At 41.7% G+C, this 57,671-nt stretch carries 44 protein-coding genes, 1 tRNA gene and 1 riboswitch; of the genes, 44 read left to right on the top strand and 1 reads right to left on the bottom strand.

Going from position 1 to position 57,671, the window contains the following annotated elements; genetic code table 11:
- The first annotated feature begins 164 nt into the window (after positions 1-164).
- From rfbA to EKM98_RS04600, 30 genes are all read left to right on the top strand, one after another.
- Positions 165-1,046: a glucose-1-phosphate thymidylyltransferase RfbA gene (gene rfbA / locus EKM98_RS04745; RefSeq protein WP_068280020.1), complete on the top strand. Its 882-nt coding sequence runs from the start codon at positions 165-167 to the stop codon at positions 1,044-1,046.
- 7 nt (positions 1,047-1,053) lie between these two features.
- Positions 1,054-1,623, top strand: coding sequence for a dTDP-4-dehydrorhamnose 3,5-epimerase (gene rfbC, locus EKM98_RS04740; protein ID WP_068222781.1), 570 nt, complete (start codon positions 1,054-1,056; stop codon positions 1,621-1,623).
- Positions 1,623-2,606 carry a dTDP-glucose 4,6-dehydratase gene (rfbB, locus tag EKM98_RS04735; protein WP_125980943.1) on the top strand — a complete coding sequence of 328 codons (984 nt, stop codon included), beginning with the start codon at positions 1,623-1,625 and terminating at the stop codon, positions 2,604-2,606. Before rfbC ends, rfbB begins: the two co-directional genes overlap by 1 nt.
- Positions 2,607-2,630: 24 nt before the next feature.
- Positions 2,631-3,473 (top strand): dTDP-4-dehydrorhamnose reductase, encoded by an 843-nt coding sequence (gene rfbD / locus EKM98_RS04730; protein WP_125980941.1) that lies wholly within the window; start codon positions 2,631-2,633, stop codon positions 3,471-3,473.
- 347 nt (positions 3,474-3,820) lie between these two features.
- The gene (locus EKM98_RS04725) at positions 3,821-4,978 is read left to right on the top strand and encodes a YveK family protein (RefSeq protein ID WP_068280031.1); all 1,158 of its coding nucleotides are present in this window, start codon (positions 3,821-3,823) and stop codon (positions 4,976-4,978) included.
- Between the two features lie 42 nt (positions 4,979-5,020).
- Positions 5,021-5,962 (top strand): glycosyltransferase family 2 protein, encoded by a 942-nt coding sequence (locus tag EKM98_RS04720; protein WP_068280035.1) that lies wholly within the window; start codon positions 5,021-5,023, stop codon positions 5,960-5,962.
- Positions 5,963-5,973: 11 nt separating this feature from the next.
- Entirely contained in the window at positions 5,974-6,861 is an 888-nt protein-coding gene (locus tag EKM98_RS04715; RefSeq protein ID WP_068280036.1) for a glycosyltransferase family 2 protein, read from the top strand.
- A gap of 4 nt (positions 6,862-6,865) precedes the next feature.
- The gene (locus tag EKM98_RS04710) at positions 6,866-8,089 is read left to right on the top strand and encodes a hypothetical protein (RefSeq protein WP_068280041.1); all 1,224 of its coding nucleotides are present in this window, start codon (positions 6,866-6,868) and stop codon (positions 8,087-8,089) included.
- Positions 8,067-8,846: a glycosyltransferase gene (locus EKM98_RS04705; protein WP_068281262.1), complete on the top strand. Its 780-nt coding sequence runs from the start codon at positions 8,067-8,069 to the stop codon at positions 8,844-8,846. The genes EKM98_RS04710 and EKM98_RS04705 overlap by 23 nt, the downstream gene beginning before the upstream one ends.
- 483 nt (positions 8,847-9,329) lie before the next feature.
- Positions 9,330-10,805, top strand: a complete 1,476-nt coding sequence (locus EKM98_RS04700; RefSeq protein ID WP_068280044.1) for a nicotinate phosphoribosyltransferase — start codon at positions 9,330-9,332, stop codon at positions 10,803-10,805.
- A gap of 12 nt (positions 10,806-10,817) precedes the next feature.
- A complete protein-coding gene (nadE, locus tag EKM98_RS04695) occupies positions 10,818-11,645 on the top strand; it encodes an ammonia-dependent NAD(+) synthetase (protein ID WP_125980939.1) in 828 nt (275 codons plus the stop codon).
- A 258-nt stretch (positions 11,646-11,903) separates the two neighbouring features.
- Positions 11,904-14,576: a cation-translocating P-type ATPase gene (locus EKM98_RS04690; protein WP_068280050.1), complete on the top strand. Its 2,673-nt coding sequence runs from the start codon at positions 11,904-11,906 to the stop codon at positions 14,574-14,576.
- Between the two features lie 298 nt (positions 14,577-14,874).
- The gene (locus tag EKM98_RS04685; protein WP_068280053.1) at positions 14,875-15,315 is read left to right on the top strand and encodes a hypothetical protein; all 441 of its coding nucleotides are present in this window, start codon (positions 14,875-14,877) and stop codon (positions 15,313-15,315) included.
- A 389-nt stretch (positions 15,316-15,704) separates the two neighbouring features.
- The gene (gene trpX, locus EKM98_RS04680) at positions 15,705-16,709 is read left to right on the top strand and encodes a tryptophan ABC transporter substrate-binding protein (RefSeq protein WP_068280055.1); all 1,005 of its coding nucleotides are present in this window, start codon (positions 15,705-15,707) and stop codon (positions 16,707-16,709) included.
- Complete coding sequence (locus tag EKM98_RS04675) at positions 16,706-17,608, top strand: ABC transporter permease (protein ID WP_068222836.1); 903 nt, start codon at positions 16,706-16,708, stop codon at positions 17,606-17,608. The genes trpX and EKM98_RS04675 overlap by 4 nt, the downstream gene beginning before the upstream one ends.
- Positions 17,598-18,374, top strand: a complete 777-nt coding sequence (locus tag EKM98_RS04670; RefSeq protein ID WP_068222839.1) for an ABC transporter ATP-binding protein — start codon at positions 17,598-17,600, stop codon at positions 18,372-18,374. Before EKM98_RS04675 ends, EKM98_RS04670 begins: the two co-directional genes overlap by 11 nt.
- A gap of 878 nt (positions 18,375-19,252) precedes the next feature.
- Positions 19,253-21,436, top strand: a complete 2,184-nt coding sequence (locus EKM98_RS04665) for a Tex family protein (protein ID WP_125980937.1) — start codon at positions 19,253-19,255, stop codon at positions 21,434-21,436.
- A complete protein-coding gene (locus EKM98_RS04660; RefSeq protein WP_068280061.1) occupies positions 21,429-21,896 on the top strand; it encodes a SprT family protein in 468 nt (155 codons plus the stop codon). Before EKM98_RS04665 ends, EKM98_RS04660 begins: the two co-directional genes overlap by 8 nt.
- On the top strand, positions 21,889-23,169 hold the full coding sequence (locus tag EKM98_RS04655) for a homoserine dehydrogenase (protein ID WP_068280063.1): 1,281 nt from the start codon (positions 21,889-21,891) through the stop codon (positions 23,167-23,169). Before EKM98_RS04660 ends, EKM98_RS04655 begins: the two co-directional genes overlap by 8 nt.
- A gap of 229 nt (positions 23,170-23,398) precedes the next feature.
- Positions 23,399-24,268 carry a homoserine kinase gene (thrB, locus tag EKM98_RS04650; protein ID WP_082920412.1) on the top strand — a complete coding sequence of 290 codons (870 nt, stop codon included), beginning with the start codon at positions 23,399-23,401 and terminating at the stop codon, positions 24,266-24,268.
- A 70-nt stretch (positions 24,269-24,338) separates the two neighbouring features.
- Positions 24,339-24,423: transfer RNA gene (locus tag EKM98_RS04645), tRNA-Leu, on the top strand.
- Between the two features lie 240 nt (positions 24,424-24,663).
- Complete coding sequence (locus tag EKM98_RS04640) at positions 24,664-27,522, top strand: sigma-54-dependent transcriptional regulator (RefSeq protein WP_125980935.1); 2,859 nt, start codon at positions 24,664-24,666, stop codon at positions 27,520-27,522.
- 235 nt (positions 27,523-27,757) lie between these two features.
- A complete protein-coding gene (locus EKM98_RS04635) occupies positions 27,758-28,162 on the top strand; it encodes a PTS sugar transporter subunit IIA (protein WP_125980933.1) in 405 nt (134 codons plus the stop codon).
- A 25-nt stretch (positions 28,163-28,187) separates the two neighbouring features.
- Positions 28,188-28,691 (top strand): PTS system mannose/fructose/N-acetylgalactosamine-transporter subunit IIB, encoded by a 504-nt coding sequence (locus EKM98_RS04630; RefSeq protein ID WP_125980931.1) that lies wholly within the window; start codon positions 28,188-28,190, stop codon positions 28,689-28,691.
- Between the two features lie 129 nt (positions 28,692-28,820).
- Complete coding sequence (locus EKM98_RS04625; protein WP_125980929.1) at positions 28,821-29,792, top strand: mannose/fructose/sorbose PTS transporter subunit IIA; 972 nt, start codon at positions 28,821-28,823, stop codon at positions 29,790-29,792.
- A 39-nt stretch (positions 29,793-29,831) separates the two neighbouring features.
- Complete coding sequence (locus EKM98_RS04620; protein ID WP_125980927.1) at positions 29,832-30,650, top strand: PTS mannose/fructose/sorbose transporter subunit IIC; 819 nt, start codon at positions 29,832-29,834, stop codon at positions 30,648-30,650.
- A gap of 19 nt (positions 30,651-30,669) precedes the next feature.
- Positions 30,670-31,584 (top strand): PTS system mannose/fructose/sorbose family transporter subunit IID, encoded by a 915-nt coding sequence (locus EKM98_RS04615; RefSeq protein WP_125980925.1) that lies wholly within the window; start codon positions 30,670-30,672, stop codon positions 31,582-31,584.
- Between the two features lie 436 nt (positions 31,585-32,020).
- On the top strand, positions 32,021-32,407 hold the full coding sequence (locus tag EKM98_RS04610) for a DUF956 family protein (RefSeq protein WP_068222885.1): 387 nt from the start codon (positions 32,021-32,023) through the stop codon (positions 32,405-32,407).
- Between the two features lie 242 nt (positions 32,408-32,649).
- Positions 32,650-33,030, top strand: a complete 381-nt coding sequence (locus EKM98_RS04605; RefSeq protein ID WP_125980923.1) for a DUF956 family protein — start codon at positions 32,650-32,652, stop codon at positions 33,028-33,030.
- Between the two features lie 112 nt (positions 33,031-33,142).
- On the top strand, positions 33,143-33,733 hold the full coding sequence (locus EKM98_RS04600) for an ECF transporter S component (RefSeq protein WP_125980921.1): 591 nt from the start codon (positions 33,143-33,145) through the stop codon (positions 33,731-33,733).
- Positions 33,734-34,528: 795 nt separating this feature from the next.
- Here the strand turns inward: EKM98_RS04600 and EKM98_RS04595 are convergent.
- A complete protein-coding gene (locus EKM98_RS04595) occupies positions 34,529-36,523 on the bottom strand; it encodes a cation:proton antiporter (RefSeq protein ID WP_125980919.1) in 1,995 nt (664 codons plus the stop codon).
- A gap of 298 nt (positions 36,524-36,821) precedes the next feature.
- Here EKM98_RS04595 and EKM98_RS04590 point away from each other — a divergent pair, with 298 nt between their 5' ends.
- From EKM98_RS04590 to ligA, 14 genes are all read left to right on the top strand, one after another.
- Positions 36,822-38,255, top strand: a complete 1,434-nt coding sequence (locus tag EKM98_RS04590) for a cytochrome ubiquinol oxidase subunit I (RefSeq protein WP_191983367.1) — start codon at positions 36,822-36,824, stop codon at positions 38,253-38,255.
- On the top strand, positions 38,248-39,258 hold the full coding sequence (cydB, locus tag EKM98_RS04585; protein ID WP_125980915.1) for a cytochrome d ubiquinol oxidase subunit II: 1,011 nt from the start codon (positions 38,248-38,250) through the stop codon (positions 39,256-39,258). The genes EKM98_RS04590 and cydB overlap by 8 nt, the downstream gene beginning before the upstream one ends.
- Complete coding sequence (cydD, locus tag EKM98_RS04580; RefSeq protein WP_125980913.1) at positions 39,259-40,998, top strand: thiol reductant ABC exporter subunit CydD; 1,740 nt, start codon at positions 39,259-39,261, stop codon at positions 40,996-40,998. It abuts the gene before it with no gap.
- Positions 40,995-42,731: a thiol reductant ABC exporter subunit CydC gene (gene cydC / locus EKM98_RS04575; protein ID WP_125980911.1), complete on the top strand. Its 1,737-nt coding sequence runs from the start codon at positions 40,995-40,997 to the stop codon at positions 42,729-42,731. Before cydD ends, cydC begins: the two co-directional genes overlap by 4 nt.
- Positions 42,732-43,115: 384 nt before the next feature.
- Positions 43,116-44,030, top strand: coding sequence for a prenyltransferase (locus EKM98_RS04570; RefSeq protein WP_125980909.1), 915 nt, complete (start codon positions 43,116-43,118; stop codon positions 44,028-44,030).
- 549 nt (positions 44,031-44,579) lie between these two features.
- A complete protein-coding gene (serC, locus tag EKM98_RS04565) occupies positions 44,580-45,653 on the top strand; it encodes a 3-phosphoserine/phosphohydroxythreonine transaminase (RefSeq protein WP_125980907.1) in 1,074 nt (357 codons plus the stop codon).
- A gap of 2 nt (positions 45,654-45,655) precedes the next feature.
- A complete protein-coding gene (locus EKM98_RS04560) occupies positions 45,656-46,846 on the top strand; it encodes a phosphoglycerate dehydrogenase (RefSeq protein WP_125980905.1) in 1,191 nt (396 codons plus the stop codon).
- 268 nt (positions 46,847-47,114) lie between these two features.
- Entirely contained in the window at positions 47,115-48,077 is a 963-nt protein-coding gene (locus EKM98_RS04555) for an aromatic acid exporter family protein (RefSeq protein WP_125980903.1), read from the top strand.
- Positions 48,078-48,094: 17 nt separating this feature from the next.
- Positions 48,095-48,727 (top strand): glycoside hydrolase family 73 protein, encoded by a 633-nt coding sequence (locus EKM98_RS04550; protein ID WP_125980901.1) that lies wholly within the window; start codon positions 48,095-48,097, stop codon positions 48,725-48,727.
- Positions 48,728-48,791: 64 nt separating this feature from the next.
- A riboswitch (purine riboswitch) is annotated at positions 48,792-48,891 on the top strand.
- Positions 48,892-48,944: 53 nt separating this feature from the next.
- Positions 48,945-49,541, top strand: a complete 597-nt coding sequence (locus EKM98_RS04545) for a xanthine phosphoribosyltransferase (RefSeq protein ID WP_125980899.1) — start codon at positions 48,945-48,947, stop codon at positions 49,539-49,541.
- Between the two features lie 182 nt (positions 49,542-49,723).
- Positions 49,724-50,848 carry a 5-(carboxyamino)imidazole ribonucleotide synthase gene (locus EKM98_RS04540; protein WP_225418524.1) on the top strand — a complete coding sequence of 375 codons (1,125 nt, stop codon included), beginning with the start codon at positions 49,724-49,726 and terminating at the stop codon, positions 50,846-50,848.
- Between the two features lie 159 nt (positions 50,849-51,007).
- Positions 51,008-52,309 carry an adenylosuccinate lyase gene (purB, locus tag EKM98_RS04535; protein WP_125980897.1) on the top strand — a complete coding sequence of 434 codons (1,302 nt, stop codon included), beginning with the start codon at positions 51,008-51,010 and terminating at the stop codon, positions 52,307-52,309.
- 751 nt (positions 52,310-53,060) lie between these two features.
- Positions 53,061-55,325: a DNA helicase PcrA gene (gene pcrA, locus EKM98_RS04530; RefSeq protein WP_125980895.1), complete on the top strand. Its 2,265-nt coding sequence runs from the start codon at positions 53,061-53,063 to the stop codon at positions 55,323-55,325.
- 36 nt (positions 55,326-55,361) lie between these two features.
- The gene (ligA, locus tag EKM98_RS04525) at positions 55,362-57,392 is read left to right on the top strand and encodes an NAD-dependent DNA ligase LigA (RefSeq protein WP_125980893.1); all 2,031 of its coding nucleotides are present in this window, start codon (positions 55,362-55,364) and stop codon (positions 57,390-57,392) included.
- The last annotated feature ends 279 nt before the right edge of the window (positions 57,393-57,671 follow it).

Genomic DNA, 57,671 nt, shown 5'->3' with positions numbered 1-57,671 from the left:
GTTGATGGACTATAACTAGGAGTTGTGACAAAATTCGATTTTGTTATGGCTCCTATTTTTTTAGTCTATAAAGAAAGCTTAAAATGCGGATATAAAAGTGTACTTCGGTCCTGATATGGTACAATACTTAGTGTTTAAGTCAAATTAATGAGGAGATAATAGCCATGAAAGGCATCATTCTCGCCGGCGGGTCAGGCACGCGCCTGTACCCAGTAACCCGGGCAATTTCAAAACAATTAATTCCGGTTTACGATAAACCCATGATTTATTACCCATTATCCAGCTTAATGTTAGCTGGGATTCAGGATATCATGATTATTTCAACGCCACGGGATACGCCGCGGTTTGAGGAATTATTTCATGATGGCCAAGATTTGGGCATACATATTTCGTACAAAGTCCAGGAACATCCGAATGGTTTGGCTGAGGCATTTATTTTAGCCGCGGACTTTATTGGGACGGATTCGGTTTGCCTGATTTTAGGGGACAACATCTTTTATGGTGGTGGCCTCTCCAAATTATTACAACAAGCAGCAGCTAAGCCAACTGGGGCAACTGTTTTTGGTTACCACGTTAATGATCCTGAACGATTTGGTGTGGTGGACTTTGACAAGCAGAAGCGTGTTAAATCGATCGTTGAAAAGCCAGCTCATCCGGCTAGTAATTACGCAATCACGGGCTTGTATTTTTACGATAATCAAGTGGTGCAGATTGCCAAGGACATTAAACCTTCGCCGCGGGGTGAATTGGAGATTACCGATGTCAATAAAGTCTACCTTGAAAAGGGCCAACTTGATGTGCAAATTATGGGCCGCGGGTACGCTTGGTTAGATACGGGAACTCACGAGTCGTTGCACCAGGCTTCGGGTTTCATTGCCACGGTGCAGGACCGGCAGAATTTTGAGGTTGCTTGTTTGGAAGAAATTGCTTACCGAATGGGTTACATCAACCTAGACCAGGTAGCCAAATTAGCCGAACCACTTAAAAAGACCGGGTACGGCCAGTACTTATTGCAATTGGTCGCAGAAGAAAAAGAGGAGAATTAAACTAACTATGAAAGTAATCGACACAAAATTAACCGATGCTAAAATTATTGAAACTGACGTTTTTGGGGACCACCGGGGTTTCTTCACGGAAACTTTTACCGCCAATAAGTTCAAGGCTGCTGGCGTTGACGTTGAGTGGCTCCAAGATAACCAGTCATTGTCCGTTGAACCGGGGGTTTTACGGGGGATGCACTTTCAGCGGGCCCCGCACGCCCAAACTAAATTGTTACGGGCAATCACTGGTGTTATCTACGACGTCATCATTGATGTTCGGACGGGCTCACCGACATATGGTCAGTGGCAAGGCTTTATTTTAAGTGAATTCAACCACCGCCAGTTATTGGTGCCAAAGGGGTTCGCCCATGGTTTCATGACTTTAACGGCTAATTGCAATGTGGCCTACAAGTGTGACGGCTATTACGCGCCTGACGCGGATGGCGGTTTAGCTTATGATGATCCTGATATTGGCATTGAATGGCCAATGCCACTGGATGACCTTGTGTTGTCGGAAAAGGATAAACATCACCCGCGGTTAAAAGACGCTGACTTGAACTTCGTTTACGGAGGTAAAAATTAATGAACGTACTTGTGACTGGTGGCGCTGGTTTTATTGGCAGTAATTTTATTCATTATATGCTAAACCAGCACCCAGACTACCGAATTGTTAATTTAGATCTTTTAACTTACGCGGGCAATCAACATAACCTAGATAGTATCAAGGACGATCCCCGGTACACCTTTGTTCAGGGCAATATCGTTAACCGGGAATTAGTGACTTATTTGGTCAAACAGTACAAAATTGACTGGATTGTCAGCTTTGCGGCGGAATCCCATGTGGATCGCTCAATTCTTCATCCAGAGGTCTTTATTGAAACCAACGTTCAAGGCACATTAGCTTTATTGGATGTCGCTAAAAAACAAGGCGTCACTAAATTCTTACAGGTTTCCACCGACGAAGTTTACGGTACTTTAGGGGCAGAAGGTTACTTCGATGAAGCCTCCCCGCTGCGGCCAAACTCACCGTATTCGGCTAGTAAGGCTTCTGCCGACATGATTGTGCGGGCCTACTACGAAACTTACGGCATGAACGTTAATATTACTCGTTGTTCCAATAATTACGGACCTTACCAATTCCCTGAAAAGTTGATTCCGTTGATGGTTTCTAACGGCATGGAAGATAAGACCCTACCAATTTACGGTGATGGTAAGAATATTCGTGATTGGTTATACGTTTCCGATCATTGTCACGCCATTGACCTGGTTTTGGAAAAGGGCAAAAAAGGTGAAGTTTACAATATTGGTGGCCATAACGAACGGAATAACAACGAAATTGTCCATTTAATTGTGAAGACGTTAGGCTTGTCGGAGGATCACATTAAGTACGTGGCCGATCGTTTAGGCCATGACCGGCGTTACGCCATTGACCCAACCAAGATTACGAAGGAACTTGGCTGGCAGCCTGAGTATACTTTTGACACTGGAATTGTGAAGACAATTAAGTGGTACCAGGCCAATGAAGCTTGGTGGCAACCACTAAAGGCGAAAGCGGCCTTGAAGTAACAGCGATAGAATTTGGAGGGTAATATGCGAATTATGATTACCGGCGCTTCTGGTCAATTAGGTACGGAATTGTGCCATTTATTGGATGAGCGTCAAGTTGACTACCGAATGACGGATAGCCATAATCTTGATATTACGAATGAGACGCAGGTTAACGCTTACTTTGCTGGTTATCAACCGGAATTAGTTTACCATTGTGCTGCCTATACAGCGGTGGATGCCGCTGAAGAAGGTGCCGGGAAAAAGGCAAATCAAACCGTTAACGTGCTAGGGACTGAGAATGTCGCTAAGGCGGCGGCAAGTGTTGGTGCAACAATGGTTTATATCAGCACTGATTACGTTTTTGATGGTGACAGTCAGCAAAGTTATCAAGTTGAGGATCAACCGGCACCTAGAAATGAATACGGGCGCGCTAAATATGAAGGTGAGCTTGCCGTTCAAAAGTACCTGCAAAATTACTATATTATTCGCACGTCGTGGGTATTTGGCGAATTTGGGCATAATTTTGTTTACACGATGCTCAAATTGGCGAAGGATCATGATCAACTAACAGTTGTTGATGATCAATTTGGCCGACCAACTTGGACCCGCACTTTAGCCGAATTTATGACCTACGTGATTGATCAGCATTTGGCCTATGGCATTTACCATTTGGCCAATCAGGGAACGTGTAGCTGGTTTGATTTTGCCACGGCAATTTTGGCTAACAAAGCAGTGACGGTGAGCCCAGTAACCTCCGCAGAGTATCCCCAGAAGGCTTGGCGACCACGGCACGCACTGTTGGATTTGAGTAAAACCGAAGCTAGTGGTTTTGTATTACCAACGTGGCAGGAAGTTTTAGGAACTTTTTTGGGTGAGCTAGAATAGAGAGAGTTTGAAAAAGCGGTTAGATTCTGAGGATTAGCCTAAACAGACGAATTACCTTTGAAAAAGGTGATTTGGCTGTTGTAGCTAACCGCAGGAATCTGCTTTTTCAAACACGTTTAGAATAGAGAGTATTTGAAAAAGCGATTAGCTACTACTCCGCGATTGAGGATTATTAGCCAAAAGCGCTAATAATCTTGATGCTACGAACGATGAAGTGAACCCCCTGAGTTAGAGTAAATCCAATCAGGGGGGTTACTATGTTTCCATACGAAATTAGTAACAACTAGACAATTTTTAAAGTACAGCCTAACAAACAACTAATAATAGTTTGAAATGAGAGGCATGAAATGCAAAAGAAAGTTTACCATCTAAATACGGCGTTAATGGCGCTATTTAATTGGAAAGTCATGTTATTAGCAATTATCGGTGGTCTCATTGGCGCTTATGCCTTTAACTACCAGGCGGCTAACAAGCCGACAGCAACCAGTTATACTGGCACAACTTTTGTTTTATTAAGTGCTAAGACAAATAAGCAGCCAACAACGCAGGCCGGTCTTGATCAATGGGTTCCTGATGAATCGACAGTTAAAACCTACACTTATATAATGCACAGTGGCCGTTTTATGGCCACTGCTAGTCAAGCGTTAGCTAAGCAAGGAATTAAAATGAACTCGGTACAGTTACAAAATTCGGTTGGGACTTGGCAGAATTCTAATACGAACCTCATTTCAGTTCAGGCCAAGGGTAATCGTAAGAATGTAACAACGATTGCAGATAGCGTTGCTGAAACAGCTGTAGCGCAGTATGGTAATTATTTAAGCAAAGGTAAAGCAAGTCTGATTCAATCAGCTTGGTTGGAAACTAATACAACAAAGCCTAAAACGCTGGGAGCAACCTTTCAGGGTGGTCTGCTAGGTTTCTTATTGGTTTGTTTAATTGCCGTGTTATTTAGTCTCCTGCGCAAAGGTATCAATGCTAAATTTTTACAGGATCATCTTGGCCACCGCAACGTTTTTGATGTTACGAAGTTTGAAACACCACAACTTGCAAGTGAGTTTTTGATGACCATTGGTGATAAAAAGACAGTGCTACTTACGGCCGCTGATGAAACGATTTCGGGTCAATGGTTGGCCAAACAAGTTGCCAAATTGGGTTGTCAGACCTTGTTTATTTCATTCTCGGCGGATCAAGAGGCTGACCGAAAATTAAAACCAATTTCGGAAAATTTTGCCAGTATAACAATTCCGGCATCAGATCAGGGATATAAGATGGCCCAAGAAACTGAAAAGATACTCGAACAAGCATCAAAGTACGACCAAATATTTATTCAAAGTAATTCAATTTTAACAAACCCAGCAACTCAAGCGTTGGTCAAACAGGTTGATGGTATTTTTGAATTAGTTAGTCCAACAACAAAACGAGAGACGTTAGAGGAACAAGACGCCTTTTTACGCAAATATCAACTAAAATTCATTGGCGATATTTTGTTAGATACTAAAGCATAAGGATTAAATTGATGATGTTTTGCGCTAGGAGGGAAAATTACGATGCAAAGCCCCAAAGTGGCGATCTTGTTGTCGACTTTTAACGGTGCAACTTATTTAACGCAGCAAATTGAATCAATCCAAAAGCAGACTTATCAGAATTGGCAACTGTATATTCGCGATGATGGGTCTAGTGACCAAACCGTTGCTATCATTTGTCGGCTGGCGAAAAACGATACGCGGCTAACCCTAATTAATCCTCAGGAACAGCAAAACCTAGGGGTGATTCCGTCGTTCTTTCAATTATTGAATACTGCTACGGCGCCGTATTATATGTTTTGCGATCAAGATGATGTCTGGCTGCCAGAAAAAATTCAAGTTACGTTGGCCGCAATGACTCGCGCCGAAAAAAAGGCGGAACAACCGATTTTAGTTCACACTGATTTACGCGTTGTCGATACAGATTTAAATTTGGTGAGCAAGTCAATGATTAAGAGCCAGCGATTGCACGGCCAGACTAATTTAGGTGAATTAGTTGCCCAAAATAGTGTGACTGGCTGCACTGTGATGATCAATCAGGCGTTGAAAGCAAGCTACACTTACAAAGCAAGCGACGCAATTCTAATGCACGATTGGTGGTACGCTTTGTTGGCGGTGACCTTGGGCCAATTGGTTTTTGTGGATCAAGCAACCATTCTTTACCGCCAGCACCACGATAATGCTGTGGGCGCTAGTTCTTCGCGGGTTATGAAGGTATTACGCGGTTACGGTGTCCGTAAAATGCGGCACTCCATCGCTGCTTCAATTGAACAAATTAATTCTTTTTGGCAGTTGCAGTTACCCCAGTGGCGGGAAAGTGATCGGCGGCTATTAAATTTCTACCAACAAATTCCCAATATGACCGGGTTAACAGTCCTTAGGGGATTAAGAAATTTTGGGATTCGTAAAAGTGATTTTAGCCGTAATTTTGTGTTTAAGTGGCTACTTTTAACGCACCGTAAATGAAGGAGCAAAGTATGGCGGATAAAGTAAGTTGTGTCGTTGTCACCTATAATCGATTGGCGCTGTTAAAGCGGTGTTTAAACGCCATTTTTGCGCAGTCTAAACCAGTAACGGATATTTTTATCGTTAATAATCATAGTTCTGATCAAACTGCCGCTTATTTGGCCCAACAAAAAGGTACCCACGTACACATTTTTAATTTAAACGAGAATCTTGGTGGCGCCGGTGGTTTCGTCTATGGTATGCAGCAGGCGGCCAAAGTAGCTAACGATTATATCTGGTTAATGGATGATGATACGTTAGTTCATGCCGATACGTTAGCGCAGTTATTACGTCCAGCAAAAAGAATTCCAAATTTTGGTTTTTTGAGTCCGCAAGTAAAACTTAAGGACGGCACAATTGGTAATCGGCCGTTACCGTTGTACGATTGGCAACCAGAAGCAAAAACTGGCTTAACGCGGTTGAAAACAGGGTCGTTTGTGGCAATTTTATTTAACCAGCGAATCGTTGAACGGCTGGGACTGCCGATTAGTGATTTCTTTATTTGGTTTGATGATCATGAATATACAATGCGAATTTCGCAACATTATCCGGCCTACTATGTGCCAACCGCACAGGTTACCCATTTAACAGTTGCCGCCACGCCGGACATCTTGACTGATCAGAAACGAATTCCCCGCTATTTTTATTTGTTTCGTAATAAGTACTATACGCAAAAAGAATTTCGGGGCAGCTGGGGTGCGATTAAAGATATTTTGGCTAATCTCGTCATCATTGGGCAGATTATTGTTGGTAAACGGCCAAAAAAAGGGCAAAAAATCATGACCGTGATTCGTGGTACTTGGGCAGGCCTATTTTTCAAACCACAAATTAAGTCAGTCAATAATGAAGAAGGAAGGTAGCAGTTTGTTACAATCAACGGATGCTTACAAACCAGTTGCCAGTCCAGGAGAAGGTCTCTTTTGCTTCGCTTTTGGGCTAAGCTTCTTTTGGTACCTTTTTAAATTAAGTATGCTAGCCAGTTACATGCCTTCTTTAGCCGGGCGGTTAGTTTTTGTGCTTAGTGGAGCGCTAATTTTATTGAAGATTGTTTTTGTGGATAGCTATACGCGCCGCGAGTTAATGCAGGCGGGACTTGTGACGGTTATTTTCACACTTTCGTCCTTGATGTCAAAGGATCGAATTTTATTAATTATCTTATTATTTATTCTTGGGGCCAAGGGCATCAATTTTGACCAAATCATTAAGACTTATTTGTGGATTGGAATTCCTGAAGTGCTTGTCATCATGTTGCTAGCACAGTATAAGGTTATTACTAACCTAATTATTTACCGCAGTATTGATCAAGGAGGGGCGGCACGGCAGTCCTTTGGCTTTTCTTCACCAACTGATTTCTCAGCAATTGTACTTTTTTTGTTCATTGCTTATTGTTATTTAAAACGGGGAAAATTAAAGTTCATTGATTACGTTGTGACCCTATTTATTTCCTACTTTTTATTAGTCTTTTGTGATGCACGGTTGGATGTGATTTCCCTTTTATTAGTTTGTTTAGCGATGCTGCTCTATAGTAGCCTCAGATTTTTGCCACGGCAGCACTGGTTGGCCAGACTTTTTCACTGGACGTGGTTGACCTTTCCAATTAGTGCCTTTCTTTCGGTTTGGTTGACGTTAACGTATCGGAAGGGTTCGACCTTCTATGCATTTCTTGATAATGCGTTATCCGGTCGGCTGCACATTGGCCGTCAAGGTTATGATAAGTACGGTCTTAGTCTGTTTGGGCAACATATTGTTGAACACGGTAATGGCGGTAATATTGCTCTAAAAACAAATTGGCAAAAAACGGCGTATTTCTATTTAGATTCTTCTTTTATCCGTTTATTGTTAATTTACGGGATTATTCTGTTTTTGTTTATTGTTATCTTTTTTAGTTGGTACTCGTTTCAGTTAACCAAGCAGGGTAATTTATTAGTGCCACTGATTTTGGCGATTGTTGCCGTAAATAGTATGATTGAACCTAATTTACTTCAGATCAACAAGGACCCATTCCTTTACTTGATTTTTGCACAATTACCACTGACACATAATTTTAGTCCGTTTGGAGGTGGTCATTCTGGATTCAGTCACGATTAGCATCGTTACGCATAATAGCAAGCATATTTTCCATGTGTTGAATCAAATTAAAACCGAATTGGCCGCTTCATCCGTAGGGGTTATGGTGTTTGATAATGCTTCCGCGCCGGCTTACCAAAATCAGTTGAAGGCTTACCAGTCTGATCAAATTCAAATCACCTTAGCCTCTGTAAATAAAGGCTTCGGTTTTGGTCATAACTATAATCTTGCGCGGATTAAAACAACTTATTTTATTTGTTGTAATCCCGATATTCTACTCAAAAAGGCCGACTTCACACTGATGTTGCATCAATTACAAGCTCGGCCGGAGATTAGTATGGTAACACCAAAGATTGTTGATCCAAAAGGTGAAACGCAATATTTGATCAGACGGCGATTAGATGTTTTTGATTATTTATTACGCTTCGTCCCCTTTGGTTTTGTTAAGCGTCTGTTTGCAAAACGTTTAGCCCACTATGAATGTCGCGATTTATCGAATCAGACACAGCTGATTAAATATGGCTCAGGTGCGTTCATGTTTCTACGGGCACAAGCTATGCGTGAAATTGGTGGTTTTGATGAACGCTTTTTTATGTATTTTGAGGATAACGATTTATGTGATCGATTGCGGCAAGCTGGCGGGAAGATTTGTTATGTACCGGCGGCTCGGGTTGTTCATTACTACGCCCGGGATTCGCACAAACATTTTTCGGTTTTTATCATATTTTTAAAATCAATGACGAAGTACTTTAATAAGTGGGGTTGGCAGTTTTTTTAGCTAACCTTCCATTGCGGAGTAGTAGGCCATACGCCATAATCTGGGCGCTTTTTCAGGCACTCGTAGTTTAAACGTGTTTGAAAAAGCAGATTCCTGCGGTTGCCATGTTTCAACTTGGCGCTTTTCGCCATAGTTGAATGGACAACGTATGTAGCATCAAGATTATTAACGTTTTTGGTTAATAATCCTCAATTGCGAAATAGTAGCTACGATCGCCAAATCATCTGTTTCACAGATAATTCGTCAATCTAGGCTAATCCTCAGAATCTAACCGCTTTTTCAGGCACTCCCAGTTTAAACGTGTTTGAAAAAGCAGATTATTGCGTATAGCTACGCTAGTCGAACGATCCGCTGCGCGTCTCTTTTCGCCTAGCTAGGCTATACTCCATAATCTAACCGCTTTTTCAAACACTCTTCAGTTAAGTTCGCACGGTTCTAGTAAAAATGCTAAAATGAATTTATTAAATTTTATGGAGATTAATTATGACAAAATTATACCCAGACGATAGTTATACGTTGCATACTGACCTTTATCAAATTAATATGATATTGACTTACTGGGAAAAGAATATTCATAATCGTCAGGCCGTTTTTGAATGTTATTTTCGTGATATGCCGTTTGGCAACGGTTACGCAATTTTTGCTGGCCTAGAACATGTTGTTCGTTATATTCAACAGATTAAGTTTTCGGATTCAGATATTGCGTATTTACGTGAGGCCGAGGGTTATCCTGAGGAATTTTTAGACTATTTACGCGACTTTAAATTTACTGGCACAATTCGGTCCGCAATTGAGGGCGATCTTGTTTTTAATAATGAGCCAATTCTCCAAGTCGAAGGAAATCTTGCTGATTGTCAGTTGGTCGAAACGGCGATTTTAAACATGGTTAATTATCAAACCTTGATTGCAACCAAGGCGGCGCGGATTAAATCAATTGTCGGCAGTGATATGGTCATGGAGTTTGGTACCCGCCGTGCGCAAGAAATGGATGCCGCCGTTTGGGGGACACGAGCCGCCTATATCGGTGGTTTTGATGCGACGAGTAACGTTCGGGCGGCCAAGATTTTTGGAATTCCAGTCAGTGGAACTCACGCCCACTCGTTAGTTCAGGCCTATCGCAGTGATTATGAAGGCTTTAAGGCATATGCTGAAACGCACCGGGATTGTGTTTTTCTAGTGGATACGTATGACACCTTAAAAAGTGGGGTACCGAATGCTATTCGGGTGGCCAATGAAATGGGCGATCAAATTAATTTTCAGGGCGTCCGAATTGATTCTGGTGATATGGCCTACATCTCAAAACGTGTGCGTCAGCAACTGGATGAAGCTGGCTACACCGAAGCCAAGATTTATGCTTCTAACGACTTAGACGAAAAAACAATTCAAAACTTGAAGATGCAGCACGCAAGAATTGATGTTTGGGGCATTGGAACCAAATTAATTACAGCGTATGATCAGCCAGCACTGGGTGCCGTCTATAAGTTAGTGTCGATCGAAGATAAAAAAGGCATGATGCGCGACACGATTAAACTATCGAGTAACGCCGAAAAAGTGTCGACGCCTGGTAAAAAGCAAGTTTGGCGGATTACTAAAAGAGCGGATGATAAATCAGAAGGGGATTATATTGCTTTTTGGGATGAAAAGCCTCTGGAACAAGATTCTATTTACATGTTTCATCCGCACTACACTTACATTAATAAAACGATTACTGATTTTAACGCCCGTCCAATTCTGCACGACATTTTTGAGAACGGCAAATTAGTTTATAAGTTGCCTAATTTATCAGAAATTCGCCGTTATGCCGCCGCTAATCTTGATTCGTTATGGGATGAATACAAGCGTGATTTGAACCCACAAGATTATCCAGTTGATCTATCACAAAAGTTGTATGATCATAAGATGAAAATTATCCAAGAGGTTAGTAAAAATGTGGGTAAAGAGCAAGATACGATTAATTAAGGAGTGACCTTAATGCGAAAGTTACAACAAGAAATTATTGCGGCAATGAAAACTCAACCAGAAATTGATCCGAAGCTCGAAATTCGTAAGAGTGTTGATTTTTTGAAGGCTTATTTACGGAAATATCCGTTTGTAAAATCATTAGTTTTAGGAATTTCTGGTGGTCAGGATTCAACTTTGGCCGGGCGGTTAAGTCAGATGGCGATTAACGAAATGCGAACAGAAACCGGCGATGACACTTACCATTTTATTGCTGTTCGCTTACCTTATGGTGATCAGGCTGATGAATCCGACGCCATGGCGGCAATTGAGTTTATTCAGGCCGATACCATTTCGCGAGTTAACATTAAGCCAGCTGTCGATGCAACCGTCACGGCACTTGAGGCCAATCAATTAAGTATTAGCGATTTCAACAAGGGTAACATCAAAGCACGGCAGCGAATGATTGCCCAGTATGGTATTGCTGGCGCACGAAAAGGTGTCGTGGTTGGAACTGATCATTCAGCTGAATCGATTACAGGTTTTTACACCAAATTCGGTGATGGCGGTGCTGATCTAGTGCCTTTATACCGGTTAGATAAGGAACAGGGTAAGCAATTGCTACGGGAATTAGGTGCGCCGGTTCACTTATACGAAAAGGTACCGACGGCTGATCTGGAAGAGAATCGTCCTGCGTTACCAGATGAGGCGGCCTTAGGGGTTCGCTATGAAGATATTGACGCCTACCTAGAAGGTAAGGAAGTCAGTCAAAAGGCGGCCGATGTCATTGAAGGCTGGTATTTGAAGACGGCACATAAGCGCCACTTACCAATCACGATTTTTGATGATTTTTGGAAATAATAACAAATGACTTGCGTTTAGGATAATTAATCAGTTATACTAAATTTAAATCATAGGGGAGTAACTTGCAGCTGTATCTTTGTTGCGATAACGTCATCAGCAAGAAAAATTATTTTTCTGGTGTTGTCTTAAAAAGTGAGACTTATGTGTGTCTGTTTACTGTGACATACATAAATCGCACTTTTTTTGTATGTTACGTTAGGCAGTGGGATCTTATTGTACCAAATAGTAATTATAGCGTTGAAGGAGGAATAATTTATGGCTCAGCAACAAAAACAACCTTATTACCAACAAAGTAGTAAAGAATTACTGACAAAGTTTTCGACAACCGATGCGGGTTTAAGTAAGCAGGAGGCACAGCAACGGTTAACGCAAAACGGGCCGAATTCCTTAGTCGCAAATAAGCGTAAAAATGTTTTACAACGTTTTATTGACCAATTCAAAGATTTTATGATTATTGTTTTACTGGTGGCCGCATTAGTAGCCGGTTTTTCTGGTGAAATTGCAGATGCCGTGATCATCATGCTGGTTGTTATTTTAAACGCCGTTTTTGGCGTTTTCCAAGAGATGCAGGCCGAAGCAGCGATTGATTCACTTAAAGAGATGTCTGCACCTAAGGCCAACGTTTTACGCGGTGGGAATGTGGTTACCATTAACAGTGAGGACATTGTGACTGGGGACATTGTTTTGCTGGAGGCGGGGGATGTTATTCCGGCCGATCTGCGTTTGATTGAAGCGCAGCAGTTACGACTTGAGGAGTCCGCTTTAACTGGTGAGTCAGTACCAGTGGAAAAATCAGTTAAGGCATTAAACGCCGGAACTGACGAAAAGGTCAGTTTAGGTGATCAAATTAACATGGCCTTCATGAACAGTAACGTAACAAACGGCCGTGGTGTTGGCCTTGTTGTCGCAACCGGGATGCAAACTGAGGTTGGCCGAATTGCCGGAATGCTAAATCAGGCCGATGAAACCAAGACGCCACTTCAGGAAAATCTAAATCACTTAGGCAAGGTTTTAACTTGGATTATTTTAGGTTTGTCCGTTTTAATTTTTGTCCTAGGTCTACTTAATCGCCAAGAATCTGTGTTAAACATGTTGCTCACCGCGATCTCCTTGGCCGTTGCAGCAATTCCAGAAGGGTTGCCGGCCATCGTAACGATTACGTTAGCGTTGGGAACGAAGCGAATGGCTAAGCGCCACGCAATTGTTCGTAAGTTACCAGCCGTTGAAACGTTGGGGAGTACTGACATTATTGCCTCAGATAAAACGGGTACCTTAACGCAAAATAAGATGACCGTAGAACGTATTTTCGAAAATAATGAGTTAACGGACGCTAAAACCAGTCAAGTAACCCTTGATGATAAGGTTGTTCGGATTATGACGTTAGCAAACGATACTAAAATTAATGCTGATGGCGAGTTACTTGGAGATCCAACTGAAACAGCCTTGGTTCAATTTGGCCTGGATCATCAATTAGACGTGGCCGATTTGATTAAACAATTGCCACGAGCCGGCGAGGTGCCATTTGATTCTGAACGGAAGCTAATGACAACGATCCATCAATTGGACGATAACCGTTATTTAATTGCGACTAAAGGGGCACCTGATCAACTATTACCCCGAACAACGCATTATCAATTAAATGATAAAATGCCAGAAATGGACGCTAAAGAACGAGAAACAATTTTGGCTACCAATACTAAATTGGCGAAGCAGGCCCTCCGAGTTTTGGGGATGGCGTATAAGATTGTGCCAACCTTGCCAGCTGAAATAACGACTGAAACCGTGGAGCAGGATTTAACTTTCGCTGGTTTGATTGGGATGATTGATCCAGAACGACCGGAAGTGGCCAATGCTGTCGCTGAAGCTAAGGGTGCTGGAATTCGTTCACTAATGATCACTGGGGATCACCGGGACACGGCCGAAGCAATTGCATTGCGCCTTGGTATTCTCCAACCGGATGAACACGATGCAGTAATTACCGGTAGTGAGTTAGATGCCTTAAGTGACGCCGAGTTTGCTAAAAAAGTACCTGATTATGTCGTTTACGCGCGGGTTGCGCCGGAACACAAGGTTCGAATTGTAAAGGCTTGGCAAAAACGCGGCAAAGTCGTTGCCATGACTGGTGACGGGGTTAACGATGCGCCAGCACTGAAAACCGCAGATATCGGTGTTGGGATGGGAATTACCGGTACGGAAGTTTCGAAGAATGCTTCTGATATGGTGTTAGCCGATGATAATTTTTCTACAATTGTCGTTGCCGTTGAAGAAGGCCGAAAAGTATTTGCCAATATTCAAAAAGCTGTTCAATACTTGCTTTCCGCAAATCTAGGTGAAGTGTTGACCTTATTTATGATGACAATTCTAGGCTGGCAAATTTTGGCGCCCGTTCAGATTTTATGGATCAATTTAGTCACGGATACTTTTCCAGCGATTGCGCTGGGACTTGAACCAATGGAACGTGATATCATGAAACATAAACCTCGGGGACGTGATTCAAACTTCTTGTCTGGCGGAGTGACGTCGTCGATCTTTTACCAAGGCTTACTCGAGGGTGGCATTACCTTACTCGTTTATTGGTTAGCGATAAACTACCCAGTTCACGCAGCGGCAAACTTGGCCCACGCCGATGCCTTAACGATGGCATTTGCAACTTTAGGGATGATTCAATTGTTCCACGCCTTTAACGTTAAGTCGATTCACGGAACGATTTTCCACCGGGGAATTTTTGCCAACCGTTCATTTAATTGGGCCATCTTAGCCTCAGCAGTACTTTTAGCAGCTACGATCGTAATGCCTGGTTTCAACAAATTATTCCACGTGACGCATTTGGACTGGTTCCAGTGGGGCATTGTGTTGGGGGCTTCGTTATCAATCATTGTGATTGTTGAAATTGTGAAGTTCTTCCAGCGTCGTTTTCATAAAGCCTAAAGAGTGTTTGAAAAAGCGGTCAGATTCTGAGGATTAGCCTAAACGGACGAATTATCTGTGCAACGGATGATTGGGCTGTTGTAGCTAACCGCAGGAAGCTGCTTTTTCAACCACGTTTACACTAAATAAAGGTATTTTTTAAACAAGCCTAAGCTAAAAAATAGGTTTGTGGTAAAATGAGTTGGAATTAAAATCCAAATAATAAAAAAATATCTTCGTGATTATCAGCAATACATTGAAGGTATAAACAGTAGTTACGCCAAAACTCATTTGTGTTGTAACCGCTAGGAGGCAAATTATGTCAAAAGCACAACAATTAAAAACCCATTACGCTCACGTTGTTGATTCAATGATTCAGACAACCCAAAATTTAACTAGTCAGTTAAATGGCGATTACGAGTTGATTAAACAAGCAATTGCCACCGATACTGTGAGTGAAATTGCCAATGACCAATGGCTGAGTATAAAAAAGAACTTTAATGCCGGAGTTGCGGATTACCAGAAAAGTTTAGAAACACTAAAAGACGTGCGACCACCGGCAAAGGCGATGGGCTTACAGCATTCACTCCTAGCAGCTTACACGGATTATGTTGCTGGATGTGGGGCAATGGCAGATGCGGTTGATGCTGAAAAACATACCGTTGACGTATCGGCATTTACAGCGGCAGAAAAGCAGCAGGATCAGGCGTCAGAGGCAATGAACAAGCAAGTAAGTCGCTTGTCATCCGTACTTTCTTAAATCAGGATTAAAATTTAGGTTGACAAACTCTCATTTTATTTTTATACTTTAACTATTCAAATTAGAAATAACGAGGTCACAGTTATGAAAACAAGTAATCGTCAAAAGTTGAATCGCCAGTTCTGGCAAAGCCAACATTAGACGGATTGACGTAGGTGCAATCTGTCAGATGCAGATTGTATCTATGTTGGCTGTGCTCTTTTAAAAGTGCCCGCATAGATCGTATACTATGCGGGTTTTTGTTTGCTTAAAGCAATTACCCACCAGACTGGGCAATTGCTTTTTTGTTTGAAATGCATTTTCCAAACACACTTAGGTTATTTCGTAAGGGGAGGAATTATTATGTTAGAGCTGCAACAGGTTGTAAAACAAATTGGGGGCGGACAAAAATGAAACGAATGATCGGCTTGATTGCTATTCTGGTTGCTTTTTTGGGAGTTGCTTTCTTTCAAGAAGGTGGCGTTAAAACGGCAGCACCACAAGAAGTTAAGAAACCAACCATCGGTATTTTACAAACAATGTCGCATCCGGCGTTGGATCAAATCACAAAAGGCACGATTGATCAGTTAAAGAAGCGGGGCTACGTCAACGGTAAGACGGCCAAGATTGATTTTGAAAATGCCCAGGGTGATCAAAGTAACCTTAAATCAATGGCGGATCGGTTTGACAATGAAGATACCGATCTTAATATTGGGATTGCAACACCAGCGGCTCAATCAATTGCCAACGCAAATAAAACGACACCATTGATTCTTGGTGCAATCTCCAATCCAAAGAGCGCCGGGTTAGTCAGTAACTACAAGCACCCAGGTGGTAACATTACTGGGGTTTCGAACTTGACACCAACGAATGATCAAATTCGTTTGGTTCGTGAGATCATGCCTAACGTTAAGGAGCTAGGTGTGATGTACACTTCTGGTGATCCTTCGGCGGCCGCTGAAGTTAAAGTAGTACGACAAGTAGCGCCTAAGTACGGATTTAAGCTTAAAGAATTCACTGTTTCTAATTCCAGTGATGTGGATCAAGTTGCACAAACGATGTTGCAACAGGTTAAGGCCGTATACGTGCCAACGGATAATACCATTGCAACTGCGATGCAAACTTTGGTAAAAGATGCTAACAATGCGCATGTACCCGTATTTCCACCAGCTGGAACAATGGTTCATGATGGTGGTTTGGCCACTTACGGAATCAATCAGTATCAATTAGGAGTTGCCACAGGAAATATGGCGGCCGATGTGTTGCAAGGCAAAGCAAAACCAGCAACAACGCCAATCAAAATTATTGCTAAGGGCGATTTAGTGCTAAATATGAAAGAAGCCAAGTTATTGGGGATCAATATTCCGACACACTTAGTGAACGAAGCTTCTAAAAAAGGAGAGATCATTCGATGAGTTTAATAGTATCTGCAATTGGGCAAGGCCTATTATGGGGCATTATGGGCGTTGGATTATTCCTAACTTTTAGAATCTTAGATTTTCCAGATATGACTGTTGAAGGAACTTTCCCGTTTGGAGCGGCAGTTTGTGTGACGGCAATTACTCACGGTGTTTCACCGATTTTGGCGACACTCTTGGCTTTTGGTGCGGGGCTGCTAGCGGGGCTTGTCACTGGGTTACTGTACACCAAAGGTAAAATTCCGATTTTGTTAGCCGGAATCCTTGTAATGACGGCGTTATATTCGATTAATTTACGGGTAATGGGTAAAGCAAATGTGTCTTTGTTAAATCAAAAAACATTATTCAGCTTTCCATTCTTAAAGGCATTACCACAATATTTTGACAGTATTTTTATTGGTCTGTGTTTAGTGATCGTAACGATTGTCTTCTTAGTTTGGTTCTTACAAACTGAATTAGGCCAGTCCTTTATTGCAACTGGTGATAATGAATTCATGGCCCGTTCATTAGGAATTAAAACGGACGGTATGAAAATTATGGGCCTAATGGTCTCTAATGGTTTTATCGGTCTATCCGGTGGCTTGATGGCTCAAAGTAACGGTTACGCCGATGTTTCAATGGGGATTGGGGTCATCGTTATTGGTCTTGCCTCAATTATTATCGGCGAAGTTGTTTTTGGCGAATTAACCATGAATCAACGCTTAGTTGCCGTAGTTCTTGGCAGTATTCTTTACCGCTTCGTTATCCTGATCGTCTTGCAATTAGGCTTCAACACCAATGATCTGAAATTAATTTCGGCGGTTGTCTTGGCCTTTGCTTTGATGCTACCAGCATTTCAGACTAAATTTCATACGCGGCAAATGATTCGAAAGGGGCTGACAACACATGACGACTAAAGAAGAATTATTAAGTTTAAAGGATGTTGTAGTCTCAGTTAATAATGGTAACGAATTGCGACCAATTCTAAAAAAACTAAACTTAACCATTAACGCTGGCGACTTCATTACAATTTTAGGAACAAATGGTGCTGGTAAAACAACGTTATTCAATACGATTGCCGGTAACCTCCACCCAACCAGTGGCCAAGTTTTACTACGTGGCCAAAATATTGCGCAACAAAATGAAGAGCAGCGAGCCAGCTTTTTAGCCCGTGTTTTCCAGGATCCAAAAATGGGAACGGCCCCGCGAATGACGGTCGCTGAGAATTTATTGTTAGCAACGCAACGTGGTCAAAGAAGAGGATTACGATTACGCAAGTTACGCCAAAATCGTGATCGTTTTCGTGAAATGTGCGCTGAAATGGGAAATGGTTTAGAAAACCATTTGGACACACCAACGGGTAATTTATCTGGTGGGCAACGACAGGCGCTAAGCTTGTTAATGGCGACTTTGACCAGCCCTGATATTTTACTGTTGGATGAGCACACGGCGGCACTTGATCCAAAAACGAGTGAACAATTAATGCAATATACCATGGAACGAATTAATCAGAATCACCTTACTTGTTTAATGATTACCCATCATCTAGAGGATGCGCTCAAGTACGGTAATCGTTTAGTGGTTATCGATGACGGCCGCATTGAAGCGGATTATGATGCTAAACAAAAGCAGACGATGACCCGGGAGAAATTGTACGATTTCTTTGATGAAACAATTGGTTAAATAGTTAATGAAAAACGGCAGCGTGAAGTGACTCATTGTACCAGACTAAAATCTGGTGGGGAGTTACTGAACGCTGTTTTTTTGATGTGGCGGTTGGAAAATATTTTTACTAGTAGGTACTGGGCTAAATTAGTATAACCGTGTTTGAAAAAGTAGATTATTGCGTATGGCTGCGCGGCTCTTTTCGCCTAGCTGCCATGTTTCTTGCGGTGATCGAGACGAATTGGGTTGAGGAAACACAGTTATGGACTGTATAACTGTGCCCTTAGTTTTTCGCCACAAGAATGGTCAACGTTCGTAGCATCAAGGAATATTAGTGCTCTTTGCTAATATTCTTCCTCCATTGCGGAGTAGTAGGCTATACTCCATAATCTAACCGCTTTTCAGGCACTCTCAGTTTAAACGTGTTTGAAAAAGCAGATTCCTGCGGTTGTCATGTTTTAACTTGGCGGTTTTCGCCGTGCTAGTTCTTGCGGCACGTACTTTGCCACAAGAATAGACAACATTTGTAGCATCATGAGTTATTTGCGCTTCTTGCAAATAACTAACCGTAATTGCGAAGTAGTAGTTGAATGGACAACGTATGGAGCATCAAGATTATTATCGTACTTGGTTAATAATCCTCAATTGCGAAATAGTAGCTACGATCGCCAAATCATCTGTTTCACAGATAATTCGTCAATCTAGGCTGCGATTCGGACTTCGGTTTATCCTAGTCCGATCGACATCGTTAGTAATCCTCGGAATCTAACCGCTTTTTCAAACACTCTCTAGTAATTTAGGTGAAAAGTACCGTATAATAAAGGCTAGAAGAAACCACTGACAAATAAATGATCTATTGTTTAAGTCGTGAAAATTAAGTGTAGGAGAATTAGTAAATGGATAACGCAGTTTTACAGCGGACAATTAAATTACTGCCCCAATATCAAGCAAAACAAATTAAGGCAACGTTAGAACTATTGACCAGTAGCAATACGGTTCCCTTTGTGGCTCGTTACCGAAAAGAAGCTACTGGTAATTTAGATGAAGTTCAGATTCGGGAGATTGAGTCTGCCTACCATTATCAGGGTAACTTGAGTAAACGCCAGGCTGAAGTTTCCAATATTATTGCCGAACAGGATAAGCTGACTGATAAATTACGTCAACAAATTGCTGCGGCACAAACGCTTCAGGAAGTGGAAGATCTTTATTTACCGTACAAGCAAAAGCGCCGAACCAAAGCTACGATTGCTAAAGAAAGTGGTTTAGCGCCTTTTGCAACTTATTTATTGCAACTACCAAATAGTTCGGCGACTGTACTACAACAAAAGGCTGAGGAATACGTTGATTCGGAAAAAAATGTTCCTGACGTGCCGGCCGCTTTCGCCGGAGCTCACGAAATTTTGGCAGAGCAATTTAGTGATAACGCAGATTTCCGTCGTTGGATTCGGCAATATACGGAAAAAAATGCGCATTTTATTTCGCAAGTTAAAACTAAGGCGGAAGATGAAAAGCAAGTCTACGCAATTTATTATGATTTTAACGAACCTCTAGCAAAGATGGTGTCTTACCGTGTTTTAGCAATCAATCGGGGCGAAAAAGCTGGTATTCTCAAGGCTCATCTTGAAGTCTCCGACCGACCGATCATTTGGCACATGGCGCAACAAGTCTTGCGGGGCACGACTAATGCTGCAGCGCAGTATGTTCAAACGGCAATCGAGGATGCTTATAAACGGTTTATTGGTCCCGCAATTGAGCGGGAAATCCGGAACCAATTAACCGAAAGCGCTGGCGACCAAGCAATTGCCGTTTTCGGTGATAATTTGAAGCATTTGTTATTACAAGCACCATTAAAGGGCCGGGTTGTTTTGGGCTTTGATCCAGCTTACCGCACGGGCTGCAAATTAGCCGTGGTTGATCCGACCGGAAAATTTCTAGATAAATTAGTCATTTACCCGCACAAACCAGCTAACGCCGAAAAGCGCAAGGCTGCAGCACCGGCGTTTAAAAATTTAATTGAGAAAAATCAGGTTGAAATGATTGCAATTGGTAACGGAACGGCTAGCCGAGAATCAGAACAGTTTGTCGCTGAAGTGCTAAAAACAATTGACCGGAAAGTTTATTATGTCATTGTTAACGAGGCCGGTGCCAGTGTTTATTCGGCCAGTCAAGTGGCCCGGGACGAGTTTCCTGAGTTTAACGTTGAAGAACGAAGCGCAGTCAGTATTGCCCGACGATTGCAGGACCCACTGGCCGAGTTGATTAAGATTGACCCAAAGGCGGTTGGGGTTGGCCAGTATCAACATGACGTTTCCCAAAAGCATTTGGGCGAGCAGCTAGATGTTGTTGTGGAAAATGTGGTAAATAGTGTTGGGGTTAACGTTAATACGGCCAGCCCTGAGTTGTTAGCACATATTTCTGGTTTGACGAAAACAACGGCCCACAATATTGTTAATATGCGTAATGAGGTTGGTAATTTTACCGATCGGAAGGCGCTCAAAAAAGTGCCCCGTTTAGGACCAAAAGCGTTTGAACAGTCAGTTGGGTTTCTTCGCATTATTGGCGGGAAAACAATTTTGGACAATACTGATATTCATCCGGAAAGTTATTCATTGGCTAAGCAAATTTTGGCCCATTTTGATTTAACTTTGGCTGATGTTGGTCGCCAAAAGGCAAAGAATACTTTGCAGCAGGCAAACGTGACTGAGTTAGCTAATGAATTTGAGGTTGGCGCCGTTACGTTACAAGATATTATTGCTGGGTTGATCAAACCAGGTCGTGATTTGCGAGATGATTTTGCGCAACCATTATTACGGACGGACGTGTTGACGATCGCCGATTTAAAAGCAGGGATGGCCTTAGAAGGTACCGTGCGGAATGTGATTGATTTTGGCGCTTTTGTCGACATCGGTGTTAAGCATGATGGTTTGGTGCATATTTCGCAATTAGCCAATCATTTTGTCAAGCGACCTAGCGATGTGGTCTCGGTTGGTGATATTGTGCACGTTTGGGTCTTAGCGGTTGATAAAGAGCGTGAACGGGTGCAGCTAACCATGTTGCCGCCAGAGGAAAAGCATGGATAACACTGACTTAACTAAATTGGTGCAGGAGGTTTCGTTAACCTCATTTAGGCGGCCTTTTAAGCACGTTGCTGTTTTTAATTCGCGTTTACGGACAACTGGGGGCCGGTATGATTTACGTGATCACCATATTGACATTAATCCCAAAATGTATCAGCATTATGGCAAGCAAGTTTTAATTGGTATTATCAAGCATGAACTGTGTCATTACCATTTACATTTAACTGGTAGCGGCTATCAACACCGAGATGCGGCCTTTAAAAAATTATTACTTCAGGTTGGTGGGAGTCGCTACGCACCGGCTTTACCGCAGCAAGTTGGCAAAAATAAATACCAGTACGTCTGTCGCAAGTGCGGTCATCGTTACCAACGACAGCGACGAATTAATTTGAAAAAGTATGTTTGTGGCCATTGTCACGGTCATTTACAGTTAATTACAGAAAGAGGGGAATCTTATGCGTGAAATTGGGATTGGTTTGCTAGGTTTAGGGACGGTTGGCAGCGGGGTTGTTCGTTTGTTACAGGATAATCAGGCGAAGATTTCATCAATTACTGGCCGCCGGTTAACCATCAAGCGAGTCATCGTTCGGCACCCAGAAAAGCACCGTGATACTAAGCTGGATGGTGTACCGATGACGGCCAACATTGAGGATATGATCCAGGATCCAGCCGTTCAAATTGTAGTTGAAGTGATGGGAACCATTCAACTGGCGGAAGACTACATAAAACGTCTATTACAAGCGGGGAAACACGTTGTTACTGCCAATAAGGATCTAATTGCCCAAAAAGGCGGCGAATTGGTTGATATTGCGGCAAAGAAACAACGTGATTTGATGTATGAGGCTAGTGTTGCTGGTGGGATTCCAATTTTACGAACGATTGTTAATAGTTTTGCTGCTGACCAGATTTTAGAAGTTAGTGGGATCGTTAACGGAACAACTAACTATATTTTGACGCAAATGAACCAGAAGAAAGTTAGTTACGCAGCGGCCTTGAAATCAGCCCAGGACTTAGGCTTTGCCGAAAGTGATCCAACAAATGACGTGATGGGAATTGACGCTGCTTATAAAATGATTATCTTAACTCAGTTTGCTTTTGGAATGAGCCTTAAATTGGAGAATGTGACTGTTGAAGGAATTGACAAGGTTCGTTTAGAAGACATTCAGCAGGCACAAAGTTTAGGCTACACGATCAAATTAATTGGTGACGCCAAGGAAATTGATGGAAAGGCCAGTGTTTCGGTGGGACCAACATTAATTGCAAACAGCAATCCATTGGCGGCCGTGCAAAATGAAAATAATGCTGTAGTTGTTAAAAGTGCAGCGGTTGGTAACACAATGTTTTACGGACCCGGTGCAGGTGAGTTACCAACGGCCAATAGTGTTGTCAGTGACATTATTGCGGTAACCAAGGATATTGGGATTGGCATTACCGGTAATACTTTTAACAGCTACCGACACCAGGTGGCCATTGCACCTAATAGTGCAGTTAAATCTGCGTACTACCTTGCATTAAAGGTTCGGGACATTCCGGGACAAATGTTGGCCTTAACGCGAATTATGGCTGAATCAAAGGCCAGTTTCCGCCAGATTTTTCAAACGTCCAGCGATGGTGATTTCGCCCGGGTGGTTATGATTACCCACGAAATTAGTTTGGCCCAATTAGAGAAAGTTCAGGAAAAAGTGGCCGTATTAGAAAACATTGAATTAATCTCTAGTTACCGCGTTTTGGATTAACTATAGCTCTAAAGAATTGAGGCGGGCCATGTTTCCCGGGCACGGTTTTCGTGCTAGGAGAATGGCTATCATCCGAAAATAAGATTTTGCGGTAACGTAAAAAGACCTTAAAGAATTGAGGAGGCCATGTTTCGAGTGCACGATTTTCGTGCTAGGAGAATGGACATCATCCGAAAATGGGATTTGCGGTAACGTAAAATAGACCTTATAGAATTGAGGAGGAATGAAAGTGACAGTTATTCGTGTACCGGCGACAAGCGCCAACCTTGGACCAGGTTTTGATTCAATTGGGATTGCCTTAAATTTATATCTGACTTTAGAAATAAAAGAAGCACGGCAGGATTGGTTAATGACGCAGCCCTTTAGTGCCGACATTCCTTCCGACAAACGTAATCTTATCATCAAAACGGCTTTGGCCTTAGTACCTGATTTACCACCACATCATTTGGTGGAAACGACAAATATTCCTTTGGCTCGCGGCTTAGGCAGTAGTTCTTCGGCGATTGTTGCGGGAATTGAATTGGCTAACCAGCTTGGTGGGCTAGGCCTGAGCAATGAAGAGAAGTTACAAATTGCGGTTCGCCTAGAAGGTCATCCAGATAATGTAGCGCCAGCAATTTACGGTAACTTTGTCGTTGCGACATTTGATGGTGTTCAAGCAAATGCAATCAGTGCACCATTTCCGGCGGCAAAGGCGTTGGTCTTTGTGCCGGAGACTGAGTTATTGACTGCAAAAAGTCGCGCAGTATTACCCAAACAGTTACCACTAAGAAATGCTGTTGCGACCAGCTCGGCGGCTAATGTTTTAGTGGCGGCCGTTTTGCGGGGTAATTTACAATTGGCAACCCAAATGATGGGCCGCGACCAATTCCACGAAACTTATCGCCAGCAGTTAGTTCCTCAGCTGGGTAAGATTCGCAAAGTATTGCAGAATGAAGGAATTTACGGAACTTACTTAAGTGGCGCTGGGCCAACGGTGTTGACAATGGTTGCACCGGAGAGCTTGACCACTGCCCAAAAAGCCGTTAAGCAGTTAGCGCTGGCAGGTAAATGGTTAACGCTGGATGTAGACGCCAGTGGATTAATGGTGACTAAGTAGTTTCTGAGAAGTCTTTAAAAAAAAGTTGCACCAGTAAAAATAATTTGCTAAACTATAAAAGTTGGCAATTGCGGTTGTGGCGGAATGGCAGACGCGTCAGATTAAGGATCTGGTGGGATATATTTCCCGTGCTGGTTCAAGTCCAGTCAGCCGCATTAATGACAGATTTGATTAAAGGATTGAGGTTTACGCCTCAGTCTTTTTTTTGTTTCAATAATTAGTCGCAGAACTTGTGCTAATATCTTTTAATTTGGCTTAAACGGGTAAAAAAATAGATCAATGATACACTAATGTAAATTGACAGCGGTTTATAATTACTATTATAATAGTGCCAGGATCTTTTATTTGATACACTAGTAGTTGGATTGGACGGGGATTTTGAAGGGGGTAAGCAGATGAGGCGTGTTGAGCGGATTTATGATTACGTTTTAGATGATACTAAGCAACTAACAGCCGCTGCGATCGAACAAGGTGCGGGACCAACCACTAAATCAGTTGCGGCGGCCTTAGAAATTGTGCGGCCAAATGTTTCGAAGGCGCTAAATGACTTGGTTCGTTCTGGAAAATTGCAAAAGCTTGCGGGCCGGCCAGTGCGCTATTTACCGGCCAAATTTTTGGTTCAACCTGATGCAATCATTCGTAAAACAGCCGATCCGGTTACCGCGATGCCGGCACAACCCACGCAAGTGACCAATACTTTCTCAGTTAGTAAAACTGATTTCTTCGATAAAATGATTGGGGCAAATGGAAGTCTAAAGAACCAAGTGGAACAGGCCAAGGCGGCTATGCTTTATCCGCCTAAAGGGTTAAATACATTAATTGTTGGGCCAACTGGTTCTGGTAAAACTTTTTTTGCCAATGGGATGTACCAATTTTCGCAAATTCACCACATTATTGATAAGAACCAACCGTTGATTACTTTTAATTGCGCGGATTACGCTCATAACCCTGAGTTATTGATGTCACATCTGTTCGGCTATACCAAGGGTTCTTTTACTGGTGCTAACGAAGACAAGGATGGCCTCATTCAGGAAGCAAATGGTGGCATGCTCTTTCTCGATGAAGTTCACCGATTGCCACCAGAAGGTCAGGAAATGATCTTTTATTTTATGGATCACGGAACTTACAGTCGATTAGGTGAAACTGCAAAAACGCATCACGCCGACGTTCGTTTAGTGTGCGCGACGACTGAAAACCCTGAGAGTAGTCTGTTAGCAACCTTTGTCCGCCGAATTCCGATTCTCATTCAGTTACCAACGTTTAATACGCGGCCGGCCAATGAGCGGTTAGCCTTGCTGCGCGCGTTGTTTTCATTAGAGGCCAACCGGATTCATAAGCAGATTCGGTTATCCGAAGATGTGGTCAAGGCATTATTGGGCAGCGTTACTTACGGAAACGTGGGCCAATTAAAGTCAAACATTCAGTTGGTATGTGCCAAGGGCTTTTTGAAAAATATGCAGTCACAGGATGAAATTGTGATTACTTCGGAAGATTTGCCAGATAACATTAAGACGGGGATTGCGGCCCTTGCGTCAGATCGGGATGAATTGGGCGAGGTCACCAAATTGCTTGAGCCCTACATGACTGTTGCGCCGGAAGAAGCAACTGCTTTAGTCAAGGAAGATGCCTATGAGCTACCCTATAATCTTTACGAAATTATTGGTAGTAAGGCGGCCATTTTAAAGTCAGAGGGACTTGACCAGGAGCACATCAATAATTTTATTACGACGGATATCAATATTCATTTGAAGTCATTTTATAGAAAAAGCGATTTAGATGCACCGGAAGATGATAAATTAGCTGATATTGTTGATAATGATATTATTGATTTTACGAAGCAAGTTCAACTAAAGGTGCAAGACATGTTGGGTTACACTTTTAAGCAAAATTTTGTGTACGCGGTTAGTTTGCATATTTCCTCCTTTGTTAAGCGGGTTCAGTCGGGAAAAGTGATTCGTAGTATTAGCGACGATCTAAAAGAAATGGTGGCGGATTACCCGCAAGAATTGGATGCAGCTGGGTTGATCAAAAAAGATTTAGAGGACCATTACCAAGTACCAATTCCCCAGTCAGAAGTCTATTACATCACGATTTTACTTGCCTCTTTAAAATCTGATCAAGTCGCTGGTAAAGTTGGCGTCGTAGTTGCGGCCCATGGTAGTAGTACAGCCAGCTCAATGGTGGAGGTCGTGGCCAAATTATTGTCACCAGACAATATTGCTGCCTACGACATGCCAGTTGAGATGAGCCCTAAGGTAGCTTATGGCGGCATCGTTAAAAAGGTTCGTCAAGTTGATCAAGGTAACGGTGTTTTATTGTTAGTGGATATGGGTTCGTTGTCGACTTTTTCCCAGCAGTTATTTGATGAAACCGGAATTGAGGTCAAAACGGTTGATATGGTGACAACGGCGATGATTTTAGAAGCTGTTCGCAAAACCGAGATGATCGATAACGATTTAGCGGCTATTTACCAGGAATTAAAGGAATTTGGCGGCTATTCCAAGGTTAACGCCGAGACGTTGCCGAATGCGGAAATGTTCACGCAACACAGCAAGGAACCACTTGCCAATTTGCCTAAGGGAATTATTGCGATTTGCTCAACGGGTGAAGGAACTGCCGTTAAGATCAAGCAGATGCTCGATAAAAAATTGGCTCAGCGGTTAGACGATGATATTACTGTGATACCAATCTCGGTAGTTAATATGAACCAAACCATCTTTAACCTCAGCCAAAAATACCAGATAATTGCAACTACGGGAATTGTTAAACCTAATTTGAACGTTCCGTATATTTCCTTAGAAAAATTATTGCAAGGTGACGGGGAAGACTTCTTTGATCAGGTTATTGATGGATTGGACACAAAAAATATTCAAAAATCTAGTCCTAGTTTAACTAAGGAACTGTGTGAGGAATACATGCGCGACTACTTTATGTACATTAATCCGCATAAATTAATTGATGTTCTTTGGTCTTATACGGATACAGTGAGCGGTGAATTAGCCGTTTCGTTTACCAATACGTTTAGAATTGGTTTAATTTTACATGTTGCCGGCGCAATTGAACGTGCGCTACTGCGGGATCCGATTTCAGTTGACGATCACGAACTGGCAACAGTAAACCAGTCGCCGTACTATGACAGTATTCAAAAGGCCAACCAATTGTTACAGAGTAAATTACAGCTTTCGCTAAATGATGCTGAAACTTACTATATTGAGCAATTATTCGATACACAAACTGAAAAATACGCTTCTTAAATTTTTATTAATGTATCAATACACTAGGTGCTAGTGTATTGATACATTTTTTTATGGCCGTAAATACCCGCTAAACAGCGATTTATAGCTAATACACAAAAGTTGGCACGGTATTTGCTTTATAGAAAGGTGTACGACTGATTTAAACCAACTTTAATTTAATTGAAGTTCGGCGCAAATAGTTTTAAGGGGACTTTGATCGGTCCGTTTGGGACGTTCTCCAGGAGGTGAAACAGTGTTAGCAATTATTATTGCCAGCCACGGCAGATTTTCTGAAGGAATTTTGCAATCGTCCCAAATGATTTTTGGTAAACAAGATTTAGTCAAAGCCATTACTTTTATGCCTGATGAGGGTCCAGATGAGTTAATGGATAAATTTCAAACTGCGATTGAGTCATTTGGTGTCAATGATCAAATTCTTTTCTTGGTTGATTTGTTTGGCGGGTCACCGTTTAATACTGCAAGTCGGATTGTTGCTGAAGATTTGGATCGTTACGCTTTAGTTACCGGGGTGAATTTACCGATGCTTTTGGAAGCGTATACCGTTCGGGACAAGCCGCTTGATGTAGTTGTTACACACCTTGAAGAGACTGCTAGGGCGGGGGTTAAACACTTAGATTTAGCCATATTTCAGGAGTAACTAATGCTGAAAGGATCTAATTATCGTGACAATGGACATTTGTTTAGCACGTGTCGATAGTCGCTTGCTTCACGGCCAAGTTGCTACTGTATGGACTAGAAGTGTGACACCTAATCGCATTTTGATTGTTTCCGATAACGTGGCAAAGGATAAATTACGTAAGACCCTACTAGTACAAGCTGCACCACCAAGTGTTCGAACAAGTGTCATTACAATTGATAAGATGATTCGGATTTATCAGGATCCCTTGTTCGATGACTTCAAGGTTTTGCTATTAACGGAAACTGTTGAAGACATGGTGCGTTTAGTCAAGGGCGGCATTGATCTTAGTCACGTTGGAATTAACATTGGTAGTTTAGTTTTCTTGGACGGAATGAAGTTGATTACCAACTCAGTTGCTGTTGGTCAGAAACAAGCTGATGCACTACGTTATTTACATAACGAAGCGGATTTAGACGTTTTTGCCCAGAAGGTTCCGGCAGATCGTAAGCAAAATTTAGGCGATCTGCTCACAAAAAATGGTTTCTAATTGAAGGTTCAGATTTAGTGCCTGATCTTCATTTTAAACAATAAATTGACAGGTTTTCCTGTTGGTTGGGTAGTTGGATAGCTACTCTGCACTTATTCATAATATTTTATTGTAATGGGAGGTAAAAAGATGGTAGGAATTATCATTGCTAGTCATGGTAAATTCGCCGAAGGTATCTTGCAATCCGGAACTATGATTTTCGGGGAACAAGAAAACGTTAAAGCTGTTACGTTGATGCCAAGCGAAGGCCCTGATGACATTAAGGCAAAATTGGAAGATGCAGTTTCATCTTTCGATAATCAAGATGAAGTGTTGTTCTTAGTCGATCTTTGGGGCGGTACGCCGTTCAATCAAACAAACAATTTGTTTGAGGAGCATAAGGACAAGTGGGCGATCGTAACTGGTCTAAACTTGCCAATGTTGCTTGAGGCGTATGGTTCACGAATGTCAATGGATTCAGCACACAAAATTGCGGCACACATTTTAGCTTCAGGTAAAGATGGGGTTAAGATCCGGCCAGAAGAATTAGCGCCTAAGGCTCCAGCAGCCAAGGCAGCTGATGCAGGTGCTAGTGCCGGTAAGCCTGGATCAATGAAATACGTGCTTTCACGGATTGATTCACGTTTACTTCATGGTCAAATTGCAACGGCTTGGACTAAATCAGTTCAACCAACGCGGATCATCGTTGTTTCAGATTCTGTTGCTAAGGATGATTTACGGAAGAACTTAATTCAACAGGCCGCACCAGTTGGTGTTAAGGCTCACGTTATTCCAATTTCACAAATGATCAAGATTGCCAAGGATGATAAGCATTTCGGTGGTCAACGTGCGCTCCTTCTTTTTGAAACACCACAAGATGCCTTACGGGTTATTGAGGGCGGTGTTCCAATCGAGACACTTAACGTTGGCTCAATGGCTCATTCAGTTGGTAAAGTACAACCAAATAAAGTTTTAGCTTTTGACCAAAACGATATTGATACTTTTGCTAAACTCAAAGCCGACGGCGTCAAATTTGATGTCCGAAAGGTTCCCGGTGATAATGGGGAAAACATGGATGCTATCCTCAAAAAAGCCGAAGACCAATTGAAACAACAGGCTTAGTTTTAGTAAATACTTGAAGGAAACGGAGGATTAATTACCATGAATTTAAACGCTATTCAAATGATACTGGTTGTTTTCGTTGCATTTTTAGCTGGTATGGAAGGTGTCTTGGATGAATTCCATTTTCACCAACCAGTTATCTCTTGTACGTTAATCGGCCTAGTAACCGGGGATTTAGTTCCTTGCTTAATTTTAGGTGGGACGTTACAAATGATCGCTTTAGGCTGGGCTAACGTTGGTGCCGCTGTTGCACCTGATGCTGCCTTAGCCGGTGTTGCATCCGCAATTATTTTAGTTTTAGGTGGTCAAGGCAAAGCTGGTGTATCATCTGCCATTGCCATTGCCGTACCACTTGCCGTAGCAGGACTATTATTAACAATTCTTGCTCGGACTGTTGCAACTGCTATTGTTCATATCATGGATCGTTATGCTGAAAAAGGTAGTTTTAGAGGCATTGAAACTTGGCATATTATCGCTATCTGTATGCAAGGTATCCGAATCGCTATTCCTGCTGCTTTAATCTTAGCAGTTGGTGCTGGCCCTGTAAGAAGCTTGCTTAGCGCTATGCCTACTTGGTTAACTGAAGGCTTATCCATTGGTGGTGGTATGGTTGTTGCCGTTGGGTACGCAATGGTTATCAACATGATGGCTACTGCTGAAGTATGGCCATTCTTCGCCATTGGCTTCGTATTAGGAACCGTTCAAGACTTAACTTTGATTGGTCTTGGTGCTATTGGTGTTTCAATGGCACTCATTTACTTGACACTTTCTAAAATGGGTGGCTCAGGTAAAGGAAACGATAACGGTGGTGGATCTGGTTCTGGTGACCCACTCGGCGATGTCATAGATAATTATTAGTGAAGGGAGCGTACAGAAAATGGCAGATAATAAAATTACTTTAACCAAAAGAGATCGTATCAATGTTTGGTGGCGTTCAACCTTCATTCAAGGTTCTTGGAACTATGAACGTATGCAAAATGGTGGCTGGTGCTATACATTAATTCCAGTTATTAAAAAGTTATATAAGACAAAAGAAGATCGTTCCGCTGCTTTAAAGCGGCATTTGGAATTCTTTAATACACATCCATACTTAGCTTCACCAATTATTGGTGTAACAATGGCACTTGAAGAAGAACGTGCTAATGGTGCCCCAATTGATGACGTTGCTATCCAAGGTGTAAAAGTAGGTATGATGGGTCCATTGGCTGGTGTCGGCGATCCAGTATTCTGGTTCACGGTTAAGCCAATCTTAGGTGCTCTTGCTGCTTCTCTAGCAATGGGCGGTAACATTATGGGACCAATCATCTATTTCGTTTTTTGGAATTTAATTCGGATGGGCTTCATGTGGTATACACAAGAATTTGGTTACAAAGCAGGTTCTGCAATTTCTGAAGATTTATCTGGTGGTTTATTACAAGATGTCACTAAAGGTGCTACCATTCTTGGTATGTTTATCTTAGGGTCATTAATTAACCGTTGGGTTGTTGTTAAGTTCACACCTGTTGTTTCGAAGATTCAACAGTCTAAAGGTGCCTTTATTGATTGGGCTACATTGCCAAAGGGTTCTGCTGGGATCAAAGAAGCTTTGACACAGCAAGCTGCTGGTTTATCTTTAGATAAGTTCAAAGTAACAACATTGCAAGATAACTTAGATCTTTTAATTCCAGGTTTAGCTGGATTACTCTTAACCTTCTTATGCATGTGGTTATTGAAGAAGAAAGTTTCACCAATCATCATTATTCTTGGCTTATTCGTTGTTGGTGTTGTATTACACGTATTACACGTTATGTAAGCATAGTGATTTGGTTAAAGGAGTGGAACAAAAGTCGGTTTTGGGTTTACTGCGTAACGTAAGCTAATCCAATAACCGTACAATGGTTGTTGGATTGACTGTAGTTAGGCACGTGAACCCAGACTTTTGGCACACGTTCTAGAACAATGATCGAGAACAAAAAGAGGCTGGGACCTTTGTCCCGGCCTCTTTTTTAAAAGTATTTACGGACATTGGAACCAATTATCAGGTTATCGTGGTACAGTTATAATGTAATATCTGATTTTAATTTGCTGTAGTTGAATCCGTAGTGTTATTAGCAATAAATGGCGGATAACTTGTAATTGCGGCGTAGGATCTAAATGTTTTTGGGATAAGCATTAAGAAGTACTAGTGTTTGTAAATCTGGCCTATACTTAATCTATTGTGAGTATTGTAGAGAAATGGAGTTGAGCGAATGGTTGAATCAATTAATACGAAAGTCGATTTAGTCGTTGATGCGACGTCCTATTTAGGAACGGCAAAATACGGCAGAATTATGGTTGGCGATAAAGGATTTGAATTTTTTAATGAGCATAATGTTCGTGATTTTATTCAGGTTCCGTGGAATGAATTAGATTATGTCTTAGCCTCTGTCATGTTCAAGGGACACTGGATTCCACGTTTTGCTATTCGGACCAAAAAAAATGGCACCTACACTTTTTCGGCTAAAAACCCGAAAAAATTATTGCGATGTATTCGGGTCTACGTTGATCCAAGCCACATGGTACGTTCTTTGACATTCTTAGATGTTTTAAAACGCGGTATCGTTGGTCTGTTTAGTAAACGAAAAAAGGCTAAATAGGGCGAATTGATCCATTAAAATCACTATCAGATTTTTTCTGACGGTGATTTTTTAAAATGCTAGAATGTTGCTGAGACTAATTTCTGAACGTTCTCTAGGTGGATGAATCTATTTTTTCCATGGCTTTTCTCCGTTTTGACCAGAAGAAGGCCACGGAAAAGAGTTCTACAAATCTGGTCTGGCAAAAAAATAGTTAATGGTTTTAACTAAATGGAATGAGCAAAAAGAAACGGGGGACCGAAATGATTGAATCAATTAATACGAAAGTTGATCTAAAGGTCAAGGCGACTTTATATGCCGGGACAACACAGTATGGTAAAATCATCGTTGGTGATAAGGGCTTTGAATTTTTGAACGACCAGAAATACCGTAATTTTATTCAGGTGCCCTGGGAAGAGGTTGACTATGTGATTGCTTCGGTTGGATTTAGGAAAAAGCGGATTTCCCGTTATTCGATCCAAACGAAGCAACGTGGTACGTATGCATTCTCTTCTAAGGATCCCAAAGAGGTTCTACGAATGATTCGCCAGTACGTTGACCCCAGTCACTTAGTTAGACCAAAAAGTATTTTTGATGGCTTAAGGCATGATTTTGAAAATATGTCTAAGAAAAAAAGTGATTAAACCAGCGAATGTTTCGGTTTTAAGTACGAACCGTGTAATGGGTAAAAATTACTTTTAGACTAGGCTTTACTAATGCTATAATAGCGAAGTAGCTAAGGGAGAGTGACGTATCTTGACTAAAGGCAGATCGGCTTACCGAATCAGTATTTTAGCACTTTTTATTGCCATTATTATTATTCAGAATTTTGTGCCTCTATTCGGGTACATTCCAATCGGTCCGTTAGATTTAACGACTATTCACGTAACGGTTATTATTGCGGCGATGGTTTTAGGTCCAATTGATGGTGCAATTATTGGTGGTGTTTGGGGCCTGATTACCTTTATTCGGGCGTTCACGTCACCAACGAGTCCGCTGGCGCCATTAGTTTTTACAAATCCAGTGATTGCAATCGTGCCGCGGATTTTAATTGGTCTTGTAACGGGTTATTTATTTAACTGGCTAAGGAAGACACGTTTACCACAAACTGTGGGGATGATGTTTGCAAGTTTGGCGGGGGCGTTGACCAATACTATTTTAGTGCTTGGCTTAATTTATATATTTTACCGAAATCCACAGGTTGCAGCGGCTTATCACACTAATTTAAATGGACTACTCAATGTGTTATTAGTTGTTGTGGCGACGAATGGGATTCCAGAAGCTATTTTGGCGGCTATTGTCGGACCATTAATTAGTTTACCGTTGCAACGGTATCGAAAAGATTGATGACGCATACCATTATTTTGAAGATCGTAATGAATTTGACCTTAAATTCGTTACGATCTTTTTTTGTATTGTGATTTAATACTATGAAACTAAGAAAGGTCAAATGAATCAGACATGTTTAGCCTTTCTTTCTAATTAGGTTTATATATATATAAAACCATTAGGAACCCAAAAAGTGACACTAAAAAAGCAATAATTTTTGTGGTCGCTCCGAAAGATGATCAGGGCGGGGATAATTACTGCTTTTTTATTTTTCCTTTTTGTTAAATCTATTTTTTTAAATTGATTAATGGCGGCGAGTACGACCTCGAGTACGACCTCGAGTACGACCTCGAGTACGACTCCGAATGCTACCTCGAATACAACTTCGAAGGAGTACTCGCCGATTTCGCGGTTATTTTTATTAGCGGTATCTTGTGGGTGTTTGGTGGAAACGTGTTTGAAAAAGCAGATTATGGAGTATAGCTACGCTAGTCGAACGATCCGCTGCGCGACTCTTTTCGCCTAGCTAGGCTATACTCCATAATTTGAGCGTTTTTTTCCCTCTCTTCTGAAACGTGTTTGAAAAAGCAGATTATTGCGTATAGCTACGCTAGTCGAACGATCCGCTGCGCGACTCTTTTCGCCTAGCTAGGCTATACTCCATAATCTGAGCGCCTTTTCACTCTCTTCTGAAACGTGTTTGAAAAAGCAGATTATTGCGTATAGCTACGCTAGTCGAACGATCCGCTGCGCGACTCTTTTCGCCTAGCTAGGCTATACTCCATAATCTGAGCGCTTTTTCAAACACTCTCGTTAGTCAAAGTTATCGCTATTTTGCATGTAGACAATTTCATCGTAGGAAATTTGTTCTCGCAGTTGCTTGGCCGTATCAATACTGATTAATTGGTCGTTTAAGTGATTATCCACGTAATCATATTCATACTGGAAGGCGGTGATGAATAAATCCTTTTGTGTATCATTTGTTTCGTCACTATTGCTGAAGCGACGGTGCCGCTCACGATAGGAACGGCGAACAATGCCAATTGCCGCAAAATTTTCGGCGGTTGTTTCGTTATTTAAATATTCAATAACGGCGTTGTAACCACGTTCTTCAATCCGGGTAAAAATTTGGCGCGTATCCTTTATTTTTTTACGTTGCTGGTCGGTTAAGTTGCGTCTTAATTGAGCCATTCTGCGTTTCTTTAAAAAGCCAAACGTTAAATATTTGAAACCTGATTTTATTCGCCGCCAAAGAATTTGCCAAATACTTTTTTTCGTAGCAAAGTTGCTTTGAATTAAAAAACGCTCGTAGGAAAGTTGTTGTTTAGGCGTAATGTCACCCGTGGTCACTAACTGTTGGACCGTCGTTTGTTCAATATGCTGCGTTTTTTTAAACAGTCGCGTCAGAGTTTCGTAGGACGGTCGGGTATAATCGGATTTTTGATTGTACAGTGTTTCCAAGACAATTTGGGAGCTTTGTGTACCACTAACTGTTTGTTGTAATTCGGTGATTGCAAAGTCCAACATGTCGTTACGAATTGCGCGGATGTTGACTGGTGCCTCTTTGGCCGCTTTAACCTTAGCAGGTACGAGTAATGGAATAACAAAATTTGGAACGATTAGGCTTAATAAAATAACAACAGCGGCGACAAAAATAATCTCGTTACGCATGGGAAATGGTTTTCCATTTGCTAATGAAAAAGGAATCGAAAGGGCCATCGAAAGGGTGACGGTTCCGTGAATCCCGCTGGTTGCCATGATGGCACTAACGGTTGGCCGATTAAGATCACGATAGGGCAGTTTAACGAAGCCAGCGTAAACCCATAAAAAGCGTAAACCAGTCGCAATTGCGTAGATTAATAAGGCAAGGGCAAATAGGCTAAAGAACTGTAAAGTATGGGCAGAGATTAAATCTAGGACAACCGTGGGCAAGGTGAGCCCTAGTAAGACGAAGACAAAACCGTTCAGCATATCACTGATAATTGTCCAAATGCTGGCCGTTGCAAACTGAGTTTTGGTTGAGGTTAGTTGCAAGCGGTCCCGCTCGGCGCCGTGCACTAAACCGGCAGCAACAACTGCCAAAATACCAGAAACTTCAAATTGCTCGGCAACAAAATAGATGATAAAGGGGGTTAAAATCTGTAAGGGAACGGAAATCGGAATACTGTCCGCGGCAATTTCTCGTAGCCAAATACGTAAACGAACGATAAGTAGCCCTAAGATGGCACCAAGGATAAGTCCGCCAAAAAAGCTGATTATAAAACTGGAAATCCCGTGGCCAACAGAAAAAGAGCCCTCACGGTAGGCGCTAAGGCTTAAGTTTAAGGCCACAATACCAGATGCATCATTAAATAGTGATTCGTTTTCTAAGGTATTCATGATGCGATTTGGCAGTGCCATGTTGGAAGTGATTGACTTAACCGCGACAGCATCTGTCGGTGTCACAATCGCGCCAATGGCAAAGGCCAGCGGAAGTGTCATTAGTGGGAACAGTGAATTAATACTGAATCCCAGAATGATTACCGTGATGACAACTAAAAAAATCGATAATGATAAGACATTGGCAATTCCACGTCTTAAACGGCGGCGAGATGTATTTTGCGCATCATTAAACATTAACGGCGTAATGATGGCATAAAGAAAGATTTCTGGATTAAGTTGATAGTGGTGGTAAAGCGGTAAAAGTGATAATAAAAGACCTGCTGCAATTTGATAGAAGGCCAGTGGTATCTTCGGGTAAATTGCGTAAAGAATGTTGGCAAAAATCACTGCACCTACTATGATGCTAATGGTAAAAATAGTTTCCATGAGGTCCTCCTTTGATTACATGAGGTGATCGGTAAAACGGAAATTTTTTCTGCTAAGGTTAACTTAAAGCATAGGTTAACAGGCGAATCTTTTAAATTGACACTGCGCATTTCGATCATTAATAAAATTGATCAAAGACTATTATGCCATAATTTGATTTGTTGTCGTACTTTAATTATAAAAAAACCATTATTGAAGAATAAATCATTGGATATCTGAATCTGTCAGCACTGGTAACGCTTCATTTTCTAGCCTATAATGGAGATGTGGAAGTTTAACGAAGGGTGGTAAGAGTATGTTGACGGTTGGTGTGAGTATGTTGTCTTTAGCACGGTTTCAATTTGCAATGACAACTGTATTTCATTTCTTCTTTGTTCCTTTTTCAATCGGGATGGCGTTTATAACGGCAATCATGGAAACAATTTATGTCGTAAAAAAAGCGCCAATTTATAAACAAATGGCACAGTTCTGGGGGAAAATTTTCCTTTTAAGCTTTGCTGTTGGTGTGGTTACTGGTCTTATTCAAGAGTTTCAATTTGGGATGAATTGGTCTGATTACTCACGATTTATGGGTGATATTTTTGGGGCGCCACTGGCTATTGAAGCATTGCTGGCGTTTTTCCTGGAATCAGTTTTCATTGGACTATGGATGTTCACTTGGGATCGATTCAAACCTGCGATTCACGTTATTTTTATTTGGTTAGTTATGATTGGTTCTAGTGCTTCGGCTTTATGGATTTTAACCGCAAATAGTTTTATGCAAAATCCAGTGGCTTATAAATTGGCCAATGGTCGGGCAGAAATGACAAGTTTTACCGGTTTGCTTAAGAATCCACAATTGTGGGTTGAATTTCCCCACGTTGTTTTTGGGGCCTTTTTAACGGCAGCCATGGCGGTTGCTGGGATGTCGGCTTGGCGGTTGCTTAAGCATAAGAATATTGAATTTTACAAGAAGTCACTAAAGATTGGTTTGATCGTTGGGCTCATTTTTTCATTAGGTACGATTTACGTAGGCGATGCTCAAACCAGAATGATTATTAAGGATCAACCAATGAAGTTTGCCGCAACTGAAGGTCTGTATGATAATACAGGTAAAAAAGCGCCTTGGGCTATGATTGAGGGGATTAACGCAGCGGGACATAAGGCAACTTGGAAGGTTGAAATTCCTGATATGTTAAGCATTATGTCTTACCATAAAACAACTGGTGCGGTTAAAGGGATGAATACCATTAATCGTGAATTACACCAGAAGTATGATAAAAAATTTGGTAAGGACATGAATTACTATGTTCCACCGAAAACGCTTTTCTGGAGTTTCCGAGTAATGGCTGGCTTTGGCACGTTATTTGCGCTTGTTACCATCGTTGGTTTGTGGTTTATGCGTAAAAAGAATAATGCTATTGAGAATAAACGTTGGTTCCTTTACGTTTTAGGTATTTGTCTCTGGTTACCATTTTTGGCTAATACTGCTGGTTGGTTCGTGACTGAACTGGGTCGTTATCCGTGGATTGTTTACGGACTGTTCACGATCGCTGATGCCGTTTCACCAAGTGTCACGGCGGGTGAGTTACTGTTTTCTAACATCACTTACTTCTTGATCTTCACAATGCTTGGCGGTACTATGATTTACTTCTCCCACAAGACATTAGTCGCCGGTCCAGAGCTTGATGACGGCAGTGAAAAGCGTGCGAATGTCGATCCATTTGCGAAGGGAGCGTTTAATCATGAGTAGTTTACAGTTATTATGGTTTTTCTTAATTGGCTTATTATTTGCGGTCTTTTTCCTACTTGAAGGTTTTGATTACGGCGTTGGGATGTCGTTACGCTTCTTGGCTAAGGACGAGCAGGAATGTGACAGCCTTATTCAAACGATTGGACCGCACTGGGATGGTAATGAGGTTTGGTTAATTACTGCCGGTGGTGCAATGTTTGCCTCGTTTCCTTATTGGTATGCCAGTCTGTTTTCAGGGTTTTATATTTTACTTTTCTTAATTTTATTTGGCCTAATTATTCGGGGGGTGTCCTTTGAATTTCGAACGCACGTAGATACGCGTAAAGGGCGAAAGTTATGGGAAGTGACACTTTTCACAGGTAGCTTAATGGCGCCCTTCCTGTTTGGAATGATGTTTACCGATATGGTTAAAGGAATGCCAATTGATGCTCAAGGCAATCTAAGCGCTAGTGTTGGTGATTACATCAATCTCTTTTCGATTGTCGGTGGTGTCGCTGTAGCGTTGCTTTGCCTATTACATGGGCTGAATTACATTCGGCTTTCAACCTTAGGTGCATTGCGGCAGCGGGCTCAAAAATTAGCGAAGTTACTCTACCCAGTTTTGTTTGTTGGGTTAGTTGTCTACGCGGCGTTACTTTTGTTTCAAACGGACTTCTTTACTGCACGGCCAGTATCAAGTTGGACACTGCTGATCTTGATTGTTTTGGCCAGCGTTGTTGCAACGTATGGTGCTTATGCCGATAAGGAGTGGCTGTCGTTTATTGCTAGTGGGGGTACTTTAATCTTATTGGTTGCGTTATTATTCAATGGATTATTCCCACGAGTAATGGTAGCAACTAATCCGGCGCACAGTATCTTAATTAAAAATGCATCATCATCAGAATATACACTGAAAATTATGACGATCGTGGCTTGCATTTTAGTACCAATCGTCATCGTGTACACGGTCTGGAGTTACTTCGTCTTTAATAAGCGAGTCACAACAAAAAAAGTGGTGGAATAGATGATTGATAAGCAGTTATTTAGCTTATCTGGAATAAAAAAAGTAACCATAATGCTTGTGGGACTAACCGTCCTGCAAGCATTTATGATTTTATTTCAGGGGAAATATTTGGCTTTGGCGTTAGTTAAGACGTGGCACTTACGTCCGTTAAATTTATTGGGGCCTTTAATCGGTTTATTTTTTGCAGCGTTCATTGGGCGTCACTTAATTAATTGGGTAAAGAGCATTGTGTTAGATCGTTTTGCCAACCAGGCTAGTCAAAGCTTACGCGAACAGCTTCTAACTAAATTATTTCACGTTGGACCTAGTCTAGTTGCAAAGCAAGGAACGGGTAACTTAGTAACTATGGCCCTTGACGGAATTGATGAAGTTGATAATTATTTAACGTTAATTTTAAATAAAATGCTGAATATGATGATTATTCCCTGGATTTTATTGATCTATATTTTTACGTTAGACGTTAAAACGGGAGTTGTATTACTCTTAGTTGTTCCAATTGTTATTTTATTTATGATTATTTTAGGCTTTGCTGCCCGGGATAAGGCTGACAAGCAGTATGCGGGTTATCAGTTACTGTCGAATCACTTTGTTGATGCGTTACGAGGGTTATCAACCTTAAAGTTGTTGGGAATTAGTAAGCAATACGCAAATAACGTTTATTCAGTGAGCGAGTCTTACCGCAAACAAACAATGGCAGTTTTACGGATTGCCGTTTTATCAACCTTTGCCTTAGATTTTTTCACGACGCTGTCGATCGCGGTAGTTGCTGTATTTTTAGGACTTGATTTATTAAATGGTAAAATGCCTTATTTTCCTGCATTAGCGTCCTTGATTCTAGCCCCAGAATTTTTCTTACCCCTACGCGATTTTTCCAGTGATTATCACGCAACTTTGAATGGCAAAAATGCGATGCAGGCCATTCGGCAGTTACTTGCGCTACCTGAGGCAACACAACGTCAGGCGCTCACAAGTTTAACAACGTTTGGCGCTAATGATGAACTAGAATTCAAACACGTCAATGTCAGTTATGAAAATAATAACGAACATGACTTGGCCGATTTTAGTTTTAAAGTTCATGGTTTCCAAAAGATTGGTGTCATGGGGCCTTCTGGGTCGGGTAAATCGACGCTAATTAATACATTAGGTGGCTTTTTGTTGCCTGAGGTTGAAAATGGTGGCCAAATTTTACTTAATGGGCAGCAAGTCCCGCACTTAAGCCAAGAGCAATGGCAAAATAATTTTGTTTATATGCCGCAAAAGCCGTATTTATTTCACGCAACGATTGGTCAAAATATTGCTTTTTATCAACCCAAGGCTAGTCGTGAAGCAATTACAGCTGCAGCCGAGAATGCAGGCTTAACAATCTGGCTAAAGCAATTACCGGCCGGCCTTGATACAGTGATCGGTGAAGGTGAGCGGGGTATCAGTGGTGGCCAGGCACAGCGTATCGCGTTGGCCCGAGCATTCTTAGATCGTAAACGACGTGTGTTGCTGTTTGATGAGCCCACTGCTCACCTGGATATTGAGACTGAAGCGGCGCTAAAAGAAACGATGTTACCACTTTTTAAGGACCACCTTGTTTTCTTTGCCACGCACCGCTTGCACTGGATGCAAGAAATGGATCAAATTATGGTAATTGAGGCGGGCCGTTTGGTTGAAATGGGAACACCGCAGCAGTTACAGCAAAAACAAGGGGCGTATACGCAGTTAATGACGCAGATGAAGGGGGCTAAGCTATGAGAAATCCATTTCAACCGTTGAAAAAGGATAATTGGGTGAAGCCTTATATGAAAAAATATAAAGGTCTGTTGTGCTTAATCTTGGTTTTAGGTCTATTGACCTTCTTTTGTGGTGCTGCGTTAATGTTTAATGCTGGTTATCTTATTAGCAGAGCGGCTCAGCGGCCAGACAATATTTTATTGATTTATGTTCCAGTTGTTTTAACTCGGGCTTTTGGGATTGGCCGACCAACTTTTCGTTACGTTGAACGGTTAACTTCACATAACTGGGTGTTTAAAGTTACGTCAGATTTACGTAAGCGATTGTACCTAACGTTGGCGAAAGATGCAGCCTTTTTCCAGCAACACTTTAAAACAGGGGATATTTTGGCGCTTTTAGCCGACGATATTGGTCACTTACAGAACCTTTACTTAAGAACTATTTTTCCAACGTTAATTAGTTGGTTTCTTTACATCATTATCGTGATCGTACTTGGTTATTTCAGCTGGTTTTTTGCGTTAGGAATGGCATTATTATTAGCAATTATTGTCTTTTTATTACCACTTGTTTCAATCGCGGTAACCAGTGCGCGGGTAATGCAGAAAAAACAGTTAACCCAGCAGCTTTACACTGATTTAACCGATAACGTCATGGGCGTTGCTGATTGGGTGATTTCTGGTCGCGAGAACGATTTTATTGCGAAATCACAGCCAACACTTAAAGCGCTGCGCAAGGAGACTTTAGCCACAAAGCGCTTTGAATGGCGGCGTGATTTCTGCATACAGTTTGTGTTTGCAATTATTAGTGTTGCGCTTTTATTGTGGACTAATCGTTATTTTACAACCTCTCCGGCAGCGGTGAATTGGGCGGCGGCCTTTGTGCTTAGTCTGTTTCCACTAATTGATGCTTTTGCGCCAGTCAGTCAAGGGGTTGAGGAATGGCCCATTTATATGAGTTCTGTTACCCGACTGAATAATTTAAAGCCGCAGGAACAGGCGCTACCCCAGCAAGCAAAATTACCAACAACGGTACCACCAATTTCATTTCAACACGTTGAGTTTGCGTACCCGAACGAGCCTAATATTATTAATAATTTTAATTTAAACGTTACCGCTGGCGAAAAGTTAGCAATTTTAGGTCAAACGGGGATGGGGAAAACCACGTTACTTGATCTATTGCTGGGTGATTTACAGGCACAAAAAGGTGCAATTACGATTGCTGGTGTACCAGTTGCGGCGTTACAAGAGCAACGCAAAGAGTTAATTGGAATGTTGGATCAAAAACCATTCTTATTTAACACAACGGTTCGTAACAACATTCGCTTGGGCAACCTAGAAAAAACTGATCAAGAGATCGATGAGGCGTTAAAGGCCGTCCAGCTCGGTCCGTTAATGGCGCGGCTGCCTAAAGGAGCGGACACAGTTGTTGAGGAAGATGGTGCACGTTTTTCTGGCGGTGAGCAGCAGCGTTTGGCCTTAGCGCGCCTGATTGTACAAGACGCACCAATTATTTTGTTAGATGAGCCGACAGTTGGTCTTGACCCAATTACGGAAAAGGCGTTACTACACACCATTTTCAGTGTCCTAGCCGGCAAAACAATTATTTGGGTAACCCATCATTTACAGGGAATTCAAAACGCCGACCAAATAATTTTTCTTGAACATGGTAAAATAAATATGCAAGGTAGTCCACACACTTTATATCAGGAGAATGCACGTTTCCGCAAACTTTACGCGTTAGACTCAGGCGAATAATTAGAGAGTGTTTTAAAAAGCGTTCAGATTATGGAGTATAGCCTAGCTGGTCGATAAGATCTGCGAAGCGTAGCGATACGCAATAATCTGCTTTTTCAAACACGTTTAGACCAAATTAATTAAGAAGGCGTTAGACTCAGGCGAATAATTAGAGAGTGTTTGAACAATACTTTTACTAATACTTTTTTGACTAAACTGTTTTGAACGTGTTTGAAAAAGCAGCTTCCTGCGATTCGGACTTTGGTTCATCCTAGTCCGATTGACATCGTTAGTAATCCTCAGAAGCTAAGCGCTTTTTCAAACACGCCACAGTTTAATAATTCGCCAACTGATTTCAAAGGTATGTGTAGTACTTTATTTTAAGTAGTTAAGGAGATATGTCAGGTGACTTTTTCAGTATTTTTGGAGCTGGTCGAAATTAAAGCAAAAACGGCCAGTGTATTTCCATTTTTGTTAGGAACTTTTTACGCACTGTATCATTACCGGCAGCTACACCCGGTTTATTTAATTTTGTTTTTTATTGCGATGTTAGTTTTTAACATGGCTGTTGACGCTAATGATAACTATCAAGATTATCGGCGGGCAACTAAGAATGAGGCGTTGGGATTCCGTGAAAAAACCAATATTATTGGGGTTAATCATTTGAATCCCCGGATGATTGGTTGGTTGGTCTTTTGGATGATGGCCTCCTCCGCAATTTTAGGAATCTTTATTGCTACTCAAACTGGTTGGCCAGTCTTATGGCTGGGGCTATTTTGTTACGCAGTAGGTTATTTTTACGCGGGTGGACCCCGACCAATTTCAACGACGCCGTTTGGTGAACTTTTTTCTGGGCTCACCATGGGCTTTGTCATCTTCCTGTTAAGCGTCTATTTAAACACTTACGATGTGGTGACTTTTAACTGGGCGTTCGTGGGACCAATTTTACTATCATCAGGGTTGGCCGTCTGTGCAATCTCCAATTTAATGTTAGCTAACAATATTTCGGATCAAAAAGAAGATCTAGAGTTGGGCCGGCATACAATTCTGGTTTATATTGGTAAAAAGAATGCTTTGCGGTTATTCGTGGCGCTTTACGTTATTGGATTTTTGACGCTTATTGTGGCGGTTATTGTTGGTTATTTACCCAAATTAACGCTATTAACTTTAGTGACGGTACCAATCGTTTGGAAAAATACCCGTCTTTTTTTGGCGAAGCAAATCAAAAAAGAAACATTTCCGTTGGCGGTTAAAAATTTATTTTTAACAACTCTAGCTCAAGTGATCTTTTTTGGATTAGGAGTTTGGTTGAACTTTTAAATTAAGGAGCAATTGTAAGGCATTTTTTTGCTGGAGCAATTGCTTTTTCAAACACGTTTCAGAAGAGAGGGGGAGAAGCGTTTGGATTATGGCGTCTAGCCTACTACTCCGCAATGGAGGAGAAATATTACTAGCTTCGCTTACGATGTCGATCGGACTAAGATGAACCGAAGTCCGAATTGCAGCAAAAAACACTAATATTCTTTAATGCTACGGACGTTGACCATTTTTGGCGCAGGCTAGGAAACACGGTTATAAAGTCCATAACTGCTCGCGACTAAGCTCGTCCCGTTCACCGCAAGAAACATGGCAGCCAGGCGAAAAGAGACGCGCAGCGGATCGTCCGACCGGCGTAGCTATACGCAATAATCTGCTTTTTCAAACACGTTTCCGTCAAAGCAATTAGGAACATATTAGTGAGCATATTTTCCAGACACGTCCTAGGTTAATCGCAAAAGTGGTCGAAATTAGAGAGTAAGCTATGCTATAATGAGAATTACATTATTTTATTAGATAATAATGAGAACAAATTAATGAAGGGATGATGACATGCAGCAAGTTTATAATTTTGCAGCTGGTCCGGCGGTTTTACCGCAACCAGTACTACAACAAGTGAAGGATGAATTCTTATCCTATCATAATTCTGGTATGAGTATAACGGAGATCAGTCATCGCTCCTCCTTGTTCCAAGACATTATCGATGATGCTGAAAAAACGTTACGTGATTTAATGCAGATACCGGACGACTACGCAGTTTTATTTGTACAGGGCGGCGGTAGTCAGCAATTTACTGAAGTCCCTTTGAATTTAGGAACGGATAACGTTGCTTATATTGATACTGGTAATTGGTCAAAAAAAGCGATTGCTGAGGCGCAAAAATTTCCGTCTTTGAAAGTGACAACGTTGGCTAGTTCTGAAGCAACGCATAATACCACTATTCCGTCAGTTCCACCGGTTAGTGCGAATTATGATTATGTCCACATTACAACTAATAACACAATTGAAGGCACTACTTACTTTGATTTACCTAACGTTGGGGAAAACGTCCTTGTTGGCGATATGTCATCAAACATTTTGGCTCAACGGTATAATGTTCAAGATTTTGGCCTAATTTATGCTGGTGCACAGAAAAACATTGCACCGGCGGGTCTGACAATTGTAATCGTTCGCCGTGATTTAATTGGCAAGAAAAAGGGTCTGCCAGCCATGCTGGATTATGGTCTTCAAAGCGCTAAGGGCTCACTTTACAACACACCACCAGTCTTTAATATTTACATGGCGGGGCTTGTTTTCCACTGGTTGGAAGATTGTGGCGGTGTTGATGAAATGGAGAAAGTTAACCGCGCCAAGGCCAAGATACTCTATGATTACTTGGATCAATCGAAGTTATTTTCGGCGCCAGTTAAGCCTGCCTTTCGTTCCTTGACGAATGTGCCTTTTGTAACTGGGAACGCAGCAATGGATCAGAAGTTTATTACTGCGGCCACAGAGGCAAATCTATTGAACTTAAAAGGCCACCGATTAGTTGGTGGTATGCGGGCCAGTCTCTATAATGCGATGCCGATTACTGGCGTGACTAAATTAGTTCACTTTATGGCAGAATTTGAACAGGGGGAGAAATAAGCATGACATATCAGATTGTAGCATCGACGACTGTATCACCAGATGGTATTGCCCTTTTTGACCAGAAAAATTATCACATTGATTATGGTGAACAACCTAAAAAGGATACTGCTGGTTTACTGATTCGTAGTGTTGATTTGCACCAAACGCCATTACCAGATGATTTAATTACCATTGGGCGGGCTGGCGTTGGTGTGAATAATATTCCTTTAGCTGAAGCGGCTGCGAAGGGAATTGTTGTCTTTAATGCGCCTGGCGCCAACGCAAATGGGGTTAAAGAGTTAGTTTTTGCGGCTTTAACGATTGGTGCTCGGCCAATGTTGGCTGGTTCGAAATGGGTCAGCAATTTAAAAGGTGACGATATCGGCGTTCAGGTTGAAAAGGGTAAAAAGGCCTACGTTGGGACTGAACTTTTAGGCAAGAAACTTGGTGTTATTGGTTTAGGTCACGTCGGGGGCTTAGTTGCCAATGGTGCGTCATCCCAGGCTTTTGGAATGCACGTTGTTGGTTATGATCCTTACATTGCAGTGGATACGGCTTGGCATTTATCACACCATATTAAACACGCCGCGGATTTAAAGGGTGTTTTAGAGGATAGTGATTACGTCACGATTCATGTTCCCTTAACAAATGAAACTAAGGAAATGTTGAACGCCGATGCAATTGCAATGATGAAACCAGGTAGTGTTTTACTTAATTTTGCCCGGGATGATGTGATTGATGAAGATGCCATTATTGCCGCACTTGATCGAGGTCATTTACGGAGATACATTACTGATTTTGCGTCACCAAAACTTATCCATCATCCGAAGGTTACCGTTTTTCCACATATTGGTGGTTCAACGACTGCAGCGGAAACCAATAGCGCCAAAATGGTTGTTCAAACGATGAAAACTTACTTAGAAACTGGTAATATTAGAAACTCAGTGACTTTTCCAGATACGGATATGCAGTTTGCGTCACCATTACGGTTAACTTTGATTCATAAAAACGTACCCAATATGGTCGGCAAAATGACTGGCGTTTTATCGAATTATGAGTTGAACATTGTCAACATGATGAACCGTAGTCAAGGTGATTACGCGTACACCATGATTGATTTAGATCAAGTTGACCCCAAACGATTACAAAAGATTGCTGCCAAAATGGCTCAGATTGACGATGTGATTCGCGTTCGAGTTTTATCACACTAAGACGGCTGGCTTCTATATTACTAATCGTGGGTGGCCACTTTTACGCGCGTTTGTGCCAAATTAGTCGGGTGAATGCTAGTAAAAATATTTTCCTAACTAGTTTGGTGTAAACGTACTTGGAGATCTAAACTACTAGCGTTGGTGTAGCGAAAATTAATACAATTCTTAAAGAGAATGTTTAAGGGAATCTAAACCTTTAAAACATTCTCTTTTTTTAGGTGCATCTAGCGGCTGACTTTGCTAAGCTATTATAGAAGGGGTGGCAAAGATGCAAATTGGATTACGAACTATAAAAACTGCCTTAGGGGCTGTCATTGCAATGGTTATCGCCTATGAATTTCATTTATCTTATTGGGCAACGGCCGGAATTGTAACGATTTTAAGTGTTCAAAATACAACTAAATATTCATTTCGCTTAGCTGGTTCACGAATAATTTCGGCCGGCTTAGCGTTTTTAATTGCAACCTTAAGTTTCCGATTTTTAGGATTTAATCCGTGGGCCTACGGTATCTTCCTACTGATTTTTATCCCTTTGGCCATGCGATTACAGTTGCAAGAAGGGATTGTAGTCAGCGCCGTTTTAGTCACGCACTTTCTCTTGCAGCGAAGTTATAGTTGGCACTGGATTAGTAACGAATTAGCGTTATTGTTAATTGGGGTTGGTGTCGCTTTGGTGTTTAATTTATTTATGCCGTCATTACAATCACAAATTAAAGGTTTTCAGCGACTTACAGAAGATGATCTAACTAATATTTTAAAAAATATGCAGGCTCAATTTACTGGTGAAAAAACGGCTACCGATACTTGGACACGTCTGGGCCATTTATTAAATACAATTCGGACTGGGCGTGAGTGGTCGAACCGGCAACAGGACAACCAACTTTTCATCGAAAACGATTTTTACCGGTCGTATTTTGAAATGCGCCGTAATCAATACGAGATGTTGCGGCAAATGCAAACCAACCTTGATTTGATCAATTTACCACTAGCTCAAAGTGAACACGTTGAAGTTTTACTGGAGAAGGCCGCCAATGCAGTTGCTACACCAAACGCGGCCAAGCACTTGGTAAAGACCGTTGTCAAGATCCAGAGTGATTTTGACGGGCAACCACTGCCAACCACGCGGGAAGAATTTGAAAATCGAGCGCACTTGTATTTATTTCTGTTAGATTTTGAAACGTTATTGACGTTAAAGGCTGATTTTTACGAAAAGGTAACTTGGGTTCGCTAAGAAAGTAATGGTGAATAGTGGCGAAAAAAAGACGTAATCGCAAAAAAATAGCAATTAAATTACCGCAAATTATTATGGGCTGCTTTTGTGCACTACTTTTAGTGGTGGCGGGGGTACGTTTATTGGGTGAGCAAGCACGGATAGATGTGGCTGACCAAAATGTGAATAACCAGGCTGAAGTCCAGCAGAATCGGCAGGCTTTTATTAAGAAATTGGCACCGGAGGCAAAGCGCCTACAGCAAACTTACCATGTATTGCCAAGCATTACTTTGGCCCAGGCAATTCTTGAGTCGGACTGGGGTACCAGCCAATTAGCGACTAATTACCATAATCTATTTGGTGTGAAAGGTACTGATCCCAATCAGACCAAAGTGATGTTGACTAAAGAATACCGTAATGGACAGTGGGTAGAAATTCGCGGGCGTTTTCAAATCTACGCCAACGATCAGGCGTCACTAGCGGCCCACGCAGCGCTATTGGCCAATGGGACGAGCTGGAATACAAATCAATATCAACATGTCATTAGTGCCACTAATTATCGTACTGCGGCGGCAGCATTAAAGCAGGACGGTTATGCGACTGATCCAGACTACCCGGCCAAGCTAATTAATCTAATTAAAACGTACGATTTAGAGCAGTATGATCAGTAATTCACGGGGCTTTGCCGCAGTTGTTATTCATAAATAACTATGCTAAAGTAAAGCCAATCTAAAAAGCAATTTTTTCCGGCAAACTTATATAAATGTCTAATAATGGGGGACAAGTTTCTACCCAGAACCGTAAATTCTGGACTATAAGTGAAGACGCTTCTTTACTTGTAGTGTAAAAAGGCGCTTTTTTTATCTAATTACAGAAGGGGTGTATTGAATGAAGTTACTTGAGGATCGGATTAAACGAGATGGAAAGGTGTTAAAAGGTAACGTTTTAAAGGTTGATAACTTTTTAAACCATCAAGTTGATCCTGATTTAATGTTTGAAATGGGTGAGGAATTTGCTCGCTTATTCCGTGGTGAAGGGATTACTAAGATTTTGACGGTGGAATCATCTGGGATTGCACCAGCCATTTTGACCGGCTTGCAGTTGCACGTCCCGGTAGTCTTTGCCCGTAAGCATAAGAGCCTTACGTTGGTGAATGATATGTATACTTCAACGGTTTATTCTTACACTAAAAAAGTAAGTAACGAGATTGCAATTTCAAAGAAGTTTTTGGCGGATACAGATAAGGTCTTAATCATTGACGACTTTTTGGCCAACGGACAGGCAGTTGCGGGGTTAATTGATATCTGTGAACAGGCCGGCGCGGTAATTGATGGTGTGGGGATTGCGATTGAAAAAACGTTCCAACGTGGTCATGAATTAATTGCGGAAAAACAAATTCGGTTAGAATCTTTGGCTAAGATTACGGCGTTTAAAGACGGTAAAGTCGTTTTTGAAAGCGATCAGGAAGTCAATAATGCAGACTAACAGCTTCGCCTGAACTTTTTAGCACTTTCTGGGTTTATTGCAAAAATCTGATTACGAATAGTTCACGGCATATTCTAAAATTAAACGCTTATTCTTGCCAGCGAGTCGCGATGTTAGAAGAAGATGACGGTTTAAGCAAAAAAGAGGATAATGAGTAGTATAAGTAAAGAAAGGGATCGTGAATGAATGTGGAATCGATCATTTATCCTGGTAGTACGATTGGTATTATTGGCGGCGGCGCCAATAGTAAGCTTTTGGCCTTAACTGCTAAAAAAATGGGCTTTCGGGTAGGTATCTTAACCGACAAAATGAATAGCCCGGCAGCAAGTGTCGCGGACTTTACTGAAGTTGGTGATATGAGCGATGTTACCAATTTACAAAAATTGGCTCAATTTTGTGAGGTACTAACTTACGAATACGAAAATACCGATACAACGGCTCTTGATTTGTTGCAAAACGTTTATTTACCGCAAAAGACTGATATATTATCGATCATGCAGGATCGGCAACTAGAAAAGGTCTTTTTGGACGAACACAATATTAACATTGCGCCTTACGCTACGATTGTTGGGTTAGATGACGTTTATGCGGCCGTTGATTCGATTGGCTACCCTTGTGTTTTGAAGCCCGTTCAGCGGGGCATTGGCAGTCAATTTCAACGGGTGATCTACAATGAGGATGATATTGCAAAAAGTGCGGATTATCTGACAACAGGTACTTATATTTTAGAATCTTGGGTACCTTTTGAGCGGGAACTTTCCGTTATGGTTGCTAAGGATGCACAACAGAACGTTGTCACCTTGCCGGTTTGTGAGAACGTTTATCATGGCCGGCATTTATTTGAGTCAATTACGCCGGCTCGAATTGACGCCGCGACAACCGTTGAAGTGGAACGAATTGCTAAAACGTTGGCCCAAAGTATTACTTACGTTGGTGTGTTTGGTGTTGAGTTTTTCTTAACGGCCTCAGGCACACTTTACGTTAAACGAATCGTGCCTTGTCCGCATACCTCAGGCAATATTTTTAATGAAGCAACTCAGGTTTCGCAATACGAGTTACATATCCGTGCAATTTGTAATTGGCCGTTGCCTGTTCCACAGTTGGTTAGTCCTGCAGTGAGCGTTACGATTCCGGAACGCTTGTTGAAGGCAACCTATACGCAAGTTATGATTAAACCAAATTGGCATTTTTATTATTACTTAGCCAATGGCAGCCAAGCCGACAGTCGGGTTGGTCACGTCACCATTTTGACCCAAGACTTGAAGCAAACGCTGGAAGCTATCTATGACACTGAAATTTGGAATTAGGAAGTTTTTGAAATGAATATTTATTTAGCTGACATGACGTTAAATACTTGTTTATAAACGTACTTTATTAAATACGTTAACTGATATCGTTAAATAATAGTTATGCTGCAGTATTATCGGATTCTTTTGTTACTAGACAAATAAAAAGTGAGGTTAATTATGCTAGCGCGTTATACTCGCCCAGAAATGGGACAAATTTGGACCGATCAGAATAAGTATCAGGCATGGCTTGAAGTTGAAATTTTGGCTGATGAGGCTTGGGCACAACTTGGTGAGATTCCTAAAGAAGACGCCGTTAAGATTCGGCAAAATGCCACTTTTGATACGCAACGAATTGCCGAAATTGAAAAGAAGACTAAGCATGATGTTGTTGCCTTTACCCGGGATGTCTCCGAAAGCTTAGGACCTGAAAAAAAGTGGATTCACTATGGTTTAACTTCGACGGACGTTGTGGATACGGCTTACGGTTATCTGATGAAGCAGGCTAACAAAATCTTACGTGAGGATTTAGATCACATTATTGCGGTACTGGCTAAACAGGCCAAAACTTACAAGTACACTGTTATGATGGGGCGAACGCACGGTGTTCATGCCGAGCCGACTACTTTTGGTTTACGAATGGCGCAGTGGTACGCTGAAATGAAACGCAACCGCGAACGTTTTGAGCATGCTGCTGCCGGTGTTGAGGCTGGTAAAATCAGTGGTGCAGTAGGGACATTTGCCAATATTCCACCTGAAATTGAAGCTTACGTAACAAAACAGCTGGGTATTCGGGCGCAAGATATCTCAACCCAGGTATTGCCGCGTGATTTACACGCTGAATATATTGCCACAATGGCGCTTATTGCCACTTCAGTTGAAAAATTTGCCACGGAAATTCGTTCACTTCAACGAACTGAAATCCATGAAGTCGAAGAATTTTTTGCAGCGGGGCAAAAAGGTTCTTCGGCAATGCCGCATAAGCGTAATCCAATTGGTTCTGAGAACGTTACTGGGTTAGCGCGCGTTATTCGCGGGCACATGATCACGGCCTATGAGGATGTTAGTCTGTGGCATGATCGTGATATTTCGCATTCTTCAGCCGAACGAATTATTCTTCCCGATACGACGGAATTATTAGACTACATTTTACATCGTTTTAGTAAAATCATTGAAACGTTAACTGTTTTTCCAGAAAAAATGCGTTCAAACATGGATGTGACTTACGGCCTGATTTATAGTCAGCGCGTAATGCTGAAGCTGATTGATAATGGGATGAGCCGGGAAGCTGCCTATGATTTAGTGCAACCAAAGACGGCCGTAGCGTGGGATGAAAAGAAGGCCTTCCGACCATTACTTGAAGCCGATCCAAAAATTACGTCGGCCTTAAACGCCAAGGATTTAGATGATGCGTTTGATTATCACTGGCATTTGCGCAACGTTGATACAATTTTTGATCGCGTGGGCTTGGGAGAAGACTAGAGAGTGTTTGAAAAAGCGTTCAGATTCTGAGGATTACTAGCGATGTCGATCGGACTAAGATGAAACAAAGTCCGAATCGCAGCCTAGATTGACGAATAATTCACGTAGTGGATTATTTGGCGATCGTAGCTACTACTTCGCAATTGAGGATTATTAGCACAAAACGCTAATAATCTTGATGCGTTATACGTTGTCCATTCGACTACTACTTCGCAATTACGGTTAGTTATTCGCAAGAAACGCAAATAACTCATGATGCTACGAATGTTGTCTATTCTTGTGGCAAAGTTCATGCCGCAAGAACTAGCAAGGCGAAAATCGCCAAGTTGAAACATGGCAACCGCAGGAATCAGCCTTTTCAAACACGTTTTCATCAGATTGGTCAGGAAAATGCCAATAAAGGTGTTCGTCAATCTAGGTTAAGCGCAGGAATCTGCTTTTTCAGACACGTTTTCATCAGATTGGTCAGGAGAATGCCAATAAAGGTATTTTTCAAACCCGGTCTAAATTGACGAACAATTCATGAAATGAATTATTCGGTGTTAGTGTTAAGTAAAATAGAGTTAGGGCAAAATGTTTATTTTGCCCTAACTCTATTTTTATTGTACTTAAACTGGCGGATTTTAGTGGATTCTTTAGAGAAGTTTTAAGCGATATTTGCTATAATGAGTGAGATGAATTTGAGTGTTCAGTGCTTAATTTTCAGTGCACTAATATGTAGTAGATAAACAGAGGGGATTGAATAATTAGTATGTCCAAAATGAGTTTGTTGGAGAATATGAATGGCAAACAGCAAGAGGCAGTAGAATATACTGAAGGCCCACTCCTCATTATGGCGGGAGCTGGTTCTGGTAAAACGCGGGTTGTTACGCACCGAATTGCTTACTTAATTGAAGAGATGGCAGTTGCGCCGTGGCATATTTTGGCGATTACTTTTACCAATAAGGCGGCTCGCGAAATGCGCGAACGTGTGGCGGGTTTGTTAGATGAACGAGCAAAGTCAGTTTGGGTATCAACCTTTCACGCATTATGTGTCCGTATTTTACGTCGCGATATTGATAAATTAGGTGGTTACGCCCGATCATTTACTATTGCCGATCCTGGGGAACAATCGATTCTAATGCGCCGAATTTTAACGCAACAAAATATTGATCCAAAAAAATTCACACCACGTTCCGTTTTAAGTGCAATTTCTGGTGCCAAGAATGAATTACAAACGCCCAAAGCCTTTGCTGCCACTGCTAGCTCACCATTTGAAAAAATTGTGGCCCAGTGTTATGGACCATACCAAAATGAGTTAGAGGCCAACCAGGCGCTGGATTTTGATGATTTGATTATGTTAACGGTGGAGCTTTTTCAGAAGTCACCGGAGACCTTGGATTACTACCAGACTAAGTTTAAGTACGTCCACGTCGATGAATACCAGGATACTAACCAAGCACAATACACCTTGGTTAATCTGTTGGCTAAAAAATACCGTAACCTTTGTGTTGTCGGTGATGCCGACCAGAGTATCTACGGTTGGCGTGGCGCTAATATGGAAAATATTATGAACTTTAAGAAGGACTACGCTGACGCTAAAGTTGTTTTACTTGAACAGAATTACCGTTCAACCAAAACTATTTTGCAGGCAGCTAACGCGGTGATCAACAATAATACTTATCGGGAACCGAAGAAACTCTGGACTGAAAATTCAGATGGCGAGCCAATTTCCTATTATCGTGGCCAAAATGAGCAGGACGAGGCTCATTTTGTGGTTAGTAAGGTTCAAGAAGAAATGGAAGCAAAGCAATATCAGTACGGGGATTTTGCTGTTTTATACCGAACTAACGCCCAATCACGGACAATTGAAGAGAGTTTTGTTAAGGCCAACATTCCGTATAAAATGATTGGCGGGCATAAGTTCTATGATCGTAAAGAAATTAAGGATATTTTGGCGTACTTGCGCGTTATTGTTAACGCCGAGGATTCAATTGATTTTGAACGGGTAGTTAATACGCCAAAACGTGGAATTGGTACCGGAACGTTAGATAAATTGCGGGGTTTCGCTGATTATAATCGCTGGTCCTTACTAGATGCAGCGAAAAATGTTGCTTTAGCGGATAACATTTCGGCCCGACCACGAAAAACGTTGAGTACGTTTGCGAAGATAATGATTGGCCTCCAAGAAAAAAAGGATGAATTAAGTGTTACGGAATTAACGAACGAAATGCTTGATCAGTCCGGTTACTTAGAAGCTTTAAAAAAGGAAAAGACCCTAGAGGCACAAAGTCGGGTCGAAAACATTCAAGAATTCTTATCCGTTACCAAAGAGTTTGATGATTCTTATCAACCTGATGAGGATTCGGATAGTGACCGTTTTGTTGATTTCCTGACGGATCTGGCGTTAGTTTCTGATCAAGATGACGTGGAAGACGAGAGTAGTGAAGTTACTTTAATGACGTTGCATGCGGCCAAAGGTCTTGAGTTTCCAGTTGTCTTTATGATGGGAATGGAAGAAGGTATTTTTCCACTTTCACGGGCGTTATTGGAAGATGATCAGTTAGAAGAAGAGCGTCGCCTGGCTTACGTTGGAATAACGCGGGCTAAAACTAAGTTATATTTAACCAACGCTTATTCCCGCATGTTATACGGGCGAACACAGAGTAATCCAGCCTCACGTTTTGTTGGTGAGATTAATGATGATCTATTGAAGTTTGAAAACGGAACTGCCGGCAGCCAAATAACTGAAAGCAAGCTACCATTCAGTAATATGCGCCGGAATAATAGTTATACTCGAGCAACCGCAACAACGTACCAATCGAAGGCTACGGTCGCTAAAAATAGTGGCACTGGTGCTGATAGTGTCAGTTGGACGGCCGGCGATAAGGTGACTCACCGCAAATGGGGTGAAGGCACGGTTGTTAAGGTTAATGGCAGTGGCACTGATACCGAACTTGATATTGCGTTTAAATCGCAAGGTATCAAGCGTCTATTAGCTTCTTTTGCACCAATCGAGAAGGTTGTTACCCAGTAAGGGAGGTGACACGAATAGTTTTACTATTCGTGATTTATGGCGTTAATTAAACCAATTAGTCAGTATTCAGAACAAGAGGCAAGTGACGCGGCAGTTAAGCTGCGAACCACTTTAAATAACTGGAGTCGTGCGTATTATACGGCGGACAAACCAGTTGTTGAGGATCACATTTATGATGAAAATTACCGTGACTTGCAAACTTTAGAAAATGAATTTCCATCCATTATTACGCCGGATTCACCGACACAGCGGGTTGGGGGCCAAGTTTTACCCGGTTTTAATAAAGTTGCCCATGATAGCCCAATGCTTTCAATGGGAGATGTCTTTTCTAAAACTGAGTTAGCTGATTTTGATCGGCGGCTCAGAAAAACGTACCCAACAGATTTCGATTATAACGTCGAGCTTAAAATTGATGGTCTGGCCATTTCATTGATTTATCAAGATGGTGTTTTTGTTCGTGGAGCGACACGTGGTAATGGAACGATTGGCGAAGATATCACGCAGAATCTAAAAACAATTTCGTCAATTCCGTTACGACTAACCAAGCCGGTTTCCATTGAGGTTCGCGGTGAATGTTACATGCCTAAAAAGGCCTTTGCGGATTTAAATGTCCGACGTGAAGCTAACGGTGAAGAAAACTTTGCTAATCCGCGTAATGCGGCGGCTGGTAGTCTCCGCCAGTTGGATTCCCGGGTGGCCGCTAGTCGGCAATTATCCACTTGGTTGTATACTTTAACGACGTTTGATGATCTTGAAGTAACAACGCAGTCAGAGGCATTGAAAACTTTGACCGAGCTAGGCTTTAAGGTTAATTCCAATTATCACGTTTGTCACACTATGGATGAAGTTTTTCAGTACATTGATCAGTACCAGAAACAACGCGATGAGCTTGATTATGGCATTGATGGGATTGTTTTAAAGGTAAATGATTTGGCCTTGCAACGCCAAATGGGCAATACCGTTAAGGTTCCGCGTTGGGAAATTGCTTACAAATTTCCACCAGAAGAGGCGCAAACCGTTATTCACCAAATTGAATGGACGGTTGGCCGAACAGGTGTTGTGACCCCAACTGCTGTTATGGACCCGGTTCAATTAGCGGGGACGACTGTCGCGCGGGCAACCCTGCATAATGGTGACTTGATTAAGGAAAAAGATATTCGTGAAGATGATACCGTTTTGATTCATAAAGCGGGTGACATTATCCCTGAGGTTTCGGAGGTTATCCTAAGCCTACGTCCAGAAACGAGCAAACCGTACCAGATTCCAACGACTTGTCCTTCGTGTGGTAAACCGCTACAGCATTTAGATGATGAAGTTGCTTTGCGCTGCATTAATCCGATGTGTCCCGCTCAAATTCAGGAACAATTAACTCATTTTGCGTCACGTAACGCCATGAATATTGATGGTTTAGGGCCGCAAATTATTCAACAATTGTACACTAAAGGGCTTGTTCATGACGTTGCCGACTTGTATCATTTAACTTATGAACAATTGATTGTTTTGGATAAGTTTCAGGATAAATCTGCCACTAATTTGTTAAACGCAATTGCTGCGAGCAAACAAAATTCACTTGAACGTTTAATTAATGGTCTAGGAATTCGCCACGTTGGGGCCAAAATGGCGCGCTCGTTAGCGGAGTATTTTGAATCGATGGCCAAATTACAACAAAGTGATCAAGAAGAGTTAAGTGCCATTGACACGTCCGGTACAATTATTGCCAACAGCGTTTACACTTATTTTCAGACGGAAGAGGCCCAGGAACTAATCAAACAATTGGTTGCTGCGGGGGTCAATATGACTTATCTTGGACCAAAGAAGGTTGCGAAAGATACTGTGTTTAGCGGTAAAACAATTGTCTTGACCGGAACGCTTGATAATTATAAGCGTTCGGCGTTAGCAACACAGCTTGAAAATCTAGGTGCTAAAGTCACTGGAAGTGTATCTAAAAAAACTGATTTGGTAATTGCCGGAAGTGATCCTGGCAGCAAATATACCAAGGCACAAAACTTGGACATTACGATCTGGGATGAAGCAACCTTGGATGAGAATTTAAAGTCAGCGCAATAGTTTAGAAAAATAGTAAACTAAGCACGAGGAGGGCCATGCTCCAGGGTGCGGATTTCGCACTAGGAGAATGGATATCATCCGAGAATAAGATTTTGCGGTAGCGCAAAATAGACCTAAGAAATTGAGGAGGGCCATGTTTCGAGTACGCGGATTTCGCGTTAGGAGAATGGATATCATCCGAGAATAAGATTTTGCGGTAGCGCAAAATAGACCTAAGAAATTGAGGAGGGCCATGTTTCGAGTACGCGGATTTCGCGTTAGGAGAATGGATATCATCCG

This window comes from Loigolactobacillus iwatensis (assembly GCF_003950295.1).
GTDB lineage: Bacteria > Bacillota > Bacilli > Lactobacillales > Lactobacillaceae > Loigolactobacillus > Loigolactobacillus iwatensis.
Note: the sequence above shows the minus strand (reverse complement) of the source record. Positions and strands in the feature narration are given on the sequence as shown.

Excerpts from the sequence above, each read along its gene's own strand:
- nadE (WP_125980939.1), top strand. The coding sequence starts at position 10,818 with ATGCGAAAGTTACAACAAGAAATTATTGCGGCAATGAAAACTCAACCA.
- rfbA (WP_068280020.1), top strand. The coding sequence starts at position 165 with ATGAAAGGCATCATTCTCGCCGGCGGGTCAGGCACGCGCCTGTACCCA.
- EKM98_RS04675 (WP_068222836.1), top strand. The coding sequence starts at position 16,706 with ATGAGTTTAATAGTATCTGCAATTGGGCAAGGCCTATTATGGGGCATT.
- EKM98_RS04640 (WP_125980935.1), top strand. The coding sequence starts at position 24,664 with ATGAGGCGTGTTGAGCGGATTTATGATTACGTTTTAGATGATACTAAG.
- EKM98_RS04690 (WP_068280050.1), top strand. The coding sequence starts at position 11,904 with ATGGCTCAGCAACAAAAACAACCTTATTACCAACAAAGTAGTAAAGAA.
- rfbB (WP_125980943.1), top strand. The coding sequence starts at position 1,623 with ATGAACGTACTTGTGACTGGTGGCGCTGGTTTTATTGGCAGTAATTTT.
- EKM98_RS04685 (WP_068280053.1), top strand. The coding sequence starts at position 14,875 with ATGTCAAAAGCACAACAATTAAAAACCCATTACGCTCACGTTGTTGAT.
- EKM98_RS04605 (WP_125980923.1), top strand. The coding sequence starts at position 32,650 with ATGATTGAATCAATTAATACGAAAGTTGATCTAAAGGTCAAGGCGACT.
- purB (WP_125980897.1), top strand. The coding sequence starts at position 51,008 with ATGCTAGCGCGTTATACTCGCCCAGAAATGGGACAAATTTGGACCGAT.
- ligA (WP_125980893.1), top strand. The coding sequence starts at position 55,362 with ATGGCGTTAATTAAACCAATTAGTCAGTATTCAGAACAAGAGGCAAGT.
- EKM98_RS04620 (WP_125980927.1), top strand. The coding sequence starts at position 29,832 with ATGAATTTAAACGCTATTCAAATGATACTGGTTGTTTTCGTTGCATTT.
- rfbC (WP_068222781.1), top strand. The coding sequence starts at position 1,054 with ATGAAAGTAATCGACACAAAATTAACCGATGCTAAAATTATTGAAACT.
- EKM98_RS04540 (WP_225418524.1), top strand. The coding sequence starts at position 49,724 with ATGAATGTGGAATCGATCATTTATCCTGGTAGTACGATTGGTATTATT.
- EKM98_RS04715 (WP_068280036.1), top strand. The coding sequence starts at position 5,974 with ATGGCGGATAAAGTAAGTTGTGTCGTTGTCACCTATAATCGATTGGCG.
- EKM98_RS04725 (WP_068280031.1), top strand. The coding sequence starts at position 3,821 with ATGCAAAAGAAAGTTTACCATCTAAATACGGCGTTAATGGCGCTATTT.
- EKM98_RS04560 (WP_125980905.1), top strand. The coding sequence starts at position 45,656 with ATGACATATCAGATTGTAGCATCGACGACTGTATCACCAGATGGTATT.
- EKM98_RS04660 (WP_068280061.1), top strand. The coding sequence starts at position 21,429 with ATGGATAACACTGACTTAACTAAATTGGTGCAGGAGGTTTCGTTAACC.
- cydD (WP_125980913.1), top strand. The coding sequence starts at position 39,259 with ATGATTGATAAGCAGTTATTTAGCTTATCTGGAATAAAAAAAGTAACC.
- EKM98_RS04700 (WP_068280044.1), top strand. The coding sequence starts at position 9,330 with ATGACAAAATTATACCCAGACGATAGTTATACGTTGCATACTGACCTT.
- cydB (WP_125980915.1), top strand. The coding sequence starts at position 38,248 with ATGAGTAGTTTACAGTTATTATGGTTTTTCTTAATTGGCTTATTATTT.
- rfbD (WP_125980941.1), top strand. The coding sequence starts at position 2,631 with ATGCGAATTATGATTACCGGCGCTTCTGGTCAATTAGGTACGGAATTG.
- EKM98_RS04720 (WP_068280035.1), top strand. The coding sequence starts at position 5,021 with ATGCAAAGCCCCAAAGTGGCGATCTTGTTGTCGACTTTTAACGGTGCA.
- trpX (WP_068280055.1), top strand. The coding sequence starts at position 15,705 with ATGAAACGAATGATCGGCTTGATTGCTATTCTGGTTGCTTTTTTGGGA.
- EKM98_RS04665 (WP_125980937.1), top strand. The coding sequence starts at position 19,253 with ATGGATAACGCAGTTTTACAGCGGACAATTAAATTACTGCCCCAATAT.
- EKM98_RS04615 (WP_125980925.1), top strand. The coding sequence starts at position 30,670 with ATGGCAGATAATAAAATTACTTTAACCAAAAGAGATCGTATCAATGTT.
- pcrA (WP_125980895.1), top strand. The coding sequence starts at position 53,061 with ATGTCCAAAATGAGTTTGTTGGAGAATATGAATGGCAAACAGCAAGAG.
- EKM98_RS04545 (WP_125980899.1), top strand. The coding sequence starts at position 48,945 with ATGAAGTTACTTGAGGATCGGATTAAACGAGATGGAAAGGTGTTAAAA.
- cydC (WP_125980911.1), top strand. The coding sequence starts at position 40,995 with ATGAGAAATCCATTTCAACCGTTGAAAAAGGATAATTGGGTGAAGCCT.
- EKM98_RS04655 (WP_068280063.1), top strand. The coding sequence starts at position 21,889 with ATGCGTGAAATTGGGATTGGTTTGCTAGGTTTAGGGACGGTTGGCAGC.
- EKM98_RS04555 (WP_125980903.1), top strand. The coding sequence starts at position 47,115 with ATGCAAATTGGATTACGAACTATAAAAACTGCCTTAGGGGCTGTCATT.
- serC (WP_125980907.1), top strand. The coding sequence starts at position 44,580 with ATGCAGCAAGTTTATAATTTTGCAGCTGGTCCGGCGGTTTTACCGCAA.
- EKM98_RS04610 (WP_068222885.1), top strand. The coding sequence starts at position 32,021 with ATGGTTGAATCAATTAATACGAAAGTCGATTTAGTCGTTGATGCGACG.
- EKM98_RS04670 (WP_068222839.1), top strand. The coding sequence starts at position 17,598 with ATGACGACTAAAGAAGAATTATTAAGTTTAAAGGATGTTGTAGTCTCA.
- EKM98_RS04625 (WP_125980929.1), top strand. The coding sequence starts at position 28,821 with ATGGTAGGAATTATCATTGCTAGTCATGGTAAATTCGCCGAAGGTATC.
- EKM98_RS04595 (WP_125980919.1), bottom strand. The coding sequence starts at position 36,523 with ATGGAAACTATTTTTACCATTAGCATCATAGTAGGTGCAGTGATTTTT.